We start from the raw sequence: 57,671 nt of genomic DNA, 5'->3' as shown, positions 1-57,671 counted from the left end.
CGTTCATCTTGAGTAGATTGATGTTCGAGCCTAGCCACACTTCACCAGTATCTGGCTTAGTTTTACCTGTGATGATGTCCATCATGGTGGTTTTACCTGCGCCATTAGGGCCAATGATGCAGCGAAGCTCTCCTTCATTGATGTAGAGGTTCAGATCGTTTATCGCTTGGAAACCATCGAAGCTCTTGTTGACGCCTTCCACGTACAACAACACGTTGTGACGGGTATCGATGGCAGGATGAATATCGGGTTTGAGGTAATCAAAGACTTGGTCTCGACGAGTGAACGCCTGAACCGATTCTTTTACGCTATTAAATGTGGTCATGCGATCACCTCTTTGGCTTTGTGCTGATCATCCTTATCTTTATCTTGGTTTTTCCCATTCGATGCCTTGCGCAGCTGCCGCCACTTTTCACTGACAAAACCAATCACACCTTGTGGGAAGTACATGGTCGAAAGAACGAATAGCCCACCCAGAGCAAATAACCACACCTCTGGGAACTCAACCGTAAACCAGCTCTTGGCGTAGTTGATAATCAGAGCCCCAACAATGGCACCAAACAGAGTGGCACGACCGCCTAAGGCAACCCAAACCACAATCTCAATCGAGTTAAGCGGGGCAAATTCTCCCGGGTTAATGATACCAACTTGAGGGACATATAAAGCCCCAGCAATACCCGCGATAACAGCAGAAAGAACGAAGACCCACAGCTTGATGCCATCGACGTCGTAGCCCATAAAGCGAGTACGTGATTCCGTATCACGAATCGCTAATGCCACACGACCTAATCGACTGGTCACCACCATACGACAAGCGATGTAGCTGAGGATGAGCGAGATACCAGTCGCGACAAACAGGCCTATCTTGACCGCATCACTCTGTAAGCTCAGGCCAATAATATCTTTAAAGTCTGTCAGTCCGTTGTTGCCACCAAAGCCCATCTCGTTACGGAAAAATGCCAGCATCAATGCGTAAGTTAACGCCTGAGTCATGATAGAAAGGTAAACCCCGGACACGCGAGAGCGGAAAGCAAGGTAACCAAACAAGTAAGCCAATGCGCCCGGCACCAACACCACCATCAAGCAGGCGAACCAGAACTGATCAAAACCCTGCCAGAACCACGGCAACACCGACCAATCAAGGAACACCATAAAGTCAGGCAGGATTGGATCACCATAAACCCCACGGTCACCAATCTGGCGCATTAAATACATGCCCATCGCATAACCACCAAGCGCAAAGAAAGCACCGTGGCCGAGGCTCAATATTCCGAGATAGCCCCACACAAGATCGAGCGCCAACGCCAACATTGCGTAGCTCAGGTATTTACCCATTAGTGAGATAGTGAAAGTCTCGACATGGAGCGGGTGCCCACTTGGTAACATGGTGTTAGCCAGTGGGATAAGAATGACGGCCGCAAGAATGGCAAGGATGGTCAGTTGGCCACCTTTGTCACCACGCATTGCCGAAAGTACAAATGATTTTGACTGCATGATGTTGTCCTTAACCTTCAGCCGCACGACCACGTTGCGGGAAGAGTCCGCGTGGGCGTTTTTGAATAAACAGAATGATGAAAACCAGTACCAGAATCTTGGCGAGAACCGCACCAGCCCATGGTTCTAAAATCTTATTGAACAGACCAAGACTTAAACCTGCGACTAGCGTACCCCATAGGTTGCCAACGCCGCCGAATACCACCACCATGAATGAATCGATGATGTACGCCTGCCCCATATTTGGACCTACGTTAGTCAGTTGAGAAAGTGCCACACCCGCGACACCCGCAACGCCAGAACCTAAACCAAAGGTCATCGCATCAACACGTTCCGATCGAATCCCCATCGCACGAGCCATGCCACGGTTTTGAGAAACCGCACGAACCTGTAAGCCTAGTGGTGTCTTTTTCAGAACCATTAATAAGCCCATAAACACCAAACCACAGAACAGGATGATATAAAGTCGGTTATAAGTCAGAGACAGCATTGGGTTTAATTGAAGTGCGCCAGACATCCATTCAGGTGTGCTCACTGAGCGGTTCAATGGAGAGAAAATCGAGCGAACGGCTTGCTGCAAGATCAAGCTGATACCAAAGGTCGCGAGTAAGGTTTCCAATGGGCGACCATAAAGATGACGAATCACACTTCGCTCGATCACAATACCCACCAAACCTGAAACAATAAACGCAGCAGGGATAGAGAGTATCAGTGCCAAACCAATATGATTGGGCATCAACAATTGCATGACATAGGTGGTATAAGCGCCAATCATGATCAACTCGCCATGAGCCATATTGATAACACCCATCACACCAAAAGTGATCGCTAAGCCGATACCCGCTAACACCAATACCGAACCTAAACTCAAACCGAAGAATACCGTTTCTACACCTGAATAGAGTGCTTGGCTTTGTTGATAGCTATCCATCGCACGTTCTGCTGCAGCGGTAATGCTTGGATCTAGCTCACTGCTCAGTAGTTGGTTCAGTGTTTTCAGAACGACCGAGTGTTTGAAGTCACCGACTCGCTCAATCGACGTGACTCGATCTTCAATGGTTGCGCTTTTATCAAGAGAGGTATAAATAGCCAATGAGAGGTCCATTAGCTCGGCTACTTTGCCATCTGATTCATTTGCTCTGAGTTCAGTGAGTCGTTCGATGATGGCAGAATCTTTGGTTCCTAATAGATCCAGAACCGCTTTGTAACGCACCTCTGTATTACTGCTGTTCAGTCCAATATAAGCAATTTCCCCGCGTAACATCCCGCGAAGTTTGTTATTCACACGAACTTTTTTAAACTGTCTAGCATTGTCGATATTAAGCGTTGAATCAGTCCATACTGACTGAGCTGACGTTGCCGTTTTGATGTTTTGAATGAGGTAGAGCTGTTTGTACTGCTCGCTCTGTTTCTCATTGAAGTAGTAAAGGTTTCCGTTTAACCAGCCATCTAAAATAGGTTTCGACACATCTTCCGTTTGCGTCTCAACCACCCAATCGATAGCTAATTCTTTATCCGATGTTTTCTTACCAACTAGCGCCTTGGTAAAGCTAGCTTCATCCGTTATTCCAGCAAAAGCCAACTGAGCACTGACTGCCATGAGCAACAGCGCTTTAAATACGTTTGATACGTTTTTCATCCCTGCTTCCTTAACCAACCAAGTTAGATATTGTTATTTTTACTTGGAGGATGTGTGGATAGTGCTTGTTACCTGAAACTATGAACCTTCCGGTCGCTTCGCCCCTTAAACAGGGGCGTTCTTCCCAAACAGGAAGGTTCAATATTCCTGACTTAACGCTCTAGTTACCGCCAGAACACTTCTTCGTTTCGACGTTAAACGCACCACATGAGAATGGCTTTGACCAGCTAGAGAACAGCTTCGCTGATTCAGGTAAGTAGCTCGACCAAGCATCACCCGCAACGAGTCCAGTGGTTTCCCAAACGATGTCAAACTGGCCATCATCTTGAATCTCACCAATCAATACCGGTTTAGTTATGTGGTGGTTTGGCAGCATGGTAGAGTAGCCGCCAGAAAGGTTAGGAACAGACACGCCAATCAAGGCATCTTGCACAGATTCAGGATCGGTTGTGCCCGCATTAGTGACCGCTTGAGCCCACATGTTGAAGCCAACATAGTGCGCTTCCATTGGGTCATTGGTGACACGCTTTTCACTCTTGATGAACGACTGCCACGTTTCAACGAACTCTTCATTGGCTTCGGTATCAACACTCATGAAGTAGTTCCATGCCGCTAGGTGACCAACCAGTGGTTCTGTATCCATACCTGACAGTTCTTCTTCACCAACAGAGAATGCAATAACTGGGATGTCTTCAGATGAAATGCCTTGAGCACCAAGCTCTTTATAAAAAGGTACGTTCGCATCGCCATTCACAGTAGAAACCACAGCGGTTTTCTTGCCTGCTTCGCCGAACTTTTTGATGTCTGAAACGATAGATTGCCAATCAGAGTGACCAAATGGCGTGTAGTTGATCATGATGTCTTCTTCTGCGACACCTTTATCTTTTAGGTAGGCTTCAAGGATCTTATTGGTGGTACGTGGATAGACGTAATCGGTACCTGCAAGTACCCAACGCTCAACTTCAAGCTCTTCCATCAAGTAATCCACTGCAGGAATCGCTTGTTGGTTTGGCGCGGCACCGGTGTAGAAAACGTTTTTAGAAGACTCTTCGCCTTCATACTGTACTGGGTAGAAAAGGATGCTGTTGAGCTCTTCAAAAACAGGCAGCATGGATTTACGTGATACCGATGTCCAACCACCGAACACCACATCCACTTTCTCTTTTTCGATAAGCTCACGTGCTTTTTCTGCAAATAGCGGCCAGTTTGACGCAGGGTCAACCACCACAGGCTCTAGCTTCTTGCCAAGCAAACCGCCCTTTTTGTTCTGCTCTTCGATAAGCATTAGCACGGTATCTTTTAGCGTGGTTTCACTGATCGCCATAGTGCCAGAGAGTGAGTGTAGAACACCGACCTTGATGGTCTCATCAGCAGCAAGCACTGTTGCAGAAGAAAATGAAAGTGTTGTACACAGTGCAGCTAGCGATAAATTGAACACCTTGTTCATGATATTACTCCATAATTGTATTTTTGTTATTCAATTACAGAGTTACAAGAAGAGTGCCAAACTTATAAACCAACAAAATTATTTATAAGTAATTGTATTTATGGAAGTTAAAAGAAACTCACACCAATGGAGTGCATAGCGATCATGTCACTATGTTTCATGCTGGTGCAGTGGCGATGAGAATGAACCAAGATGACACATTCCTGTTCATCAGATACAAAAAAGACCCAACACTTTGGTATTGGGTCTTTGATAAAGCATCAACGATAATCGTTCAAACCATGTAGCTTAAGGCTATTCCGCTGGTTGGAATTCGAATTTTACTCTCGACTTAGACTTCAATTCGTTGCAATCGGCATTACAAAAATAGCTCGCCGCACCACAGGCTTGAAGCTTCTCAAGTTGGCTGCTGCACTCAGGGCAAAACCCAACTTTAGTAAAGTGAGCCTGACAACTTTCACAGTGATACTTGCCATCCCAAGTTAGCTCAGACTGGCACTTAGGGCAGATATTTTCACTCATTAGCATTTCCTAATTCACTACTATTTTTACAATCTACTACCGCTGAGACTTGGCTTGCTTGATTTGATACATGTTCTTATCAGCTTGTGCGATCAACTGGTCTAATCCTTGAGGATCTTTCTCACAAGACAACCCAACACTCACTGAGAACTGCACATCATTGATATAAAGCGCTTGTTGCAGTGCTTTCTCTAAGTCGTGGTAGAAGCTAACAACGCTTTCTTGATCATCAAAGCAAGAGAACACCACAAACTCATCGCCACCGTAACGCCCTATCTTGGCATATGCTGTGGTAGCCTCATCGAGGACTTTTGCAACCGCCAACAGCACATCATCACCAAAACTATGACCATAAGTATCGTTAATCGATTTGAACTTATCGACATCAACAAACAGACACGCCATAACCTTGTCACCAAAACATCGCTTAGCCAACACTTTCTCAGCTTCATTAAACAATGCGCGACGATTCAAGCAATGGGTAAGAGAATCACGATTGGCAAAAAAGTTAAGCTGATTCTCCAGTTCAAACTTTTCTAATGCGACCGAATATAGGGAGGCCAATAGCTCTAAGATCTCAAGCTCAAATTCATGCGGCTCAGATATGTACTGGCTATAAATGGCGAAGGTACCCAGTACATGACCGTGCGATGAGATGATAGGTACCGACCAACAGGCATGTAAATTGGCTTGATTGGTTAAGGCTAAGAAAGGTGCCCAGTTTGGGTGTGTATTTATATTGGAGACCATCACTGCTTTCTTGAGTGCAGCCGCCTCGCCACAAGAACCAATCCCTGCACCAATCCCAACCCCTTCTATCTGCTGATTGTAAAAATCAGGCAGGTTTGGGGCATATTCAAGGTGTAAAGTCTTTGACTCAGAGTTGAGCAGTAAAATTGAAGCCATGCGCTGCCCAAAAATCTGCTCGGTAAGCTGAATGATCTTATGGTTTAAATCTTTGCGATCCATCCCTAGAGCAAGCTTGCGCAGCAAACTGTTGACGGCTCGATGGCCTTCTAATAAAAATTGTTGTTCCATTCACTAAAGCTTTCAATTGTGTAATAGGGTACAGCTTGTTCTTATGCAAGCTTGCTATTGGTTAATAATAACACACTAAATAAGCCGTACACACAATCGAAGATCATAGGTTGATCTTTCGCTTTATCTATTTTGATCAGCGATCTACCCCAAAAAGAATATTTATATCACCACATACCGAAAGCATAAGTTACATGTGCTGCATTTCAATTTTAAATAGTGATTTATATTAAAAGTTACATATAAAAATAAAATAAACAGCACAAGCCATTTCGATCTGTAGTCTAAATCATCGTATTACATGCGTCAGCATTTCAATATGCTGGTCATCTAACTGGGTTAACTTAACCGATAAAGACTTAAGCTCTGACGTATTCTCGATGTGAGTACCACCACACGGAATAGACACTAAAGTGTCGCTATCCAACTGCCATTCCCAATAGCGAGAGTCTGTTAATGCCTCACCTTCCAGTCTCATTGCTACTGGCGTTGAGTCTGCGAGCCAACCTTTAATCATCTGATTGATGTCGGCTTCGATACCATCAAGATTGGTTAGCATGTCTGCAACGTTCAAACCGCGTTTCTTCAGGGTTTTGCCCAAACGATACTTGTCTGTACATAATTCTGGCGTCACAAAGCTGGTGACTTGAGCGTAGCTATTGAAGTCGTAGCTGCCGAGTGGATCTTTTCTATCTGCATCTTTACGCCAGTAGCTCTCAGCCAATACTTTATTCAAGGCTAGGAAAGCGATGTGGCCAGCGCTGTGACCACGGCTCAAACTAGCTTGATACTCTTTATCAACCGTCAACATGACTTCGTCGCTAACCTTAATCATAGAAGCAGATACAGGTAGCTGGTGGACAACCACAAACGTCCACCCTTCCGTATCACGCTTAACAGGGATATCTGCTGCGATATGAAGCTTGCCAGTAGATTGTTCTATTGCACCAACAAGACAGTCTTCAACGGGATATTGCACGTCACCAACATTAACAAAGCCTTGGTCTGCAGGGTGATCTGGCCAAATATGACTCACTGGGTGGAAAGGTGTCATGTCGGTGATCAGGTAGGTTTTGCTGTCATCGTTTTCAACGTACAACGCCTTTGCTTTGATCTGCCAAGCCTGATGACAAAATTGAGTGATGGTTGGTGTGATAACTATTATTGGTTTCATGGATGTCGCTGGTGTCATGGAATCGCTAGTGGTCATATCGTTCTTCTTTTGAAATTGAGTCTAATTCGTTAACCCATCACGATATGGAGATATGAGGTTATGGCTTAACGTGAATTTTGCTTAAAAAAATACCCGAGACAGGCTCGGGTATCAAATCTATTGGAAAGGTTTACTTACGACCTTTAACCATGCTCATCATACGCTTACGTTTACGTTCTTGAGAAATTGTCAGCTTGGTTGTCTTAGCTTCAAATGGGTTCTCGCTGTTCTGGAATTGAATGCGAATAGGTGTACCCATAATCTCTAGTGAACGACGGTAGTAGTTCATCAAGAATCGTTTGTATGAATCTGGCAAGTTACGTACTTGGTTACCGTGGATAACGATAATCGGTGGGTTGTAGCCACCAGCGTGCGCGTATTTCAATTTAACACGACGGCCACGAACCATAGGCGGTTGGTGATCATCAGTCGCCATCTTCATGATACGAGTTAGCACAGAAGTACCAACACGAGTCGTCGCTGACTTGTAAGCTTCTTGAACAGATTCAAACAAGTGACCAACACCTGTACCGTGAAGTGCAGAGATAAAGTGAATACGTGCGAAATCAACGAAACCTAAACGACGGTCTAGTTCTTTCTTAACGCGATCTTTAACATCGCTGTCTAGACCATCCCACTTGTTTACTGCAATAACAATTGAACGACCAGCATTCAACGCAAAGCCTAACAAGCTTAAATCTTGATCAGAGATGTTGTCTCGAGCATCAATAAGCAGCAATACAACGTTAGCATCTTCAATTGCTTTCAGTGTTTTAACCACTGAGAACTTCTCTACTGTTTCGTTGATATTTTTACGACGACGAACACCTGCAGTATCAATCAGAACGTATTCACGCTCATCACGCTGCATTGGAATGTAGATAGAGTCACGAGTTGTGCCTGGCATATCGTAAACAACAACACGTTCTTCACCAAGGATACGGTTAGTTAGTGTTGATTTACCAACGTTAGGACGGCCAATGATCGCTAGCTTAATTGGTTGATCTTGAAGGCGCTTGAATTCTTCTTCCGCTTCTTCTTCAGTGAAATCAACTTGCTCTTCTTCTTCGTCTTCAAACTCAGTTAAATCGCTTACTTCGCCATTCTCAGCTTTTAACGCTTCTGCGAACGGGTTAAGAGCAAGATCAATCAACGCTGTTACGCCACGACCGTGCGCCGCAGCGATTTGGTACATGTCTTCTACGCCTAGTTGCCAGAAATCAGCACTTGCAGCATCAGGGTCGATACCATCAACCTTGTTTACTACTAGCATTGAAGGCTTTTCTAGTTGACGAAGGTGCTTAGCAATAGCCACGTCTGAAGGTGTTAGACCCGCACGGCCATCTACCATAAATAGAACGACATCAGCTTCATCAATCGCCGCTAGCGACTGTTCAGCCATTTTAGTTTCAACACCTTCTTCGGTACCGTCGATACCACCAGTGTCAATAACAATAAAGTCATGCTCGCTAAAATGAGCATGACCGTATTTACGGTCACGCGTTAAGCCAGGGAAATCCGCAACCAATGCATCACGAGTTCGAGTCAATCGGTTAAATAACGTAGATTTACCTACGTTCGGACGCCCTACTAGAGCAACAACAGGTACCATAACAACCTCTACAATTTCTTCTCTAAATGTAGTTATAGGTAAGCACTTGATCGCAAGTTTAAACTCTTACCTATAACCACACGGTTTATTAATTTATAACAACAAAACGGCTCCTAGCTGTTACCAACCAGGAGCCGACTGTGAATTGTATCACGCTTTTATTGGCTAATCGTTAGTTTCTTTACATCGCCATTGCGAGTCGTCACTAAGTAGCCTTCAGGCATTTCAATTGGCGCAACCGCAAAGCCGCTATCATCGACGAGCTGTTGAGCAACAAACTCACCCGATGAACGATCTAACCAGTGCAGATAACCTTCTGTATCACCCACAACTACATAACCATTAATAATAGCAGGTGCTGTCAGTAAGCGGTTTTCTAACAATGGAGTGCTCCAAAGTTCAGTACCACTACGCGCATCAACCGCAACCACATGGTCTTTGTCGGTAACAACGAACAAACGGCTACCATCACTCGCTAAGTCAATCGCTGACGAATAGTTACGCTTCCAAATTGGCTTACCAGAACGAAGATCGATAGCGATTAGCTGACCATTGATACCTACTGTATACAGGGTGCCGCCAAGAACAATCGGTGATGCATCAACATCAACCAAGCGATCTATTTCCGTTGCACCTTTTGGTGTGCCTACTGGCTGTTGCCAAATAAGCTGACCACGGTCAACAATTGCGGCTGCTAAACGACCATTTGCAGTCCCCCAGAATACACCGCCAGAAACAGCAACAGGCGAGCTATCGCCACGAAGTGTTAGGCTTGGAACTTCAGTGCTAATCGTCCATTTTTGTTCGCCGCTTTCTTGATCTAACGCGATCAACATACCGCGACTGGTATGAACAATAACCATGTTGCTTTCAGTTGCTGGGGATGCAAGCACCTCACCATTCACTGATACACGCCACAGCTCTTCACCGGTTGATTCATCCATAGCGATCACTTCACCATTTTCAGAACCAACAAATATTTTGCCGTAAGCCGCCGTTAAACCACCCGATAAACGAGCCAGTACTTCTTTTTCAAGATCGACTTTCCACAGCTCTTTACCTGTTTCAGGGTCAAGCGCTTTAACCATACCTTCACGGCTCGCAACAAACACTTTGTCGTAAGCCAATTCTGGCGTTAGTTTTGAAAAGTAGTGGCCAACACCATCACCAACCGACGTAGACCATTCCTGGCTAGGAGTGAACTCGCTATTTACTGTTGGTACTGGCGCCATGATTACGGTGTCTTCTTCACCCGCACAGCCAGCCAATAGGCCAAGAGCAATCGCACACAACGCCGCTTTTGGAAACATCTTCTTCATTCAAAGCGCCTTATTTAGCTAGGTCGTCAAGTTTGATTTGAAGCGTTTGGCTCGCATCAGCTGCTTGTTGTGCTTCAGAATAAGCACTGTAAGCCGCATCTGTATCGCCTTTACGAAGTGAGATATCACCACGCAGTTCAGCAACACGGCCAGTCCAAGATTCATCAGTCATCGCTTCAAGATCAGTCAAGGCTGCGTCAAATTCACCTTGCTCAGCTTTGATACGTGCAGCACGGTAAGTCAGTAGTGGCGTAAGTGCCGCATCCTTAGTTGCCGATTTTGCCCACTCAAGCTGTTCAAGTGCAGCTGCAAGCTCACCCGCTTGAACTTGCGCTTTTGCTAATTGCATAGCAGCAAGTACAGAGTATTCAGCGTCTTTGTTAGCGTCGATAAAAGCTTGAATATCAGATTGAGCATCAACGCCCTTAGCATCAAGAGCTGAAATTACAGAGGTGTAGCCTTCTGAAGCCACTTCACGCGCTTCAACGACTGAATCTTGGTAATAGCGCCAGCCAAATAGACCGCCTAAACCAATAACTGCACCAAAGATTACGGCTTTACCGTTCTCTTTCCACCAATCTTTAATGGCTTCAACTTGTTGCTCTTCGCTATCGTAAAGTTCCACTTCCTGTCCTCTTTAATTCTTTAAACGCCAGCATAGTGCTGACGTTGATATTCATGATGAGCGTTTGCTCAATGGCTAATTAGATTAGCGCAGCAACTTTCTCTGCAACTTCCGTTTGAGACACGGTTTCTTGCTCGCCGCCAACCAGATCTTTTAGCACAACTGTATTGTCAGCAACTTCGTTCTCACCAAGTACCAGCGCCACAACAGCACCTACTTTGTCAGCACGCTTGAATTGCTTCTTGAAGTTACCACCACCGAAGTGGTTCATTACGCGTACGCCTTCAACGGTATCGCGTAATTGATTCGCTAACTGCATGCCTGCGATCATAGTACCTTCGCCAGCAGCAACCACGTATACGTCAACGCTACGGCGAACTTCTGTTAGCTCTAGCGTTTCCATCATAAGAACTAGACGCTCTAGACCCATTGCGAAGCCAACAGCATTGGTTGCTTTGCCGCCTAGTTGCTCAACAAGACCATCGTAACGACCGCCGCCACAAACTGTACCTTGAGCACCAAGGCTATCAGTGATCCACTCGAATACGGTGCGGTTGTAGTAATCTAGGCCACGTACTAGACGCTCATTAACTTGGTATTCGATACCAACAGCGTCAAGAAGTTCACACAAACCAGCAAAATGTTGCTTCGATTCTTCACCTAAATATTCAGATAGTCGAGGTGCGTCACCTAAGATAGCTTGAACATCCGGGTTCTTAGTATCAAGTACACGTAGAGGGTTAGTGTGCATGCGACGTTTGCAGTCTTCATCTAACACATCAATGTGTTGCTCAAGGAAAGCCACTAACGCTGTACGATAGCTTACTCGATCTTCTTGAGAACCGATTGAGTTCAGCTCGAGGCGAACGTGCTTATCGATGCCTAGTTCACGCCATAGACGTGCTGTCATCATGATAAGTTCTGCGTCAACGTCTGGACCGTCTAGGCCAAACACTTCAACACCACATTGGTGGAATTGACGGTAACGACCTTTTTGAGGACGCTCGTGACGGAACATTGGACCCATGTACCATAGGCGCTGCTCATCACGGTTGATAAGGCTGTTTTGAATACATGAACGTACACAACCGGCTGTGCCTTCTGGACGCAGCGTTAGGCTATCACCATTACGGTCATCAAAGGTGTACATCTCTTTAGAAACAACGTCTGTCTCTTCACCAACCGCACGGCTAAATAGGTTCGTTTCTTCAACGATAGGCATACGTACTTCGTTGTAACCGTATGCACTCACCACACTTTTAACTGCGCTTTCTACTTTCTGCCACAGTGGTGATTGAGTTGGAAGGCAGTCGTTCATGCCTCGAATTGCTTGGATATTTTTAGCCACAGTATTTATTCCGTAATTTCTCACGACCAGGTGTTAGTGCGAATAGACAATCACACCCCATCGCGTTGTATTAATCTTCTAAGTTTTCTACATCAATGCGATTTGCTTTATCAAGCACTGACGCTTTTGCACGAATCTTAGCTTCAAGTTTGTCGACAAGGTCATCGTTGTCGAAGCGCTCTTTCTGACGCTTACCGTCTTCGTAGAAGGCACTCTTACGAGCACTACCCGCAAGGCCTAAGTGAGACACTTCAGCTTCACCAGGGCCGTTAACGACACAACCGATTATTGAGACGTCCATTGGAGTCACTATGTCTTCTAAGCGTTCTTCAAGGGCGTTAACGGTGTTGATAACATCGAACTCTTGACGAGAACAGCTTGGGCACGCAATGAAGTTGATGCCACGCGAGCGAATGCGCAAAGATTTAAGAATATCAAAGCCCACTTTGATCTCTTCGATTGGATCAGCCGCTAGCGAGATACGCAGCGTATCGCCGATACCTTCAGAAAGAAGCATACCTAAACCTACCGCGGACTTCACAGAGCCGGCGCGTGCACCACCCGCTTCAGTAATACCTAGGTGAAGTGGTTGATCAATCTGCTTAGCAAGCAAACGGTAAGAACCGACGGCTAGGAATACATCAGAAGCCTTCACGCTGACTTTGAATTGATCAAAGTTCAGACGGTCTAGGATATCGACGTGACGCATTGCAGATTCAACCAGCGCTTCTGCTGTAGGCTCTGTGTATTTCTCTTGGATCTCTTTTTCAAGAGAACCGCCGTTAACACCAATACGAATCGGGATATTCATATCACGAGCACAATCCACAACAGAGCGAATGCGGCTTTCGTTACCGATGTTACCTGGGTTGATACGCAGACAGTCAACCCCATACTCTGCCACTTTAAGAGCGATACGGTAGTCGAAGTGAATGTCAGCAACCAAAGGAACAGAGACCTGCTGCTTGATTAGCTTAAAGGCTTCAGCGGCCTCCATAGTCGGTACAGATACGCGAACGATATCTGCCCCCACTTTTTCCAAAGCTCGAATTTGAGCGACGGTCGCGGCGACATCTGTTGTTCTTGTGTTGGTCATGGATTGCACAGCAATTGGTGCACCATCACCGATCGGCACATCACCCACATAAATACGGGTTGATTTGCGACGAATAATAGGAGATTCGTGTTGCATATTAACTCTAAGGTAAGGTTATTCTAGCTACTTTGCCTGAAGTATACCCAGAAAGGTCGACAGGTTCACTTGCAAATGTCATCGATACGCCTTCAGGCGCACCCAGAATCACTTTATATGGTGCAGTTCCAGAAAGATTTAATGTCTGGCCTGCTTTTTTAATGCCGGTAGATAACGTTTTGCCCGAAGCATCTTTCACTTGGATCCAGCAATCAGCAGAGAACTGCATCACTAGCTCGTTAACCACAGCTTCAGGCACTACAGTCTCTGGTTCCGCAGTAACCGAAGCAACGTCTGCTGCTTCTGATGCTTCTGATGCTTCTGATGCTTCTTCAACGACTTCAACAGGGTCAAGAGTTACTGAATCTTCAGCTGAACTCACTTCAGTAAGCTCATCAGAGTTTTCCGTAACAGGAGATGTCTCTGTGTTTTGTTCTCCTTCAATCACTTCTAATGAAGTCAGCTCAGGATCAAGCGACTCTTCTACCACTAGCTCTTCCGAGCTTTCAGTATTGGCTAAAGATTGAGATAAGGTGTCTTGCTGTTGATTCTGCCACCACCAAAGAGAGGAGATACCCACAATCACAGCAAAGATGCTCCAAGTAAGGAGCATAATACGGCTATTGTGCTTCTCGGTTTTAGTCTTACGAGAAAAGCTCAACATTTCTTGTTCTTGATGTTGGGCATCACCAGAATGATGAAGCGCGTTCAACACGACTTTTTCATCAAGATTGACGTATTTCGCGTATGAACGAATGTAACCACGCATAAAGGTGGCAACCTGATCTGACTCGAATTGGTTTTCTTCAATTTGCTGGATAAGCGTAACGCGTAGCTTCAAGCGATCAGAGATCTGCTTTTGTGTTAAACCAAGAGATTCTCGTTTATTTTTGAGCAGCGTTCCCGCTTCAATTGCTGGAGCGACAGTTTCTTGCGTTTGTGTTTCTTGTTCTGTGTTCATAGAGAGTGAACTTCTAAAGTATTATTGCAGGTTGATGAGAGCATTTTTTATTTTCGTTTAAGCTCAATCTTACAACCTACTATGTGGAATTTTTCCTGTCACCCGGTTCATCAACCCTTAAAGTAGAAAACCACACACTGTTGGTGAGCGACTTTCTCAGGAAGCTAGTTTATCAAGTAGCCAACCTAAATAGACACATTGACGATTATCGGGTAACAAGCGAGCACTTAAATTAATTTAAGATTATTTAATCATAAGCTAATGCCATTACAAGGCAAAAACACTTTCGACAAAATTTACCGTCAGCTCATGGTTTTGTCCAAAATTTAACGAAAAATGTAAGAAAGCGTGGGGAAAAAATCCAATTTTTGGAAATTCACCTTCCAGAAAAGCAACAAGCCAGAAGGAATCCTTCTGGCTTGTTTAGATCTAAATGGTATTTAAACCGCTTTTACTTGAATCACATCACCTGCGATTAAGTTAGCTTCAGAGGCGGCTTTCAGCATTTTAGTACGCTTGGTTCTATCAATGACATCACCAACCAACTGACCACATGCGGCATCAATATCATCGCCACGTGTTTTACGAACCGTTACTGTGTAGTTGTATTCCATCAGCGTTTTTTGGAAGCGATCAATACGAGAGTTGCTTGGCTTCTTATAAGGCGAACCCGGATAAGGGTTGAATGGAATCAAATTGATCTTACAAGGCGTCTCTTTCATTAGCTCAGCAAGTTCACGAGCGTGGTCCATATCATCATTCACATGATCCAATAGAACGTACTCAACCGTTACTTTACCGCGGTTAGCATTTGAAGAAGCAATGTAACGACGAACCGATGCTAGGAAATCTTGGATATCCCAACGGTCGTTGATTGGCATGATTTGGCTACGTAGTGCATCGTTTGGTGCGTGTAGAGAAATCGCCAGAGCCACATCGATGTTGTCTGTCATCTGATCAAGACCAGAAACAACACCAGATGTTGATACTGTCACACGACGCTTAGACAGTGAGAATCCTAGATCATCAAGCATCAGCTCTAATGATGGAATTAGGTTCTTCATGTTAAGCAGAGGCTCACCCATACCCATCATTACGACGTTAGTAATTGGACGACGACCCGTATCTTTCTCTAAACCGATTTCACGTGCAGCACGCCAGATTTGACCAACGATCTCTGAAACTTTCAGGTTACGGTTGAAGCCTTGTTGAGCCGTAGAGCAGAATTTACATTCTAGTGCACAACCAACCTGTGAAGATACACATAGCGTCGCACGGTCACCATCTGGGATGTATACCGTCTCAACGTCTTGGTCACCAACGCTCATAGCCCATTTAATGGTGCCATCTGCAGAGTGCTGAGCTTCAGAAACGATAGGTGCAACAATCTCACAGCGATGCAGCAGTTTCTCGCGTAATTTTTTGTTGATGTTGTTCATTTGTTCGAAGTCATCGACACCGAAGTGATAAATCCACTTCATCACTTGCTCTGCTCGAAACGCTTTCTCATTCAGTTCTTCTGTGAAAAATTTACGAAGACCTTTACGATCAAAATCGAGTAGATTGACTTTAGCTGTGGTCATGATGCCTCTCAATGACGGAACAATAATTAAGGGCGCGAATTGTACAGGCTTTACGCAACTTCAACAAGCGCTGTAAAACCCTGTGTTTATTAAGACATTCAAAGTTAAGCGATTAAAACTTGAACAATTGTTTTGTTCGGTCTGAGAATACCTAAATTAAAGAAAAGATTCCCGATTACGCTCCTCCGTCGCTCTCGGGAATGACGACTAAATAGATTATCGAGAATGCAAAGTCCACATACGAAAAAGGCTTCACCGAAGTGAAGCCTTTATTGATACTTGCTGTTGTCTGCTTATTCAGCTGGGCGTGGGCAAATTTCAGATTCTGGGAAGAAGAATTCGATCTCGCGAGCTGCAGACTCAGGGCTGTCACTGCCGTGTACTGAGTTGTAACGCATGCTGATTGCGTAGTCAGCACGGATAGTGCCGCAAGCCGCTTCTTCTGGGTTAGTTTTACCCATTAGTTCACGGTAACGAGCGATCGCATTTTCGCCTTCAAGTACTTGAACCATGATAGGACCAGAAGTCATGAACTCTTTTAGTGGTCCAAAGAACTCTTTACCTTCATGTTCTGCGTAGAAGCCACTTGCTTGCGCTTCTGTAAGAGAAACCATTTTAGCGGCAATAATCTGTAGGCCTGCTTTTTCAATGCGGTGGTAGATTTCACCGACAAGGTTACGCTTAACTGCATCCGGCTTAACAATTGAGAACGTTCTTTCTAGAGCCATAGGGATTCCTTCACTTCATTTTTTTGTTATTAAATACTGAAATTACTAAGATCATTCGATCTGAGTTTATGAATAAGCGGTATCGAAAGACCGCTCACTCTTATTATTATTTTGCTTGGTCGATAAGAAGACGAGCCAGTGTACGAACACCCATACCAGTCGCGCCTGCAGCCCACTTATCACTTGATGACTTGCGGTAAGTACCCGCGCAATCCATGTGAATCCAGCCTTTTTTGTAGCCATCTACAAAGTAAGACAGGAACGCAGCAGCTGTACTTGCACCCGGTGTGTAATCACCAGAGCTAATGTTTGAAAGATCAGCAAAGTTTGAAGGCAACATACCACGGTGGAAATCAGCAAGAGGCAATGGCCATAGACCTTCTTTCTCTTGGTTCGCAGCCGTTAGTGCTTGATGAGACAACTCATCATCAAAGCTCAATAATGCGTGGTAGTCGTTACCTAATGCATTTTTAGCCGCGCCTGTTAGCGTTGCACAGTCGATGATCAACTCTGGATTCTGAGCGCTTGCGAACATCAGGCCATCAGCTAAAACTAAACGACCTTCCGCATCGGTATTCATGATCTCGACAGTCTTACCATTTTTGTAAGTAATGATGTCGCCAAGCTTCAATGCACGACCAGAGATCATGTTCTCTGCACAACATAGGATAAGCTTGATACGCTTGTTCAGGCCGCGTTCAATCGCTAGACCTAAACCACCGGTAATAGTCGCTGCGCCACCCATGTCAGCTTTCATTGCTGTCATGAATTGACCTGGCTTGATGCTGTAACCGCCTGAGTCGAAAGTGATACCTTTACCCACAAGACAAGCAAACACAGGTGCGTTTTCATCGCCAGTTGGGTTGAAGTCCAGTTGAAGCATTGCTGAAGTACGTTCAGAGCCGCGACCTACCGCGTAGATGCCTTCCCAACCTTCAGTTAGGAGATCTTTGTCTTTAACGATTTTTGCTTTAACAGTGCCTGCTGGTGCCACTGACTTGATGTATTCAGCTGCCATTGTCGCTAATTGACGAGGAGCAACTTCTTCAGCCGTTTTATTGATGATGTCACGCGTCCAATCTGTCGCGCGGATACGTGCTTCTAATTCAAATTGATCAGCTTCAGCTAGAGCATCCCACTCCAATGCATTCTTTTTCTTTGGTCCACGGTAGCCTTGGTAAAAAGCCCAAACGCTTTCTAGATCCCAGCCTTCACCGCTAAGTGCAACCAGTGCGATACCTTGTCCGTCAAGCGTACGACCAGCACGTTGAACCGCACCTAAATCGTGGCCTTCACCAATGTGAATAGTAGCTCCCGCTTCTGAGAACGATAAAATAGCTCTTGCTCCCCACTGAGGCTGGGCAGCTTCTTGACTTAAAAATACTGACATCTGTGTAGACATGATTTCTCCTTGTCATGAACCACTTTGAGTATGTGATTCTGATTATTTTTTATTAGCGCTCTGATGTTAGCATTATGTAGAAGTAAAATGTCATTTTGATAAAAAAACGGACCATAAGGTCCGCTTTTTTTAGTAAGAATTGTTAACTTGGCTGTGTTTATATTGGATAAATTCCAACCAACAGCCAAATTATAGAACAAGAGGGTTAGTCCATCTCATCCATCCAGCATAAAATAATGGCCTCTAGAATTTTCTCGTTCGAGTGATTCGGCTCATCATCAAAATCTTCAAGATCTAACACCCATTGATGCAAGTCCGTAAAACGTACGGTTTTAGGATCAGTCTCAGGGTATAAATCACATAGCTCAATCGCAATATCTCGCGAATCAATCCATTTCAAGCTCATAACACTTCCTTATCTTTATCAGCGACGATTTGTCATCTTAATGATTTATATTTTATGCCAGTTTTACTAACACGTTTAGTCGAGCTGAGTTCTTAGTGCTCTTCAGAAGCTAAGTTCAGTGTGTACTTTGGAATTTCAACTACAAGGTCAGTATCAGCTACTTTAGCTTGGCAACCAAGACGAGATTCCATTTCCAGACCCCATGCTTTATCAAGCATATCGTCTTCTAGGTCATCACTTTCTTCTAATGAGTCGAAACCTTCACGAATCACGACGTGACATGTAGTACATGCACACGACTTCTCACATGCGTGTTCAATACCAATACCGGCCTTCAATGCAACATCAAGAACCGTCTCACCAGTTTTTGCTTCTAAAACAGCGCCTTCTGGACATAGATCTTCGTGAGGTAAAACAATAATCTTTGGCATGTTTATCTATTCTCTAACTATTAAATATTATCGACTGACTGACCTGACAGTGCAGCTCGAATTGATTTATCCATACGACGAGAAGCAAAGTCTTGGCTCGCTTTGTCGGTATTCTTAATTTCTAGTTCGATGGCATCAGCGCTTTCGCCATTGCGCACTTCAATCAGTGCTTCAATAGCTTGCAGAAGGTGCTGCTTTTCTTGCTCATCAAGCAGCTCATCACCATCAGCTTGCATTGCTGCAATAAGACCTTCGATAACACGATCTGCTTCTACACGTTGTTCAGCTAGAGCACGCGCTTGCATGTCTTCTTTAGCAAACGTCATCGAATCTTTCAGCATGTTCGCCACTTCATTATCGCTTAAGCCGTAAGACGGTTTAACCTGAATTTCAGCTTGAACACCTGTGCTCTTCTCCATAGCAGTCACCGATAGCAGGCCATCAGCGTCTACTTGGTAAGTCACACGAATATGCGCTGCGCCAGCTGCCATTGGTGGAATGCCTTTTAGGGCAAAACGAGCCAATGAACGACAGTCATCAACCATCTCGCGTTCACCTTGCACGGTGTGCACTGTCATTGCAGTTTGACCGTCTTTGAACGTGGTAAATTCTTGTGCGCGAGCAACAGGGATCGTCGTATTGCGTGGAATGATCTTTTCGACCAAACCACCCATCGTTTCGATACCGAGGGAAAGAGGAATAACATCAAGCAACAGCATTTCAGAGTCAGGCTTGTTGCCGACTAAGATATCCGCTTGGATAGAAGCGCCAATCGCAACCACTTCATCTGGGTTAATGCTGGTTAATGGCGTACGACCAAAAAAGTCACCAACCATTTCACGTACAAGCAAGGTACGAGTTGAACCGCCGACCATCACGACTTCTAGAACATCATCCGCGTCAACTTCGGCATCTTTCAATGCACGACGACATGAAAGCAGTGTTTTCTTAACCAGTGGCTTGATGATGCCTTCAAACTCTTCACGAGTTAACGAACCAGCCCAACCAAGCACTTCAACATTAACGCTTTCAGCTTCAGATAAGCCAATCTTAGCTTCTGTCGCGGCGTCTAGAAGAATACGGTTCTGTTCTGCCGTTAGCTCTGAAAAGCCCATCTGTGCTAGGAAATGTTCTGCAATCAAATGGTCAAAATCGTCGCCGCCTAATGCAGAGTCACCACCGGTTGCTAGTACTTCAAAGACACCTTTAGACAGGCGCAATATAGAAATATCAAACGTACCACCGCCTAAGTCGTAAACGGCGATTACCCCTTCTTGACCTGAATCTAAACCGTAGGCAATCGCTGCAGCCGTTGGCTCGTTCAGAAGACGTAAAACATGAAGACCCGCAAGTTGTGCTGCGTCTTTAGTTCCTGCTCGTTGTGCATCATCAAAGTACGCAGGAACAGTAATTACCGCACCCGCTAGCTCACCACCTAACGTAGACTCAGCACGTTGGCCAAGCGCTCGCAGGATATCGGCAGATACTTGGATTGGGTTCTTGTTACCTTGTTCTGTACGAATCAAAGGTAAACCATTATCACTTTCTTCAAACTGATATGGCAGAGACGGGTATCGCTGTTGAATATCTGACAGTGAACGACCGATTAATCGCTTAACTGAGATAATGGTATTTTTAGGATCAGTTTGTGCTTTTGCACGAGCTTCATCGCCAGTCGTGTAGGACTCAGACTGATAATGGACAACGGAAGGAAGAATACTGCGACCTTGTTGATCAACAAGCGTGTTCGCCTCACCACTGCGCACTGACGCAACCAATGAGTTTGTTGTTCCTAAATCAATACCCACAGCAAGCTTGTGCTGATGAGGAGCGGCGCTTTGCCCTGGTTCTGCAATCTGAAGTAGTGCCATGGATGTGTCCTTGTTATTCGAACTAGCCGATCAAACGATCTTCAACTAACCCGATTTCATTCTTTAATTTTGCAATAAACTTAAGCTTTCTTACTCGGTCTGCTGCTTCTAACCAAGCTTCGCTGTCGAGTTCTTGTTGGATAGCGCTTAATTGTTGTTTATACATTTTGCTAACCTTTCCTTCAAATGCAAATAGCGCATCTTCTGGATCAGAACTGTCTGCGATCTCTTCAAGCTCTTCACGCAATTCCATTTGTTCCATCAAGAACATAGGATCTTGCATGGTCTGCTGTTCACCACGAATATCCTCACCATGTTGTACTAACAGATATTCAGCACGACTGATTGGATTCTTCAACACCTGATACGCGTCATTGATTTGCGCTGCTTTTTGCACGGCTAACAAGCGATCACGCTCAGAAGCAATAGCAAATTTATCAGGGTGGAATTGGCGTTGCAGATCTCTAAACTGAGAAGAAAGAAGGCTACCATCCAGTTGAAACTGAAGTGGTAGCCCAAATAATTCGAAATGATTCATGTAACGGTGGTCCTAAGTTTAGGCTCTTTATTTAGAGCCTAATTTTATTCTTCGCTCACTATAAACGCTCAACGATTGAGGCGTTTATACATTGAAGCTCTCACCACAACCACATTCGCCTTTCGCGTTAGGGTTGTTGAATTCAAAACCTTCGTTTAGGCCTTCTTTTACGTAATCAAGCTCAGTACCGTCTAGGTAAACTAAGCTCTTTGGATCAATGATGACCTTAACACCTGAATGCTCAAACACTTCGTCTTCTTCGTTAAGCTCGTCAACGAATTCCAGTACATACGCCATACCTGAACAGCCAGTAGTTTTTACTGCTAAGCGTAATCCGAGACCTTTACCACGGTTATCTAGGAAAGCTTGAACTCGGCTTGCTGCCGTATCTGTCATGGTGATGGCCATACTACAACCTTGTGTTTATATAAATTGAGAACTCAGGGGGAGCACAAAGGGTGCTCCCAAATATTACTTATTTTGTCGACGTGATTACGGTATAGAAGCGATTAGTGCTTCTTTTTGTAATCCGCAACCGCTGCTTTGATTGCATCTTCAGCAAGAATTGAACAGTGAACTTTCACTGGTGGCAACTCAAGCTCTTCTGCGATTTCAGAGTTTTTAATAGCAGCAGCTTCATCAATACTTTTACCTTTAACCCACTCAGTTACTAGTGAGCTAGAAGCGATTGCGCTACCGCAACCGTAAGTCTTGAATTTCGCGTCTTCAATAATACCTTCTGCAGATACTTTGATTTGCAGTTTCATTACGTCACCACAAGCAGGTGCGCCAACCATGCCGCTACCTACACTTGGGTCTTCTTTATCAAACGAACCTACGTTACGTGGGTTTTCGTAGTGATCAATTACTTTTTCGCTATATGCCATGATAGTTACCTCGAATCCTCTATTTCCGTGAGATTAGTGATGAGCCCACTCAACAGTGTTCAAATCAATCCCTTCTTTATACATATCCCATAGAGGAGACATGTCACGTAATTTGTTTACCGCTACACGGATTTGTGCAATCGCGTAGTCGATTTCTTCTTCCGTTGTAAAACGGCCGAATGAGAAACGTACTGAGCTGTGTGCCAGTTCATCGTTTAGACCAAGAGCTCGTAGAACGTATGAAGGCTCTAGGCTTGCTGATGTACATGCAGAACCTGATGATACCGCTAGGTCTTTTAGAGACATAAGCAGAGACTCACCTTCAACGAAAGCGAAGCTCACGTTTAGATTGTGTGGTACACGTTGGTCTAAATCGCCGTTTACGGTTACAGCTTCTAGATCTTGAACACCTTTAAGTAGGCGCTCACGAAGAGCCAGTGCGTGATCGTAATCTTTCTGCATGTCTTGTTTAGCGATAGCAAAAGCTTCGCCCATACCCACAATTTGGTGAGTAGCAAGCGTACCAGAACGGAAACCACGTTCATGACCGCCACCATGCATTTGCGCTTCTAGGCGAATACGAGGTTTACGACGAACGTACAAAGCACCAATGCCTTTAGGGCCATAAGCTTTGTGTGCAGAAAATGAAATAAGGTCTACTTTCATCTCTTTTACGTCTAGTGGGATTTTACCCGCAGACTGAGCCGCATCAACGTGGAAGATGATCTTGCGTGAACGACATAACTCGCCGATTGCAGCGATATCTTGGATTACACCAATCTCGTTGTTCACGTGCATGATAGAAACAAGAACGGTATCTTCACGCATTGCAGCTTGTAGCTTGTCTAGATCGATGATGCCGTTAGCTTCAGGCTCAAGGTAAGTAACCTCAAAACCTTCACGCTCTAGTTGGCGACATGGATCAAGAACCGCTTTATGTTCTGTTTTGCACGTGATTACGTGCTTACCTTTCTTCTCGTAAAAGTGCGCTGCACCTTTGATAGCAAGGTTGTCTGACTCTGTAGCACCTGACGTGAAAACAATTTCACGTGGGTCTGCATTTAGTAGATCGGCAATTTGCTCACGAGCATTATCTACTGATTCTTCTGCCTGCCAGCCGTAACGGTGTGAACGAGATGCAGGGTTACCGAAGTTACCGTCCATCGTCATGCACTGAACCATTTTTTCAGCAACACGTGGATCGACTGGACATGTAGCTGAATAGTCAAAGTAAATAGGCAGTTTCATTTTCTACTCCAATGTAAAAACTGACCGCTAAGAGCGGGCATTAACACCGCGAGGTGCTGCACTAATCGTTGTAGTGCTCGTATTTTTATGTGCAAAACCATTATTAACCGCAAGATCGATATCTTGACGATCAGAAATCTGTAAAACTTCGTTATCTTTCATTAGCTCACCGAGCGTAATGTCGTTTAAGAAGCTGCTAATTCGGGAGCTCAAATCACGCCATAAGGTGTGAGTTAAACAACGACTGCCACCTTGGCAATCTGCTCGACCGTGACACTTGGTTGCATCGACTGATTCGTCTACTGCAGCAATAACAGTTCCGACAGCAATGTCGCTCGCTTCTGCACCTAAACGGTAACCACCACCAGGGCCGCGAACACTAGCAACTAAGCCAGCTTTACGTAACTTAGAAAATAGCTGTTCTAAGTAAGATAACGAGATGCCTTGTCGCTCTGAAATATCAGCCAGAGGAACTGGGCTTTTTTGCGAATGCAGTGCTACATCTAGCATAGCTGTTACCGCATATCTTCCTTTAGATGTAAGTTTCATATCACACCGTATCCACATTGTTTATGTGGTTGGAATCTTCCCATACCCGACTAAATTGGTCAAGTATTTAGTTGACTATTTTAGTCAGGTATTTAACCCTAGCAATAGCATGGGCTTTATTTGTTGTTTTTGCTCTTCTCAATTGAAGTCAAAATACCACGTAGAGTATTGATCTCTTGTAGTTCTGGACGAGATCGGCTGAATAAACGACGCAGCTTGTTCATCACCTGACCCGGCTTCTCCTTAGAGATAAATTGGGTATCAATGATCACTTTTTCAAGGTGTTCATAGAACATTTCTAGTTCTTCGTGACGAGGGTAGTCATCTTGTTGCTGCGGTTGGTACTGGCTAGCCACCATATCAAGGTGTGCCACGCGAACTTCATAGCTCAGTGTCTGTACTGCCATTGCTAGATTTAATGAGCTGTACTCTGGGTTAGCGGGGATACATACGTGGAAATGACACTTCTGAAGCTCATCATTGGTTAAGCCTGTACGCTCACGGCCGAACACTAATGCCACAGGATGCTTCTGACCTTCAACTGCAAACTTTTGTCCACATTCACGCGGCTCAAGCATTGGCCATTCAAGCGTACGAGAACGAGCACTTGAACCAACCACCAAACCACAGTCTTTTACTGCTTCATCCAGTGTAGACACAATAGTTGCGTTTTCTGCGATGTCACCTGCACCAGCAGCCAGTGCTAAGGTCTGCTCGTCAACTTCACATTGAGGGTCAACAAGAACTAATTGACTCAAACCCATCACTTTCATTGCGCGAGCTGCTGATCCGATATTCCCTGAATGAGACGTACCAACCAGAACGACTTTTACATTGTCTAACATGCTATATGACACCACTTTAAAAATAATCGCGAGATATTAACACATAGCAAAGTAAAATGGTCAGACCCTTCGCGGAATGTGAAATCAAGAGTTCAAAAAATAACCACTTCCCTTTTGGGGAAACTTTGGTATACTCGCCGCCGCTTTAAACTGTTCTTTAACATCTTGTGGGAAAAACCATATGCATCCAATGCTAAACATTGCGATACGCGCTGCGCGTAAAGCTGGCAACCATATTGCTAAATCTCTAGAAACAACTGATAAGATCGAATCATCTCTAAAAGGTAACAACGATTACGTTACTAACATTGCTCAAGAAGCTGAGTACATGATCATTGAGACAATCAAATCATCTTACCCAGAGCACAGCATTATTTCTGAAGAATCAGGCCTGACTGAAGGTAAAGACTCTGACGTACAATGGATCGTTGACCCACTAGATGGCACCAACAACTTTGTAAAAGGTTTCCCTCACTTCTCTGTATCTATCGCTGTTCGCATGAATGGTCGTACAGAAGTTGCTTGTGTTTATGACCCAATGCTAAACGAGCTATTCACAGCTCAACGTGGCTCTGGCGCTCAACTTAACAACGCTCGTATGCGTGTTAGCCAACTTAAAGACCTTCAAGGTACTGTTCTAGCGACTGGTTTCCCATTCAAGCAAAAACAACACTCTGAATCTTTCATGAAAATCATCTCAGCTCTATTCGTAGATTGTGCTGATTTCCGTCGTACTGGCTCTCCAGCACTTGACCTATGTTACCTAGCAGCTGGCCGTGTTGACGGTTACCTAGAACTAGGCCTTAAGCCATGGGATCTAGCAGCTGGCGATCTAATCGCTCGTGAAGCTGGCGCTATCATGACTGACTTTGCTGGCGGCACTGACTACATGACGTCTGGTAATGTTGTTGCTTCAAGTGCACGTGGTGTTAAGTCCATTCTTAAGCACGTTCGCGAGAACTCTAACGAAGGTATGCTGAAGTAATTCAGACCTTACGTTAATGCTCTTTAGTTAAGGGCAAAAAATTTAATGAAGAGCCTCGCTATCGCGGGGCTTTTTTGTATCTGCGATACGAGATACGAGCAAGACGACGGTTAGTTACAATGAGCACAAATCACTTACCCTATCAGTTGCATTTAGCCCCTCACTTGATAGTGATTTACGGATTGGTAAATGCTGAAGAGCCCCTTAGATCGCACAAGCTTACCTATAAAATACAGACGTAAAAAAACCGCTAGTTGCCTAGCGGTTTTTTTTGGTTCAGCGAAAATTGTTAAGCCAAGGCTTAAGGCATTTCGTCAAACTCTTCACCTTCTTTATCCACTTGTGGTGGCATTAGGTGTTCACGCGTAATACCCAACTTCATAGCGAGTGCAGATGCAACGTAGATAGAAGAATAAGTACCAACCGTAATACCCAATAGAAGTGCAGTCGCGAAGCCGTGAATCATAGCGCCGCCCTGAGCGAACAGTGCGATAACTACGAATAACGTTGTACCAGAAGTAATCAATGTACGGCTCAATGTTTGTGTGATTGAGCTGTTCAATACTTCAGGTGCTTCACCCTTACGCATCTTACGGAAGTTCTCACGAATACGGTCAAATACGACTATGGTATCGTTGAGGGAGTAACCGACTACCGTTAGCAAGGCTGCTACGATAGTAAGATCCACCTCAATTTGCATTAGAGAGAACACACCCAGAGTGATGATAACGTCGTGCGCCAGTGCTAGTACTGCACCTGCCGCCAAACGCCATTCGAATCGCACTGACACATAGATCAAGATACAGATCAGAGAAACAAGGATAGCAAGGCCACCCGCTTCTGTTAGCTCGTCACCCACATTAGGGCCAACGAATTCGATACGACGCATCTCAACTTGCTCACCAGTACCATCTTTAATTGCAGACAGGATCTGGTTACCAAGCGTTTCGCCAGCAACACCGTCACGTGGACGTAAACGAACCATGACCTCACGTGCAGAACCAAAGTTCTGTACCGTTGCATCACCGAAACCTTCCGCTTCTAGTGCACTACGGATATCAGGTAGGTTTGCTGGTTGCTCAAAACCCACTTCAATCAGCGTACCACCGGTAAAATCTAGACCCCAATTCAACGATTTCGTTGTTAAGGTAAAGATGGCAGTACCAATCATCAAAATTGAGAATAAAAAGGCAACCTTTGACCAACGCATAAAGTCGATCATTTTTTCTGCTTTTAGAATCTGAAACATATTAATTCCTAGCCTTAGATCGACAGTTTCTTAACGCGTTTGCCGCCATACATCAGGTTCACGATACAACGTGTTCCGACAATAGCTGTAAACATTGAAGTTAAGATACCGATAGACAGCGTTACCGCGAAGCCTTTAATTGCACCTGTACCTACAGCAAATAGAATAATTGCTGTCAGTAGTGTGGTGATATTGGCATCGGCGATGGTGCTAAATGCGTTTGCATAACCTTGGTGAATCGCTTGTTGTGGACTGCGTCCATCTCGAAGTTCTTCACGTATACGCTCAAAGATAAGTACGTTGGCATCGACCGCCATACCAACCGTCAATACGATACCGGCAATACCTGGCAGAGTCATAGTAGCCCCCGGGATCATCGACATAACACCGATAATCAACACCAAGTTAGCCATCAGAGCAACGTTCGCAATCAAACCGAAAGTACGGTAGTAAAGCAGAGTAAACAACATTACTGCAGCCATACCCCAAACCATCGCCATGATACCCATATCGATGTTTTGTTGACCCATAGATGGACCAATCGTACGTTCTTCTACAATCGAGATAGGTGCAATCAATGCACCAGCACGTAGTAAAAGTGCCAAGTTATGAGCTTCAGCCGTTGAGTCGATACCCGTAATACGGAAGTTACGACCTAGCGCAGATTGAATCGTCGCTTGGTTGATCACTTCTTCGTGCTTACTTAAGATCACTCGACCTTCTGGTGTTTTACGACCGCTGTCTTTGTACTCTGCAAATACCGTAGCCATAAGCTTACCGATATTCTGACGAGAGAATGTAGACATCTTGCTACCACCTTCGCTGTCTAGCGAGATGTTAACTTGTGGGCGACCATATTCATCAACACTTGAGCTTGCATCAGTAATACTTGAACCGCCTAGAATAACGCGCTTCTTAAGTACCACAGGGCGACCATCACGATCTTGCTTGATTTCGCTACCCGCAGGGGCACGACCAGAAGCGGCAGCGGCTAAGTCAGCACTACTATCAACTTCACGGAACTCAAGTGTCGCCGTTGCACCAAGAATTTCTTTAGCGCGCGCCGTGTCTTGAACACCAGGCAATTCCACTACGATACGGCTAGCACCTTGACGTTGAACCAAAGGTTCAGCAACACCAAGTTCGTTAACACGGTTACGTAAAATGGTAATGTTTTGCTCTACTGCATAGTTACGGATTTCTTGAAGACGAGCATCTGTAAAACGAGCAACCAAAGAAAAACGACCATTAGATTCTGAATCTACGAACGTCATATCTTGGTGCTTAGATTGCAGTAGCGATTTCGCTTCAGCAAGCTGCTCTTCGTTACGTAGAATCACTTCAACTGCATCTTTACCCGATGGGCGAATAGCACGGTAACGAATTTTTTCTTCACGAAGTTCACTACGGAAGGCTTCTTCTTGTTGGCCAACTAGCTTTTGCATCGCAGCATCCATATCCACTTCCATTAAGAAGTGAACACCACCACGTAGATCAAGACCCAGTTTCATTGGTGCAGCACCAATAGATTCAAGCCAATCAGGAGTTGAAGCCGCAAGGTTTAAAGCAACGATAACATCATCACCTAGTGCTTCTGTGATGATATCACGGGCACTAATTTGCGTATCTGTATCGTTAAAGCGAACAAGAATGGAACCGTTTTCTAGAGCAACGGATTTAGTAGAAAGGTTCTCTGCTTCCAGAGCATTGGTGACAGCATCCAGCGTAGACAGATCTACAGAGGCGCCACGCGCCCCTGTAACTTGAACTGCCGGATCTTCACCGTATATATTCGGAAGTGCGTACAACGCGGCGATAGCGATGGCAAACACCACCATCAAATACTTCCATAACGGATAACGGTTTAGCACAGCGAGGATCCTCTAGCTGTTTATAGTGATTTCAGAGTACCTTTTGGTAGCACTGCTGTAACGAAGTCTTTCTTGATAACAACTTCGTTGTTTGCGTTCAGTTCGATAGCAACGTAGTCGCTGTCTTCTGCAATCTTAGTAATCTTACCGATTAGACCGCCGCTTGTTAGAACTTCATCGCCTTTGCCCATAGAAGACATAAGGCTCTTATGCTCTTTTACGCGCTTAGCTTGTGGACGGTAGATCATGAAGTAGAAGATCACAGCGAACATACCTAGCATGATAAGCATTTCGAAACCGCCGCCTGCTGGTGCACCTTCTACTGCTGCGTGAGCTTGAGAAATAAACATTAAAAACATCCTCTATTATATTTTGGTAATTGTTTGTCTAATTGGGTTGTATCCCTTTATTTTCAAGCCCCATCTCTAGGAATAGAGATGGGGCTCGCAAAAAAAGAAATACTAAGATTCTTTACCTAACGGTGGCACTTCACGCCCCATTCTTGCGTAGAACTCAGCAACGAACTCTTCAAAACGGTCTTCATCAATAGATTGACGAATGTCTGACATAATTCGTTGGTAGAAACGCAGGTTATGAATCGTGTTCAGTCGAGCACCTAGGATTTCGTTACAACGATCCAAATGATGCAAGTACGACTTGCTGTAGTTCTTACAAGTGTAACAGTCACAATCTGAATCTAGTGGTGTTGTATCCGTTTTATGCTTCGCATTACGGATCTTGATCACACCTTCAGTGACAAACAGGTGGCCATTACGTGCATTTCGCGTTGGCATTACACAGTCAAACATGTCGATACCGCGACGAACACCTTCAACCAAGTCTTCAGGTTTGCCTACGCCCATTAGGTAACGTGGCTTATCTTCAGGCAGTTGAGGGCATGTGTGCTCGAGAATACGGTGCATGTCTTCTTTTGGTTCGCCTACTGCTAGGCCGCCAACAGCGTAACCGTCAAAACCAATTTCTGTTAAGCCTTTAACGGATACGTCACGAAGGTCTTCGTATACGCCACCTTGAACGATACCGAATAGTGAGTTCGGGTTTTCTTGCTTGTCAAAGTGATTGCGTGAACGCTGAGCCCAACGAAGAGACATCTCCATTGAGTCTTTAGCTTCTTTATGCGTCGCAGGGTAAGGCGTACATTCGTCAAAGATCATTACGATGTCCGAGCCTAGATCCTTTTGGATTTCCATCGACTTTTCAGCGTCCATGAAGATCTTGTCACCGTTTACAGGGTTACGGAAGTGAACACCCTCTTCAGTGATTTTACGCGTCGCACCTAGGCTGAATACTTGGAAACCGCCTGAATCAGTCAGGATAGGTCCTTTCCAGTTCATGAAATCGTGCAAGTCACCGTGCAGTTTCATGATTTCTTGACCAGGGCGTAACCATAGGTGGAACGTATTGCCTAGCAAGATTTCAGCACCTGTGTCTTTCACTTCTTCGGGAGTCATGCCTTTAACCGTACCGTAAGTACCTACAGGCATGAATGCTGGTGTTTCAACGCTACCACGTTCAAACTGAAGTTGACCACGACGTGCGCCGCTGTTTGTTTTTTTAAGTTCGTATTTTAATTTCACGAAGCCTCCAATATGCCAGAGAAACAATCTGACTGATAATTCAGAACCTTAAGCTAAACATAAGTTCAATCTAGCGAGTTCTATGAGGAGCGGTCGCGTATTCCTTGCGAGAGATTAGACAGACACCCTGCCCGACTCCTAGCTTACTGCTAGCACCCGTAAATTCTGCTTATATCGTTTATAACCAGCTAAAATTAGCTCGTTTTCTTATTGATGAACATCGCATCACCGTAGCTGAAGAAACGGTATTCGCTCTTCACTGCGTGATCGTATGCGCCCATCACATTGTCATAACCAGCAAATGCACTCACCAACATGATCAGTGTTGATTCTGGTAAGTGGAAATTGGTAATCAAGCAATCCACCAACTGGTATTCATAACCAGGGAAGATGAAGATTTCTGTGTCACCAAAGAAAGGAACTAACTCAGTGCCATTTTTCAATGCATCTTGAGCCGCACTTTCTAGTGAACGCACAGAGGTTGTACCGACAGCGATAATGCGTCCGCCGCGAGCTTTTGCTGCTGCAACGGCATCAACCACTTCTTGCGGTACTTCAACGTACTCTGCGTGCATGTGGTGATCGTTGATATTATCTACTTTTACCGGCTGGAACGTGCCAGCACCAACGTGAAGCGTCACGTAAGCAAACTCGACACCTTTTTCTTTCATGCCAGCCATGAGCTTGTCATCAAAGTGAAGACCTGCTGTTGGCGCTGCAACCGCACCCGGCTTTTCATTATAGACAGTCTGGTAGCGCTCTTTATCTGCATCTTCATCAGGACGATCGATGTAAGGAGGCAGTGGCATGTGACCAACACTGTTAAGAATCTCTAAAACGCTTTGATCTGAGGTGAAATGGATTTCAAATAACGAGTCATGACGCGCCACCATTTCAGCTTCATATTCATCATTTTCGCCAAGGAACAGCTTAGTGCCGGGCTTAGGTGATTTAGAACAACGAACATGCGCTAAAATACTTTTCTCATCGATCATTCGCTCAACCAGTACCTCAAGCTTACCGCCTGATGCCTTGCGACCAAATACGCGAGCAGGAATAACTCGAGTGTTATTGAAAACGACAAGGTCGCCTGGCTCAGCCAAGTCTAAAACGTCTTTAAACGAACCATCAGTTAGGTTGCCATTATTGCCGTCCAATTTAAGCAGGCGGCTTGCTGTACGCTCTTCTTGAGGGTAGCGAGCAATAAGTTCATCTGGTAGGTCAAAGTGAAAATCTGAAACTTGCATGTGTCTAGTCTTGTCTTAGTTGATGAGATTTGTGCTGTTGGCTAATAATAAATCGTTGTCGCTAATAAATCGTTACGGTAAGTAAACGTTGCCGTAAACAGATAGCAAACACGACTAAAAATTTCGCAGTGGGCTAGTATAGGCACACGAGCCGCAATAGCAAGGTTTACGACAACGGATTATTGTAAAGAGGCGTTAAATAATGCTACAGATTAGACGCTTTAATTTCGATAATTAGTTGCATAAAACTCACCCAAAAATGCGTTAGATCTCAGTTATTTTTCAGATAAAAAACTATAGTAATAGCAACAAATAAAAAATAAGGAGGTTCGTATGATCAAGGTTGAAGATATGATGACTCGCAACCCTCATACTCTATTGCGCTCACACTCACTGGCCGATGCTAAGCACATGATGGAAGCGCTTGATATCCGCCACATCCCAGTTGTTGATGCCGACAGAAAACTATTAGGCGTCGTCACACAACGAGACGTTCTTGCCGCTCAAGAGTCTAGCCTGCAAAACATCCCACAAGCTCAATCATTTACTCTTGCTACACCGCTCAACGACATCATGCACAAAAGCGTAATGTCTGTAGAACCACGAGCAGGATTGAAAGAATCAGCTGTTTATATGCAGAAACACAAAGTGGGCTGTTTGCCTGTCGTAGATGATCACGAATTAGTAGGCATTATCACCGACAGTGATTTCGTCACGATAGCGATCAACTTACTCGAACTACAAGAAGAAGTAGAACCGGAAGAAGTAGAAGGTTAATCAAGGTTTTTTTACCCGCTAACCCCCTAGAGCCTTTCAATCCAAGGCTCTTTACATGCCCCAACTCTCACATATTCACTGTGAAACTCACCACACCCTTCATTTCTTCTTAGAGACCTGTTCCAAAAAATAAGCATCTCAACAAACCTATCTGACTTATTGTTCTTACATATGAGAATGTAAGACTCTAATTAGATTTATTGATATATCTATCGTTTGGATAATGTAAAAATTTGTTAACAATAAAAACAAACTGCCTTTCTGGGAATGATACTTATGAGTTTAAAGAAATTGCTGTCCTTGGGTTTTGGCGTGATTCTTGCGCTAATTTTGGTTATTTCAGTCGTTGCTTCATTGCGCTTTTATCAATCTAGTCATGGGTTTAATACCTATCGCTCTCTTGCATTAACCAGTGTATCCACTGGGCGAATCCAAGCCAACATATTGGAAGCTCGTTTATCTGCATTAAAATATATAAAGAACCCTGTTGTATCGCATGCTTCAGAGCTCAATAAGCGCATCACAACATCAATTCAGTTGATTGACGAAGTATTGGACGCTCATATTGACGACCTACATAAAAATGAGTTTTTAGCGATAGAGAAGCAGCTTAAACAATACAACCAGGGCTTTAACCAGGTAGTGCAACTGGTCAATACTAGGAACAACTTAGTTAAAGAAAACTTAGATCCATCAGGTCTTAAGATGCGACAAGCAGTGACTAACTTAATGACGCAAGCTTCTGCTGAAGAAGATTTAGAAGTTGCTGTCAGTTCAGGGCAACTTCAACAACATGTGTTGTTATCACGATTGTATGCTTCTAAATTTTTGACTAGCAACAAAATAGAAGATGCTCAACGAGCTCAAAAAGAGTTTGCGTCCGCCACATTTCTCGTAGAAACCATAGAATCTCAATTGATGTCAGACGAGCAAATTCGTTACTTAGCTGATTTTAATAATGCCTTTAAAACCTACCGAGTCACTTTTTCAGAAGTTGTTAACACGATAAAGGAACGAAACAACATCGTTTCTGGAACCCTTGATATTGCAGGTAGCAATGCGGCGAAAACAATTGAAGAAATAAAGCTATCTACCAAGTCACAACAAGACTCCGTCGGACCAAGCATGGTTGAACGATTTTCAAATGCTCAATTTATCTTAGGTGCTCTTTCAATTATTGTTATCGCGATTGCCCTTGGCATTGCCATCTCGATTTATCGTAGCGTCTGGAAAGTCGTAGGGGGAGAGCCTAGCGATATTCAAGCAATTGTAGAAGAAGTCGCTTCCGGTGACCTTTCAAAACAGATTCCAATAACAGGTAAAGAAACGGGTATATACGCAAACATTTTAGAGATGCGCCAAGAGCTACGTCGTATCATCGATGGTTTCCACCAAATTTCAGACAATGTTTCAGCGGCTTCAGTCGAGTTAACGGCCGTGATGAGTCAAACAGAAGGGAATGCTCAACAAGAACTTAGCCAAATGGAGCAAATAGCAACAGCCATCAATGAACTTTCTAGTACTGCGAATGAAGTTAGCCATAATGCAGCTAGTGCTGAGAACGCGGCAACGGGGGCAACTTCCAATGTTAAAAAGGGCGGCGTTTCACTCGATGCCTCAGATGATATATCTCGCAAGGTTGAAGACTCAATCGAAGAGACATCAAATATCGTAAATCAACTGCAAGAGTACTCGGTAGAGATCGGTACTGTTATTGAAGTGATCAACTCCATCTCTGAGCAAACGAACTTGCTAGCACTCAACGCAGCCATTGAGGCCGCACGAGCTGGTGAGCAAGGGCGTGGTTTTGCTGTCGTTGCTGATGAAGTTCGTTCTCTGGCGGCTAAAACACAACAATCAACTGTCGATATTCAAGAGATAATCTCTCGACTTCAAGCACAAGCAAAAGATGCCAACCAGTTCATGCAATCTAATCTATCGTTAGCCGTAGAGTCGCGTCATTACAGCGAACAGCTTAGAACGGCATTCGCATCAATAACGGAGTCTGTTGGCCTGATTTCAGATATGAATACACAAGTAGCAACAGCATCTGAAGAACAATCAGGAGTCACACAGGATATTTCACAAAATGTTTCTTTGACCTTTGATATCGTTCACCAAAATGTTTCAGGAATCGAACAAAGCAAACAAGCGAGTGAGGAGTTATCTTCATTAGCAGTGAAACAAAAAGACTTACTGAGTTTTTTCAAAATCTAACGCTATAGATAAATTTCAAACGCCACAGTTTGTGGCGTTTTTCTTCTCAAATGAACAGACAAAAAGAGCAGCTAAAATAGCCGCTCTTTTTGTTTTGATGTTCTAGTTTTTTATAACAACTCAGAAACCACATCAGCTAATTGGTGGAATGTCTCGAGACGCGAAGAGCTCGGGCGCCATACAAGGCCGATATCTCGGTACGCTTGCTGACCAGGAGGATCAATAACCACTAGGTTTTGGTTTTCCAATAAACCATGATCGATGGCCATCTGCGGAATAAAGGTGGTACCTAAACCATTGGCCACCATTTGCACCAATGTGTGCAAGCTCGTTGCCGTGAACGGATTTATCTTCTCTTTGTCGGTTAACTTACAAGCTGATACCGCATGCTCGGTTAAGCAGTGTTCGTTCTCCAACAAGAATACAGATTCGTCTGGCAGGTCGTCATATTTAATTGGGACACGAATACCATCCGCTTGATTACGACTGATCACCATTCTGAACGGGTCTTGCCCTACAACTTTACTCTCCATGTTGTCGATATCGACAGGCAGAGCCAGAATCAACACATCCAATTCACCATGACGCAATGCAGCTAATAGGTTAGTTGTCGTATCTTCACGTAACAGTAAGTTCAACTGTGGGAAACGATGGTTGGCTTCTTGGACCAAATCACACAAAAGGAATGGCGCAATAGTAGGGATACACCCGACTCGCAACTGCCCTTGCATCGCATCACCATTGCATAGATTTCCGAGCTCAACCAAGTCTTGCCCTTTCGCCAATAACTCTCGACCGTGCTTAACCACCAGCTCACCCGCTTGCGTAAATACTAATGGGCTCTTTTTATCTTTCTTCTCATAGAGAGGACAACCAATCAGCTCTTCGAGGTTTTGAATACCTTTGCTTAGTGTGGATTGGCTGACGAAACAGCGATCCGCAGCGTCGCTAAAGTGACGGGTTTCGTGAAGGGTAACAAGATAATGAAGCTGCTTAAGACTTGGCCATTTATTCATGAAATTACTTTGTAATATGAGTAGGATAAGTTACGTAAAGGTCAGCAGACCTAAGGACTGGGCAAAGATTAAGCTCATCGCTTTTTTCGATTAACTTAATCTATTTAATTCGCTTTTTTCTATAGTACCGATTGTACTATAGTTTGTCCCGTAGAAACGGAGCCCAAACAAAGATGTGTTGGGCCAACTAATTTTTTAGGAGATTCCAAATGGTACTAGTAGGTCGTCAAGCCCCTGACTTTACTGCAGCAGCTGTTCTAGGTAACGGTGAGATCGTTGATAACTTCAACTTCGCAGAATTCACTAAAGGTAAGAAAGCTGTAGTTTTCTTCTACCCACTAGACTTCACTTTCGTTTGTCCTTCAGAGCTAATCGCTTTCGACAACCGTCTAGAAGATTTCCAAGCTAAAGGCGTTGAAGTAATCGGTGTTTCTATCGATTCACAATTCTCTCACAACGCATGGCGTAACACTGCTATCGCTGATGGCGGTATCGGTCAAGTTAAATACCCTCTAATTGCTGACGTTAAGCACGAGATCTGCAAAGCATACGATGTTGAGCACCCAGAAGCAGGCGTTGCTTTCCGTGGTTCTTTCCTAATCGATGCTGACGGCCTTGTACGTCACCAAGTAGTTAACGATCTTCCACTAGGTCGTAACATCGACGAAATGCTACGCATGGTAGACGCACTAAACTTCCACGAGAAGAACGGTGAAGTTTGTCCTGCACAATGGGAAGAAGGTAAATCAGGTATGGACGCATCTCCACAAGGTGTTGCAGCATTCCTATCTGAGCACGCTGACGACCTAAGCAAGTAATTACCTCTTAAGCCCGAACTCAACGCGGGTTAATGGTTGGAAGACTCTCTATAAAGAGAAATAAAGCATAAGCTAATAGCGCAAAGCGCACCGCCAATCAGTTAAGAAGTAAAGTCCTATTAAAAGCCCGAAGTTAACGCTTCGGGCTTTTTTATTTTATATCTCCAGCGTATTTCCTTTCGCACTCATTTGTCTCTATGGATGTGCAATTGAGGTAGTTGCACACTCAAACTTTACCCCTATTTTCCTCTACCGACACCTATTCAGATTCGTATCTAGATTGCTATTATTTCATCAGTATCTCTTAGAACGAGTAAATATGATGAATACCGAAATTGAAGTCTGTATCGATAACTTAGAATCTCTCCATAACGCACTATCTGGCGGCGCGAATAGAATCGAACTCTGTTCGTCATTGGCATTAGGTGGACTAACACCGAGCTTTGGAATGATGAAGCAAGCGGCTCGAATTTCCTCGGTTCCGGTATACGCGATGATACGCCCAAGACAAGGCGACTTCATTTTCGATAATGACGATATGCTCTGTATGCTTGAAGATATTGAAGCTTGCTCAAGTGCAGGATTGAATGGAGTGGTTCTAGGCGTATTAGCACCGAACGGAAGTATTGATATGCCAAAAATGCAGCAACTGGCAGACAAGGCTCACTCGTTGAACTTAGGAATTACGTTTCACAGAGCCATTGATCAATGTACCGATTACCAAGTTGCTTTAGAACAGGTCATAGCGCTCGGCTGTGAACGGATCCTAACGTCAGGGCTTGCTGCAAATGCAGAGCAAGGAATCCATGTATTAGCCGATATGGTCAAACAAGCAGATGGCAGAATCGATATCATGGCTGGCGCTGGCGTCAATGCAACGAATGCTAAGATAATTCAAAGCACCACCCAAGTACCTGCACTTCACCTTTCAGGTAAATCAACAAGACCAAGCCTAATGGAAAATAACTCGAGTGCTCAAATGGGGAATAGTGATATTGATGATTATCAGATACCAATAACTGATGTTAGCAAGATATCCAGTGTGAGAGCCGCTCTCAACGCTTAGGGTAATAGTCGCTAACACAAATCCAGAGAACCTCGCTGACTAATCTAACTGACTGACGTATATTAAATTAAATAGCACAGAAAATTTTCATGGATAGATATGGCTAAAGACTTATTCAGCTCTCTTGATTTAAACCTGTTACGAACATTTCTGATTGTTTATCAAGAACAAAACACCAGAAAGGCTGCGGAGCGTTTATTCGTTTCTCAGCCGGCGGTTAGCCAAGCCCTACAGAAGCTAAGATACCACTTCAATGATGATCTCTTCGTAAAGGTTCATGGTGGACTGCAACCAACCTCATTCAGTGAGCAACTCGTCAATGAAATAACACCACACTTTGATGGCTTGATGACGGCGGTGAATGCATCTAATCGATTTAACCCAAGTGAAATCGACTACCCCTTAAAGATAGCGTTATCACCTGTGGTACTCGCTTGTTTATCCGGCACCTTGTATAAAGAGCTTATGAGGCAAGCGCCAAACTCAAAACTCGAGCTAGTAAGCTGGTCTACTTCATCTTGTGAAGATATACAGAAAGGAGAGGTTCTGCTAGGCGTTGCTTACGAGCTACCTTTTACATCAAAAGAGATCTATGTAAAAAAACTGGTTGAGATTACAGGCCGATTATTTGTAAGAAAAGATCACCCAATTAAACAAGCTTCAGTCAGTCCCGAAGAATTAGCAGGTTATGAAATAGCATCAATGATATCTCCTGGTTGGAACGACAATTTTAGCCATGCAGCCAACATATTAGAGTCACGTTCAATTCCACACCGTATTGGCTTTCGTTCCGAGATTTTGATGGCAATCATCGATGTCGTAGCGAACTCCGATATGTACATGCCACATTCCAACCTATTCCCCATAGATAACTACCCAACGCTACGAGCTATAGATGTAGATCTTGATACTAAACATAAGAATGTCAGCGTTTACAGTCATATACACACTAAAAACCGTAATAACCCTCTCATATCCTGGCTTTTCGATGTAATCAAAGATGCGCTACTACAACAGATTAATAAGTAATGCTTATTACAGATCTACGAGAACCTATTTAGCTTAAAAATATAACACTGCTTAACATTCACTCCATCGACAGGGAGTCAATCAAATATAAGGATGCAATAATTAAACATTAAGAGCGTTATTTACATGAAATTACTAACTACAGCACTAACCGTTATCGCAATCATTTCTGCTTCATCAGCTTATGCTCAGAAAGACTATTCTGGACATCGTATTGGTTTCGGTATTGTTTCTAGTGAAGTCGATCATCTAGATTCAAATTTCTCTCGAAGCGATTTAGGTAATGGGTTAAAGCTCGAATATGGTTATGACATTAACCGAATATTTGGTGTGAATATCTCATCAGATACGAGTAAAGAAGATGAAAAATTTGAAGGCTATGGATATGAGACTAAAGTTTCAACCTTCAAAATAGACACAGACATCGGCTATGCATTCTTCCTCAATGACTTTGATATAAAACCATACGGTGCCATTGGTCTTGCTCGTGTAGAGGAAAAGATCACGTTAAATACGCCTGACGGTAGTGCAAGTATCAAAGACAACAATACTTCCCTATTGCTAGGCACCGGAGTTAGAGCAAATTTTGATTTCGGTCTTTATACCGACCTACGCTTCAACTTCATCATGATGGATGACTATGACATCGATCAGTTATCTTTTACTGTCGGATACAAGTTCTAAGAATAGCTTTCCATCAATTAAACACTTTGTTCACAATCTGTTTGGGTTGTGAGCAAAGTAATCATGCGTACCAATAAGTAGGCATTATCACCGATATAACCAATACGAATTAGCCTACTCTTTCTAAAATATTACAATATGAGTGTTATTCAATTGCTTCACTGGTTTTACACATGGAGCGACCTAATGCTAAGGAGAGCAAACAATTACTTCGGTGGTACCATGAAATTTAAAACACTTCTTTTAGCTTCTGCTTTATTCTCAACCTCTGCATTTTCAAATGGTCTTCATTTATCCCCAGAACTAAAGATTGGTTCTTATCATGGTTTTGGAATGCAAGCAGGTATTACTGATGTGGCAAATCTAGGCGCAGTTTACCTGAGCTATTCTCACCTATGGTATGACAGCGATCGATATGATGAAACGGTTGATGCGTATCGCGTTGGTATCCAGAACATGTTTGGAAGAAACCAAAACCACGGCTTTCAGGCGGAGATTGGTGTAGCGAGTTATGACGGTACAAAAACGCGCTCAGGCGAAGTTGAAGAGAAGACTGCACATGGTTTAAGCCTAGGCGGTGCCTACGTGTACCAAGCGACACCAATGCTTGGGCTACGTGCTGGTGTTGATATGAATATTTTTGATCACAATAAGACCTTCGTGCCTTACGACACAACAATCAACCTTAACCTTGGTGCAATAATTCGCTTCTAAAGTTCATGCCTACTTCAGTGCGTCATCTAGGCTTTGATCACCAAGATGACGTACATCTTTGCCCTTCACAAAATAAATAATGTATTCACAGATATTTTGGCAACGATCTCCCACTCGCTCAATCGCGCGAGCTGACCACATCACTTGCAGGATGTTGGGGATGTTCTTAGGATCTTCCATCATATACGTCATTAACTGACGAATCACAGCTTCATATTCCGCATCCAGCTTATCATCAAGTTTATGTACTTCTGCCGCCGCATCGACATCCATACGAGCAAAAGCATCTAGCACTTGATGCAGCATAGTAATTGCCTGACGACACAATGGCTCTAACGAGACGTGAAACTTTTGCTCTTTCGTTGAAGGGATCTCAATCGCACCTTGTGCGATTTTAGAAGCCACATCGCCAATACGTTCTAGATCAGTAATGGTTTTGATGATCGCCATAATCAAACGCAGATCTTTGGCAGTCGGCTGACGCTTCGCGATAATACGAGTACATGCTTCATCGATCGAAACTTCCATCGCATTCACTTTATGGTCGTCACGAATTACTTTTTTGGCCAGCTCCGCGTCATCTTTATGAAGCGCTTGCATCGCAAATGACAACTGCTGCTCTACCAATCCACCCATAGTTAATACGTGTGTACGGATAGATTCTAATTCGACATTAAACTGTCCTGAGATGTGGCGACCAAAATGCATGTCAGCTCCTTAAAAGAAATGAATAAAGTCGTTTATTTCAGAGTGACTTAGCTCTAGATAGCGCGAACTTAAACGTTAGCCGTACCTACCTGTAATGTAGTCTTCCGTTTGATTTTTCAATGGCGAAGTAAATATAGAATCAGTATCTGAGTACTCGATCAATTTTCCCATATGGATAAAGGCAGTGTGATCACTAACACGAGCAGCCTGCTGCATGTTATGAGTAACAATCACTACGGTATACTGGGTTTTCAGATCGTTAATCAACTCTTCAATGGTCAACGTAGAGATAGGATCCAATGCTGATGTCGGTTCATCTAACAACAGAACTTCTGGTTCAATCGCCACTGCACGGGCAATGACCAAACGCTGCTGTTGACCGCCAGATAAACCAAAGGCATTCTCATGCAATCGGTCTTTCACTTCATCCCACAACGCCGCGGCGCGCAGAGAGCGTTCAACTGCATCATCAAGATCTCGGCTGTTGCTCACACCTTGCAACCTCAATCCATAAACCACATTCTCATAGATAGATTTAGGGAAAGGGTTTGGACGTTGAAACACCATGCCGACACGACGTCGTAAAGTCGCAACATCCACCTTAGGGTGATAGACGTTCTTGCCATGAAGCTTCACTTTTCCTGAAACCTTACAGCCTTCAACAAGATCGTTCATGCGATTAATGCAGCGCAAAAGAGTCGACTTACCGCACCCTGATGGACCGATAAAAGCCGTCACCTGCCCCTTAGGGATCTGCATTGAAATATCATCGAGTGCTTGGCTCTCTTTATAATAAAGATTCAGCCCTTCAATCGAGATAGCAATTTGCTCATCCTTCAGGTTGTGAACATCAAGTGGTGCTTGGTAACCCAAGGTTTCATTAATCGAGAACATTTAATCTTGTCCTAAGGTTCGGTATTTTTCACGCAAGTTATTACGGATATTAATGGCTGTTAAATTCAGTCCAACGATAACCGTAACCAATAAAAATGAAGTCGCATACACTAAAGGCCGTGCCGCTTCGATATTAGATGTTTGAAAACCAACATCGTAGATATGAAAGCCTAAGTGCATGAACTTTCTCTCTAAGTGTAGATATGGGAACTGACCATCTACAGGCAAGCTTGATGCTAGCTTCACAACACCCACCAGCATTAATGGAGCCACTTCCCCCGCAGCTCTCGCGATTGCCAATATCAACCCCGTGATAATCGCAGGGCTTGCCATTGGTAAAACAATGCGCCACAGCGTCTCAAATTGAGTAGCGCCAAGCGCCAATGAACCATGTCTCACCGAGCTAGGGATACGCGTTAAGCCCTCTTCCGTTGTTACAATAACAACGGGTAATGTTAATACCGCTAAGGTTAATGCGGACCATAACAGGCCTGGAGTACCAAATGTCGGAGCTGGCAATCGCTCTGCATAAAACAAAGAATCGATAGAACCACCGATGGTATACACAAAGAAACCTAAGCCGAATACGCCATACACAATCGACGGTACACCCGCTAAGTTAATTACAGCAATACGGATCAAACGTGTCAGTGCGTTGTTTTTTGCATATTCATGGAGATAAATAGCAGCAACGACACCAAGTGGCATCACTACGATCGACATGAGAATAACCAGCAACACAGTGCCGAAGATCGCAGGAAACACCCCACCTTCAGAGTTTGAGTCTCGTGGGTTTTCAGATAAAAACTTCCAAACTTGCTTGCCCCAATGCCCAACTTTTTCTGGATAGGACATCTTGTTGGGGTACCAATAATCAAGAATATGACTGAGCGGTATTTCAACTCGTTCACCTGTCATATCTTCCACCAGCAAACTTTCCACGTTCAGCTGTGTTCTGAGGTGCTCTAGCTTTACTTCCGCTTCATCAAGTTGGCTGTTTAATTTCAGCTTAGTTTGAGTATAAGTTTTAAGGTATTCATCACTCACTGACTCATTGAGTTCAAGCTTACGCTTTTCTAAACGCAAGTTTTCCAACTGCCAACTGATATTGCGTATTTCTTGGTTCACAACACGTGACGTTTCTTCTCTTAACGTGTCTGCAAACGCCAGACCATCCTCAAGTTTCTGGTCGATATTGGTTTGATAAGAACCCGAAGCCGTTTTAAACCCTACCGGTTTGCCAAAGAAATATCCCCCACGACTTCGCTCGATCACCGCCCATTCAGACGGCGTTGTTGGCTCACGTAAGTTAACATCCAAAATTGAAACAAAATCGGCTGGGTAAAGCTCTCTGTTCGCTACTTTGATACTTAAGCGTTGGATTAGCCCAGTCGACAAATTTTGAGGCGACAGTAAGTCATGAGCTTGTGGCACTTGTTCTATCGGGATGTATTTACGTTCATACAACTGACCAATCAATACATCTTGCTTTGATACCGTTTCGTCCAGATCAACCACTAACGATAAGTCTTTGGAGTCAACTTGCCATTGATACAAAGGAGCTGGCCAAAAATAGGTTAAACCCTTCCAGCCAATCAACAGCATTAGGCCAAGAACAGAGAGCATACTGATGCTCACCGCCCCGCCCGTAAGCCAAATCCACGGAGAGCCTGATTTAATCCAAGACAATAATGACTTCAGTTTATTCATCATGAACGACCTTGCTCTGACGTGCTGAACCCAAAAAAGAGCCAAGTTCGTGAGATACGCTAATCAAACAGCTAACAGCCATTGATAGAGATTGAGGTGAACCTTTAAAACTACAGCGCACGATATTTATCTCTCAGTCTTTGTCTAACCCACTCAGCAACTGAGTTCACCGCGAATGTAAAGATAAACAGCAAGAGTGCAGCCAAGAACAGCAAGCGGAAATGAGAACCGCCCACCTCAGATTCTGGTAATTCAACAGCAATCGTTGCCGATAACGTTCTCATCCCTTCCAAAATATTCCAGTCAAGAATTGGGGTGTTACCTGTAGCCATCAAAACGATCATGGTTTCGCCAACCGCTCGCCCTAGTCCCATCATAACTGCTGAAAAAATACCTGGGCTAGCCGTTAATAGCACCACATAGATAAGTGTCTGCCACGCCGTCGCTCCCAAAGCCAGTGAGCCATCGGATAAATGTTTTGGCACAGAGAAAATAGCGTCTTCTGCAATCGTGAAAATGGTAGGGATGACAGCGAAGCCCATAGCGAAACCAACCACCAGCGCATTACGTTGATCAAAGTCGATGCCATAGCTAGCTAAGAAGGTGCGAATATCACCGTCAAACAACAAGGCCTCAATGCTGTTTCCACCAGCAAATACAGCGACCACGGTAATCATCAATACCGGAATCAATATCAAGGCGTGCCAACCATTAGCGAAGCGGCTCGTCACCATCTTCGGCAAACAGTACCAAACAAGTCCAGTCAACAATGTGCTCAGTGGTAACAACACCATTAATGAGAAGACTGCCGTTAGATGCGTTTCGACAATTGGAGCAAACCAAAGCCCAGCCAAGAATCCGATGATAACGGTCGGAAGCGCTTCCATTAGCTCTATCGACGGCTTAACCACTCTTCGCATTCGTGGAGACATGAAGTACGCGGTATAAATGGCTCCGAGCACAGCAACCGGCACGGCAAACATCATCGCAAATAGAGCAGCTTTGATAGTACCGAATGTGATAGGTACTAAACTGAATTTTTCTTCAAAGTCATCGTTCGCCGACGTTGATTGCCAAACGTATTGCGGCTCTGGGTAGCTTTCGTACCAGACTTTTTGCCAAAGCGATGAGAATGATATTTGCGGATATTCGTTATCGACTTTAGCAACACGTATGGTGTCATCAATCAGCGTCGCCAAATGCAGTTCATTGGCAGACATAGCCGCTAATTGTGGTGACTTATCAAATGCGCGCTCGAACAGCGACAGCTTTTCACTGGTCGTATAGTGGCTTTGTAATGTGCCATTCTTATAGAAACTATAAAAACCCTTTCTATAAGTATCGGGCAAAATAAATTGCACTTGTTCAGCAAGTTGGAAGTCTCGAATATGGGTCAGGCTACGCTTTTCATCTTTGAGTACATCGAACCACTGAGAAACCTGTCCGTCCTCATGCGTAACCAACAGCGAATAGGCCCCAGATAGTAAATCGATACTTTTCACCGAGTGCTTCGCATCATTCAAGCTAAGATCAATCACTTCACGAACATCAAAACCGTTATCTGATAGCTTCAATACCACTAAATCAGATTGTGCTCGAAGATATAAGGTTTGACCATCAGGCGTGACTAACAACTGTTGCTGTAAACCCAACTTATCCGACAGCCATTGACTCTTCTGAAAAACATACTGACCAGTAACATCACTCTGGTACCACTTGACCAAAACTCGTTGATCGCTTAGCTGAGCGGCAACCGTGATACCACGTCCATTCTTAGAGAACGCGAATTTTTCGATTGTTGCTCCGTTTGATGATTCATCATTTAAAAATGGTTCAGGGAGATCGATTTGCTCAATTTTAGGTTCGGCTTCACTGCCCTTTTGCAGCACGGGCGCACTATACTCAGGGTAGAAAAAGGTAAGGTTGCTTGCGCTATCGGCAAAGGCAAACCAGTTTTCAGATGGGGTATTTCGAGAAAAAGCGATGGGGTTAGCTAAAACATTACGCTCAAAGTAAGAATGTGTATTTTGAGACTCTAAATCCCAAAACTGAACCAAACCGGATTTTTCGATAGTAAACGCATGCTGACCGTATTCATCTACGGATAAGGCGATAGGCTTTTCTACAGCAACGGTCTTCACGGCTTGGTCAGTCTCTAAACCAGTATCAGAAAATACCGGTAAAATGACCATCGCCAAGTAAACAAAGATCAGCACCAGAGCAGCTAGAACACTGACTGCACCACATGTCACCGAAAAACGGACGAGACGATCTTTCAACCATCTTTTTTTGTCGCGCTCTTTCAATGAAAATTGGGCTGAAGCCATCTGTTTATCTACCTTTTTTTAGCTACTGACATAATATGTACGTTAGATGACAATTATATTACAAGTTACGTTAAACAACTGAAACTAATAACAAGTTTGTTGACCATATTTCTTAAAGTAAGATCATAGATTTTGTGAATTTTGTCATTCTAAATTAAAGTAATCAGCTCTATAGCCAGCACTCAAGGATTATCATCTCGATGGAAAAAGACTATGTCACAAAAGAACTTAGCTGGTTATCCTTCAATGAAAGAGTGCTCCAAGAAGCAGCCGACAAATCAGTCCCCTTAATCGAAAGAGTTCGTTTTTTAGGTATTTACTCGAAAAACCTCGATGAGTTTTACAAAGTCCGATTTGCTGATGTGAAACGAAAGATCTTACTTCAAGATCCTCAATTACCTGCCAACTCGCAGAAAACCCTGCTAACTCAAATGCAGAGCAAAGCAAGTAAGCTCGACGCTCGATTCCATGAGCTGTATAGCGACCTATTGTTGGAACTGGCGCGCAATCGTATTTTTCTGGTCAACGAACAACAAATCAGCGAAGAACAGAGTGAGTGGATCAAAAAGTACTTTAAGAAAAAAGTGCTGCCACATTTAACTCCGTTTCTCTTGAACGAAGATAGCCAGTTACTCAATATTATCAAAGATGAACAAAGCTACTTGGCGATCGACATTGAGCAAGAGACATCTTCTCAATATGTCTTACTCGAAATCCCATCTGAAGCTCTCCCTCGATTTGTTAAGTTACCAGACATTTCGGGTTCACAGCGTACGACTTTGATCTTATTAGATAATATAGTTCGATTTTGTTTAGATGACTTGCTTAAAGGATTCTTTGAGTATGACTCCGTGCGTTGCTTTGCTATAAAAATGACGCGTGATGCCGATTATGATCTTCAAGATAACAATGAAAATAGTCTACTAGAATTGATGTCTTTAGGTTTAGAACAGCGCTTGACGGCACTACCGATACGCCTTATCTATGAGTCAGAAATGCCCGCTGAAATGCTCAGTTTCTTACAAGTCAGACTTAAGCTGTCTGACTATGACAGTATCATTGCGGGTGGACGCTATCATAACTTCAAACATTTCTCTGAGTTCCCAAGCCTTAATCGACGTGATTTAGTTAATCGTCCACTACCCGTGATTAAGTGCGCGCATTTCAGTCACTACCCAAACTATTTCGAAGCGATCAAAGCTCGTGACATCTTGTTGCATTACCCTTATCACACCTTTAATCACATTACTGAACTCGTGAGGCAGGCTTCCTTTGACCCGAAGGTAACCTCCATAAAAATAAACGTTTACCGTGTTGCAGAAGGCTCAAAACTCCTTAGCTCGATCATCGATGCGGCACACAATGGTAAAAAAGTAACTGTCGTCGTTGAGCTGCAAGCCCGCTTTGATGAACAAGCCAATATTCAGTGGACCAAGAAACTTCAAGAAGCCGGTATAAAAGTCATCCATGGTATCCCAAGTTTGAAAATCCACTCCAAGCTGCTGCTCATTAAACGGAAAGAAGGCAAGCATACGGCGCATTACGCTCATATTGGCACCGGTAACTTTCATGAAGTAACAGCGCGCGTGTATACCGATTTTTCTCTGCTCACTGCGAATGAAGATTTGACCCAAGAGGTGAGACAAGTCTTTAAGTACATTGAAAACCCTTATCAAAAATCACAGTTCAAACAACTGATTGTGTCACCAAAGAATACAAGAAAACGCCTGTATCAGTTGATAGATAATGAAATACAAAACGCGATAGAGAACAAGCCTGCAAGCATCACTCTAAAACTCAACAATTTGGTCGACCGAGAGATCATTGAGAAGATCTATCAGGCCAGCCAAGCCAATGTAACGGTGAGAATGGTCATTCGTGGTATGTGCTCTCTCGTACCGGGAGTCTCCAATATCAGTGAGCAGATTGAGATTGTTAGTGTGGTCGATCGTTTTCTCGAACACCCAAGAGTGATGATCTTTGGTAACGCTGGAAATCCAAAAGTCTATATCTCCTCTGCCGACTGGATGACACGAAACTTCGATCATAGGATCGAAGTCGCCACTCCAATTTTAGATCCAAAGATCAAGCAAACCATTATCGATATCACCGAGTTTCATTTCGATGACAGCAACAAAGCTCGAGTGCTAGAACAATCGATGAGCAACCCTTACATACAACCACCAGCAAACCCACTTGATTACCCGACGTCGCAACTCTCCACTTACCACTATATTAAACGTATGGAGAAACTTGCTCGCAAGAAGTACAAACAAGAGAAGAAATCATGCCGCTAATTGATAATAAACATTCTCGATGTATTGCCGCTATCGACTTGGGTTCGAACAGCTTCCATATGGTGGTTGCTCGAGTATTCGATCAACACCTGCAATTAGTCAGCAGACATAAACAGAAAGTGAGGTTAGGCGATGGGTTGGATGAGCGTAACTTCTTATCCGAAAGCGCTATCGAACGGGGATTGGAGTGCCTCAAGGTATTCGCAGAACGACTAGCGGATTTTGAACTTGATGATGTCAGAGTCGTCGCGACTCATACCCTAAGAAAGGCTAAAAATACCAAAGACTTCTTAGAGCAAGCTAAACCATTGTTTCCTTTTCCAATAGAGATCATCTCAGGTCAAGAAGAAGCTCGAATTATCTATAACGGCGTAGAGCACACTCAAGCCGCTTCCGAATCCAAATTAGTTATTGATATCGGTGGCGGGAGTACCGAAATCGTAGCAGGGCAAGGCTTTACACCCCAAATAATGCGTAGCTTACCGATGGGATGCGTCAGTTTTACTCAGCGCTTCTTTGCCGATGGAGGGCTGACATCACAGCACTTCTCCGATGCTTATGTCTCTGCTACTCGCCTGTTGATGCCATTAATTGAAGAATACAAACAAATCTCTTGGGAAGTTGCCTTTGGCTCATCAGGGACGGCTAAATCAATAAAAGAGGTACTCATTGGCTTAGGGTTCACCGATGGTCTCATTACGCCGCAACGCCTATCCTATTTGAGGAACCACTTATGTGAATTTCCATCATCTAAGGGGTTAGACCTTTCAGGTTTAAGTGATGAAAGAAAGCCGGTGTTTGCCGCTGGCGTCACCATTCTTTCAGCAGTTATGGATATGCTCAACATCAATGAATTGCATTTCTCCGATAGTGCCTTAAGAGAAGGGGTTCTTTATGACATGGAAGATCGGTTTAAAGATATTGATGTTCGAACAAGAACCGCCGAAACGCTTGTCTCTCGATACCATGTTGACGTAGTTCATGGCCAGAAAGTCAAAGCACTCGCCCTTTCATTACTGAAACAAGCGCAACCTCAGGTGAGTACTGCGGTAAATAATGAACTTTATGATCTGATTGGATGGGCTGCATTGCTTCATGAAGTGGGACAAAGCATCGCATTCCAAGGCTATCACCGTCATTCAGCTTATCTACTTAAACATACGACTATGCCCGGTTTCAATACTGAGCAGCAGCGTCTGATCTCAACATTAGTTCGCTATCAAAGAAAAGCGATTAAGCTTAGTTACTTACCGGATCTCACGCTATTCAATACAGGGCAGGTAGCGTTGTTAATTCGAATACTGAGGATAGCAATCCTGCTCAATCGACAGCGAAGCCAATCGCCAATACCGAATGTAAAATTAACCATTGAGCAAGATGAGAATTGGTGTTTAGAAGGAGATACCATCGACTGGTTAGCTGAAAATCAACTGCTTGATTATGAACTCAAAGAAGAACAACGACGCTGGCAAGATGTTGGGTGGTCGTTGAAGCTTGAATGATGCGCCGACAAAATAAAAACAGCCTGCGGCTAGCAAGCTGTTTCGACGTTCATAGTACCTAAATCAGAGTCCAATTTTTGCCAACTCTTGCTCAGCAAACTCTGACGGTATCGCTAAATAGCCATCTTTCTCTACCAGTTCTTGCCCTTGCTTTGAGAACACAAAAGTGAGGAACTCTCTTTCAACAGGAGAAAGTGGTTTATCTGGGTGCTTATTCACATACACATAGAGAAAGCGCGATAGAGGGTAATCTCCGCTTAAAATATTCGCTCGAGTAGGCTCTACGTAATCAGAACCATGCTCAGCAATAGGAATTAACTTTACACCAGCCACTCGATAACCAATACCTGAGTACCCTATCCCGCTGATTGATGAAGCGACCGACTGAACAACCGACGCAGATCCTGGCTGCTCATTGACTCGGTTCTTGAAGTCGCCACTACATAATGCGTTTTGTTTGAAGTAGCCGTAGGTTCCCGAAACAGAATTACGACCGAACAGTTGGAATCTATGTTTTGCCCACGGCTGGCTGATACCTAAATCTTGCCAATTGTTTAGCGGCCTAGTCGCGCCACAGCGCAATGTCTCTGAAAATATGCTGTCAATTTCGCGAAAATTAAGCCCCTCGATAGGATTATCACGATGCACAAAAAGACCAATCGCATCGATAGCAACTCGAAGCGCTGTCGGCTTATAGCCATGCTCCCTTTCGAACGCTTCCACTTCTCGTAGGCGCATTGGACGACTCATCGGCCCTAGGTGAGCAGTACCTTCGGTTAATGCAGGAGGTGCAGTGGATGATCCAGAAGCCTGAACTTGAGCATTCACGTTCGGGTAGTAAGACTTAAACTCTTCAACCCATAACGTAGTCATTCCCGCTAAAGTATCCGAACCGACAGACAACAAGCTGCCAGAAATACCCGGTACCTTAGAATAATCAGGAAGAGAATCGACCCCTTGCTCGGCATGAACAGGGGTAACCAAAGCCAATGTTAATGCTAATAATGAACTGATAGTGAAACGCATCCTGCGTATTAAAGAACTCATGACACTGTCAATCGGCTAGGCAGCGTGAAATGGAATCGGCTACCAACCCCCACTTCACTTTGAATTTCTAAATGTGAATCATGATGACTCAACGCATGTTTCACAATCGCTAACCCTAGGCCACTGCCCCCAGTATCGCGTGAGCGTGCTTTATCAACACGATAGAAACGCTCGGTAAGTCGATGCAAGTGTTGTGGTTCGATACCGTCTCCAGTGTCTGACACATCCAAACACGCGCCTTGACTGGTCTGATACCAACGAACCTTTACGGTCGCACCAGGCGGCGTGTATTTCACTGCATTGTAAACCAGATTCGATATCGCACTTCTTAACTGATCTTCATCCGCTAATACACGTAAGCTCTTATCAATATCAAATTCCAGCTTGTGTTCTCGCTCTCCACTGAGACTAGCAGCTTCTTTTTCAAGAACTTCCAACATCGCCGGAACATTAACCACTTCATCCAATTCATGCATTGGCGCCGCTTCTATCTTAGAAAGAGTAAGAAGCTGATTGACCAAACTGTTCATGCGATTCAATTGCTCAGTCATCACACCATGAGCCTTAGGCCACATAGGCCCAACGACCATGTCTGGATCTTCCGTCATTTCAAGATAGCCCTGAAGTACGGTCATTGGAGTGCGTAGCTCGTGAGAAACGTTAGCGAAAAAGTTACGACGCATGCCTTCTAGCTGTTTTAGCTGAGTAACATCACGTACTACCATGAGGTGTTCGCCCTCGGTATACGGTACGATACGCAGCTCAAGCATGCGCTCCACGTTAAGTGGCGAAGGCATCTCTAACGGTTCTGAAAAGTCTTGTTTATTAAGATACTTGATGAAGTCCGGCGTGCGGATCAAGTTAGAAATCGGTTGACCTGAATCGTCTGGCCAGCGAAAACCCAGTAAATACTGAGCAAGCTTGTTACACCAAACTATATTGCCTTCACCGCGAAACACCACAACGGCATCGGGAAGGGATTCAGCACCGTTTCTGAAACGGCGAATAAGGTTGGTCAATTCTTTGCGCTTACGACGCTGTCTCTGCTGCATACGATAGATACCGTTAAACAGAGACTCCCAGTTTCCAGAGCCTGAAGGGGGTGTTAACCGCTTTTCATCCCACAACCAAGCAGACAAACGCATTTGATAGTGTAGATGCCATGCTAACTGTAATACTGTTGCAGCCAGCAATAACCAAGGTAAATAACCGAATATCCATCCGACTATAATCCAAGGTGCGTAAAAAAAAGCCAGCTCCCAAGCTAGCTTTTTCCAGGTTAACTTCTCAACCATTCAGGACTCCATAAACTGGGCAGTGAAGCCACATTAAGCCTTTGTAGAAAAACGGTAGCCTGCGCCGCGAACCGTTTGAATTAATTTGTCATGACCAGCAGATTCAAGTGCTTTGCGTAAACGTCGAATATGAACATCTACCGTACGATCTTCAACGTAAACGTTGGTACCCCAAACGTTGTTCAGTAGTTGCTCTCGACTGTATACACGCTCTTGGTGAGTCATAAAGAAATGCAGCATTTTGAATTCGGTTGGGCCCATATCAACTGGACCTTCACTTGCGGTAACGCGGTGAGATACAGGGTCTAGCTTAAGGCCTTGTACATCAATCACATCTTCTAGTGCAGTAGGCGTTACACGGCGGATAACCGCTTTCAGGCGAGCCACGAGCTCTTTTGGTGAAAATGGCTTGGTGATGTAATCATCAGCGCCCACTTCTAAACCACGCACCTTATCTTCTTCTTCGCCACGAGCCGTCAGCATCACCACTGGGATGTTGCGAGTTAACTCTTCACGCTTCATGTGCTTGATAAAGTTTATCCCGCTACCACCAGGTAGCATCCAATCTAGTAATACTAGATCTGGGAAAGGTTCACATAGCTTGTTTACCGCTGTATCGTAATCTTCAGCCTCTACTGCTTGGTAGCCTTTTTGCTCAAGTACAAAACACAACATCTCACGAATAGGTGCTTCATCTTCAACGACCAGAATCCTTCTCGACATAATTGAATAGCCTTAGTATTTAATCAACGCATTGCATTATCTGGTTTAATTATGACACTTTTGTGACCTTTGAAAACAAATTTTCATATAACTGTCTCAAACATTTCACTTTTAATTTTTATTGCAGGTATAAGACAAATGGATCGAAATCTCCTATGATGAGCGTCTTCAGATAAAGGTATGAGAAATATTTATGTGGTTTAAGAATTGCCTCGTCTATCGCTTTAATCGTGATATAGACTTCAACGCAGATCAGCTAGAGAAACAACTTGAAGAGTTCCGTTTTACCCCTTGTGGTAGCCAAGACAAACAGAAGTTTGGTTGGGTAAATGCGATGGGTAGACACGGCGATATGATGACGCACGTATCAGAAAACCGCATTCTCATCTGTGCAAAGAAAGAAGAGAAAATGCTTCCAGCTTCTGTGATCAAAGATTCATTGAATGCAAAAGTAGAAACGCTTGAAGCGGAGTCTGGTACTCCTCTGAAAAAGAAAGAGAAAGACAGCCTAAAAGAAGACATCATCATCGATCTTCTTCCTCGTGCTTTCAGCCGCAGTAACTTCACTTACGCACTGATCATGCCGAAAGAAGGCTTTATTGTAGTTGATGCTAGTAGCTACAAAAAAGCAGAAGATGTATTGGCATTGCTACGTAAGACAATGGGCAGCCTGCCAGTAGTACCTGCAATTCCAGAGCAAGCGATTGAAACAACGTTAACTGAGTGGGTTAAATCAGGTGATACGCCTCAAGGTATCACTATGCTTGATGAAGCAGAGCTTAAATCAATCCAAGAAGACGGCGGTATTGTTCGAGTTAAGAAACAAGAACTAGAAGTTGATGAGATTAAGAACCACATTGAAGCCAACAAAGTTGTGACTAAGCTTCTGATCAACTGGCAAGATCGCATTGAGTTCATTCTTGCTGAAGATGGCAGCATCAAGCGCCTGAAATTCAGTGATGAACTAAAAGATGAGAACGATGATATTCCTCGTGAAGATCAAGCTGCACGTTTTGATGCAGACTTCTCTCTACTTTGTGGTGAGTTCAGTGTTTTCCTACCAAACCTATTTGAATCATTAGGCGGGTTAACTCAACCTAACGCCTAATTTTTCCGATTTGATGCTCAGGTATCGACGATACCTGAGCTTATTTTCTTTCCTACTCCCGCTTATCAATACCTATCAACTCGCTTCTTAATACCATTGTTATCTTTAGGGCTATCAACCAAACTCATTTTAGCGTAAAATTTGCGCCCCTTTGATATCACTTGGTGGTATCAACCTGACTTGAGATCAGATTAGAGAACGAAGCAATGACTACACAAAAACCATTTGTACCTGAACTATTATCACCGGCAGGAAGCCTTAAAAACATGCGTTACGCATTCGCCTACGGCGCAGATGCAGTATACGCAGGCCAGCCACGTTACAGCCTTCGCGTTCGTAACAACGAGTTCAATCACGAAAACCTACAAATCGGTATCGATGAAGCTCATGCTCAAGGCAAAAAGTTATATGTTGTATGTAACATTCAGCCACACAACTCTAAATTAAAAACATTCATTCGCGACCTTAAGCCTGTTGTTGAGATGGGCCCAGATGCACTTATCATGTCAGACCCTGGCCTTATCATGATGGTACGTGAGTCGTTCCCTGAAATGCCGATCCACCTTTCCGTTCAAGCAAATGCTGTAAACTGGGCAACCGTAAAATTCTGGTCTACTCAAGGCGTTGAACGTGTGATCCTATCTCGTGAACTATCACTGGAAGAGATCGAAGAGATTCGCGAACACTGCCCAGAAACAGAGCTAGAGATCTTTGTTCATGGTGCACTATGCATGGCTTACTCAGGTCGTTGCCTACTTTCTGGTTACATGAACAAACGCGATCCAAACCAAGGTACTTGTACTAACGCTTGTCGTTGGGAATACAAGACAGAAGCTGCGAAAGAAGACGAAAACGGTCAGATCGTTGAAGCTAACCCTACTGGCGTTGCTATTCAAGAAGTAGAAACTCAAGGTATTGAAGTTCAAGACGAGCGCCCTGACAACACACTAGGCCTTGGTAAACCAACGGATGAAGTGGTTTTACTTTCTGAATCACACAAACCTGAAGAGAAAATGGCGGCGTTTGAAGATGAGCATGGTACTTACATCATGAACTCAAAAGATCTTCGCGCAATCCAGCACGTTGAGCGTTTAACTAAGATGGGCGTTCACTCTCTGAAAATCGAAGGTCGTACTAAGTCTTTCTACTACTGTGCACGTACAGCACAGGTTTACCGTAAAGCTATCGACGATGCTGTTGCAGGCAAACCATTTGATGAAAGCCTTATGGGTACGCTAGAGAGCCTTGCTCACCGTGGATACACTGAAGGCTTCTTGCGTCGCCACACTCACGACACATACCAAAACTACGAATACGGTTACTCAATCTCAGATACTCAACAATTCGTAGGTGAATTCACTGGCAACCGCCGTGGTGACTTAGCGGAAGTCGAAGTGAAGAACAAGTTCCTCGTTGGCGATAGCTTAGAAATGATGACACCAAAAGGTAACATCGTTTTCAAGTTAGAAGTTATGGAGAACCGTAAATCTCAGCCAGTAGATGACGCAAAAGGTAACGGTCACTTTGTATTTATTCCAGTACCGGCTGACCTTGACCTAGAATTTGGTTTGTTAATGCGTAACTTGAGCGCAGGCCAAGATACACGTAACGCTTCAGGTAAATAACTTTACCTCGAAACTCTACTGAGAAGAAAGTAATGGCTCTGTTAATAACTGACAAGTGCATAAACTGCGATATGTGTGACCCAGAATGCCCAAATGGCGCAATCACGATGGGTGACAGTATCTTCGAAATCGATCCTGATTTATGTACTGAGTGTAAAGGTCACTATGAGAAGCCAACATGTCAGTCAGTGTGCCCTATTACAAAGTGCATAATCACTGACCCAAACCATATTGAAACTGACGATGAGCTACTAGAGAAGTTTGTTATCATTCAAGGCTTGACCTAAAAAAGAAAAGGTTCAACTTAACCATAAGTTGAACCTTTTTTTTATCCCGATTTACCAATTGGATAAATATTGCAGAAGAGCTCTTTTTCAAATTGATATTCGAGTCGCTCTCGCCAATTTATCGCTTGCGCTATAGGAACAAGATAAAAATTTTCCCTACTGGTGTCTGTTACAAATGCCATTCCATACTGCATTAATTCATAGTGCACATCATTGACGAAACTAGGGTCTAATCGTTGTCTACCGGTCAGTTGATTAATATCATCTCTTGAGATAGAAATACCTGAGTTTTCCGTACTGAACCTATGTCGTAACCATTCTGAAAATTCCTTTGCACAAATCATAGTCATAGTCTTATCCTTGAATTATCTATCGACGGGTATCAGACTCTGATTTCACAACTGCACATAAGCCGTATCTTTCACCCCAAAACTCTCCATCCCTGACCAAACGTTATCAAATTCGCCATTGTTCCTACTGTTGTCGTTGTTGTTTTTTTAATATCAAACGATGTTCTTAATTACGTGTTTATAAACTCTAGACAAAAGTGTGACATTTCTCCAGTTTTAAAGTCGAGAAAACCAGTGGCATTACCACTGTAAAAAGCCTCGATAAACTCGATTAATTATTCGATATCAAAGCCAAACACTGGCTAGGCATCACTTTAACTTTCTTTTTTTTCTTACTGTTAGCCACTTTTTTAGGTGGAGGAACTGGAATGGTCTGCGGAGCCCAACTTGCAAGTTCATCGCCACAACCATCACCTTTTGGCGGGTTTGCTTGAGCGATACAGTTATAACTGCCTTTAGGGCATTTTAAGCGAACATGAAAATGGGAATGATGCCCCCACCAAGGTCTGATTTTGCCTAACCAGGTTCTATCATTGGCATCAGGATCTTCTTGTTCACAAAGAGCTTGTTTAATCACTGGATGGACAAAAATACGCACCACTTTTTCATCTTTGGCGGCATAGCGAATGACTTGGAAATGATCATCAGTCCAATTCGATTTGCGCAATTTGTAGTTGGTAAGATCGACAACGCTGATTGGCTTAGGAACAGCGAGTTCATTTTCGGACAGCCTCTTATCAGTGAGCCTTAACCATATATCAATATCCAAGCCAGTCTGGTGACTTGAATGACCAGACGAAAAGCGCCCTCCTCGAGGTAGAGAAATATCACCAACCAATAAATTAGTGTTGAGCTGTTCGCTCGTGGTCACACCTAGCCTTTCAATAAACTGAATGGCCTCTGTATGTCCATAGTAGCGCTCTCTCTGAGGACGAATTACTTGGTAACCTTGACCGTCAATTGGCAAAGCCTGCGCACCGTCTAGACAGCCATTGGCATAACTTCCGATTGATGAGGTTGAGTGTCTTGTCGGGCTCTTTTCTTTTTCCCATGAGGTTGCCGATACGTAAAACGAACAAAAGATAAGAGCTGATGTACAAAATAACCTCATAACAATTCCAAATAAATGATCTCTATTTTCATACTAGTCGTCATTAGGAAATAGGTGCATATCGAGGATGATATTTTGAAGATAAAGAGGGATTTTTATTTGGAGAGGGGGTAATGTCCAAATCATAGAAAGCAAAAAGGCTCTAGCATTTCTGCCGGGGCGCGCAGTCTAGAGCCTTAAATATGGCAGGGGTGGAGAGGTTCGAACTCCCAACACGCGCTGTTTTGGTAAGTAGGAGAATCAGCTGCTCTGCTAATGGCGTATGTTAGATTCAGAAAGCAAAAAGGCCCTAGCATTTCTGCTAGAGCCTTAAATATGGCAGGGGTGGAGAGATTCGAACTCCCAACACGCGCTGTTTTGGTAAGTCGGGGAATCCGCTGCTTTGCTGATTGCGTATATTAGATTCAGAAAGCAAAAAGGCTCTAGCATTTCTGCTAGAGCCTTAAATATGGCAGGGGTGGAGAGATTCGAACTCCCAACACGCGGATTTGGAATCCGCTGCTCTGCCAATTGGAGCT

Annotated in this window: 53 protein-coding genes (1 of these 53 running past the window's edge); 13 read left to right on the top strand and 40 right to left on the bottom strand. The window is 44.0% G+C overall.

Features of this window, described 5'->3' with window-relative positions:
- The 25 genes from urtD to trmJ form a co-directional block, all read right to left on the bottom strand.
- Positions 1-325: the 5' end (the start) of an urea ABC transporter ATP-binding protein UrtD gene (urtD, locus tag L3V33_RS20295; RefSeq protein WP_237291098.1), read on the bottom strand. 518 nt of this gene lie to the left of the window's left edge; the window shows 325 of its 843 coding nt (coding positions 1-325); its start codon is at positions 323-325; the stop codon falls past the left edge of the window.
- The gene (gene urtC, locus L3V33_RS20290; RefSeq protein ID WP_237291097.1) at positions 322-1,494 is read right to left on the bottom strand and encodes an urea ABC transporter permease subunit UrtC; all 1,173 of its coding nucleotides are present in this window, start codon (positions 1,492-1,494) and stop codon (positions 322-324) included. The genes urtD and urtC overlap by 4 nt, the downstream gene beginning before the upstream one ends.
- Positions 1,495-1,504: 10 nt before the next feature.
- Entirely contained in the window at positions 1,505-3,133 is a 1,629-nt protein-coding gene (urtB, locus tag L3V33_RS20285; protein WP_237291096.1) for an urea ABC transporter permease subunit UrtB, read from the bottom strand.
- A 160-nt stretch (positions 3,134-3,293) separates the two neighbouring features.
- Positions 3,294-4,580 carry an urea ABC transporter substrate-binding protein gene (urtA, locus tag L3V33_RS20280; protein WP_076650847.1) on the bottom strand — a complete coding sequence of 429 codons (1,287 nt, stop codon included), beginning with the start codon at positions 4,578-4,580 and terminating at the stop codon, positions 3,294-3,296.
- A gap of 294 nt (positions 4,581-4,874) precedes the next feature.
- Positions 4,875-5,102 (bottom strand): zinc ribbon domain-containing protein, encoded by a 228-nt coding sequence (locus tag L3V33_RS20275; RefSeq protein WP_114633017.1) that lies wholly within the window; start codon positions 5,100-5,102, stop codon positions 4,875-4,877.
- Between the two features lie 36 nt (positions 5,103-5,138).
- The gene (locus L3V33_RS20270; RefSeq protein WP_237291095.1) at positions 5,139-6,140 is read right to left on the bottom strand and encodes a sensor domain-containing diguanylate cyclase; all 1,002 of its coding nucleotides are present in this window, start codon (positions 6,138-6,140) and stop codon (positions 5,139-5,141) included.
- Positions 6,141-6,429: 289 nt separating this feature from the next.
- Entirely contained in the window at positions 6,430-7,350 is a 921-nt protein-coding gene (locus L3V33_RS20265; protein ID WP_237291094.1) for an alanyl-tRNA editing protein, read from the bottom strand.
- A 133-nt stretch (positions 7,351-7,483) separates the two neighbouring features.
- Positions 7,484-8,965, bottom strand: a complete 1,482-nt coding sequence (gene der, locus L3V33_RS20260) for a ribosome biogenesis GTPase Der (RefSeq protein ID WP_004735108.1) — start codon at positions 8,963-8,965, stop codon at positions 7,484-7,486.
- A 158-nt stretch (positions 8,966-9,123) separates the two neighbouring features.
- Positions 9,124-10,284 (bottom strand): outer membrane protein assembly factor BamB, encoded by a 1,161-nt coding sequence (gene bamB, locus L3V33_RS20255; RefSeq protein WP_004735107.1) that lies wholly within the window; start codon positions 10,282-10,284, stop codon positions 9,124-9,126.
- A 10-nt stretch (positions 10,285-10,294) separates the two neighbouring features.
- Complete coding sequence (locus tag L3V33_RS20250) at positions 10,295-10,909, bottom strand: YfgM family protein (protein ID WP_054548097.1); 615 nt, start codon at positions 10,907-10,909, stop codon at positions 10,295-10,297.
- A gap of 79 nt (positions 10,910-10,988) precedes the next feature.
- The gene (gene hisS, locus L3V33_RS20245; RefSeq protein WP_004735105.1) at positions 10,989-12,257 is read right to left on the bottom strand and encodes a histidine--tRNA ligase; all 1,269 of its coding nucleotides are present in this window, start codon (positions 12,255-12,257) and stop codon (positions 10,989-10,991) included.
- A gap of 70 nt (positions 12,258-12,327) precedes the next feature.
- Positions 12,328-13,449, bottom strand: coding sequence for a flavodoxin-dependent (E)-4-hydroxy-3-methylbut-2-enyl-diphosphate synthase (ispG, locus tag L3V33_RS20240; RefSeq protein WP_004735104.1), 1,122 nt, complete (start codon positions 13,447-13,449; stop codon positions 12,328-12,330).
- A gap of 7 nt (positions 13,450-13,456) precedes the next feature.
- Entirely contained in the window at positions 13,457-14,410 is a 954-nt protein-coding gene (gene rodZ, locus L3V33_RS20235; RefSeq protein ID WP_237291093.1) for a cytoskeleton protein RodZ, read from the bottom strand.
- A 440-nt stretch (positions 14,411-14,850) separates the two neighbouring features.
- Positions 14,851-15,993 carry a bifunctional tRNA (adenosine(37)-C2)-methyltransferase TrmG/ribosomal RNA large subunit methyltransferase RlmN gene (locus L3V33_RS20230; RefSeq protein ID WP_004735102.1) on the bottom strand — a complete coding sequence of 381 codons (1,143 nt, stop codon included), beginning with the start codon at positions 15,991-15,993 and terminating at the stop codon, positions 14,851-14,853.
- 293 nt (positions 15,994-16,286) lie between these two features.
- Entirely contained in the window at positions 16,287-16,721 is a 435-nt protein-coding gene (ndk, locus tag L3V33_RS20225; RefSeq protein ID WP_004735101.1) for a nucleoside-diphosphate kinase, read from the bottom strand.
- A gap of 106 nt (positions 16,722-16,827) precedes the next feature.
- Positions 16,828-18,123: an aminopeptidase PepB gene (gene pepB / locus L3V33_RS20220; protein ID WP_237291092.1), complete on the bottom strand. Its 1,296-nt coding sequence runs from the start codon at positions 18,121-18,123 to the stop codon at positions 16,828-16,830.
- Between the two features lie 205 nt (positions 18,124-18,328).
- Positions 18,329-18,529 (bottom strand): Fe-S cluster assembly protein IscX, encoded by a 201-nt coding sequence (gene iscX, locus L3V33_RS20215; RefSeq protein ID WP_017098072.1) that lies wholly within the window; start codon positions 18,527-18,529, stop codon positions 18,329-18,331.
- A 92-nt stretch (positions 18,530-18,621) separates the two neighbouring features.
- Complete coding sequence (gene fdx, locus L3V33_RS20210) at positions 18,622-18,960, bottom strand: ISC system 2Fe-2S type ferredoxin (protein ID WP_004735098.1); 339 nt, start codon at positions 18,958-18,960, stop codon at positions 18,622-18,624.
- A 20-nt stretch (positions 18,961-18,980) separates the two neighbouring features.
- Positions 18,981-20,831: a Fe-S protein assembly chaperone HscA gene (gene hscA / locus L3V33_RS20205; RefSeq protein WP_237291091.1), complete on the bottom strand. Its 1,851-nt coding sequence runs from the start codon at positions 20,829-20,831 to the stop codon at positions 18,981-18,983.
- Between the two features lie 22 nt (positions 20,832-20,853).
- Complete coding sequence (hscB, locus tag L3V33_RS20200) at positions 20,854-21,369, bottom strand: co-chaperone HscB (protein WP_017074111.1); 516 nt, start codon at positions 21,367-21,369, stop codon at positions 20,854-20,856.
- Between the two features lie 84 nt (positions 21,370-21,453).
- Entirely contained in the window at positions 21,454-21,777 is a 324-nt protein-coding gene (iscA, locus tag L3V33_RS20195) for an iron-sulfur cluster assembly protein IscA (protein ID WP_004735095.1), read from the bottom strand.
- A 101-nt stretch (positions 21,778-21,878) separates the two neighbouring features.
- Positions 21,879-22,256, bottom strand: a complete 378-nt coding sequence (gene iscU, locus L3V33_RS20190; protein ID WP_004735094.1) for a Fe-S cluster assembly scaffold IscU — start codon at positions 22,254-22,256, stop codon at positions 21,879-21,881.
- A gap of 33 nt (positions 22,257-22,289) precedes the next feature.
- On the bottom strand, positions 22,290-23,504 hold the full coding sequence (locus L3V33_RS20185) for an IscS subfamily cysteine desulfurase (protein ID WP_017074110.1): 1,215 nt from the start codon (positions 23,502-23,504) through the stop codon (positions 22,290-22,292).
- Between the two features lie 27 nt (positions 23,505-23,531).
- The gene (gene iscR / locus L3V33_RS20180) at positions 23,532-24,053 is read right to left on the bottom strand and encodes a Fe-S cluster assembly transcriptional regulator IscR (RefSeq protein ID WP_017074109.1); all 522 of its coding nucleotides are present in this window, start codon (positions 24,051-24,053) and stop codon (positions 23,532-23,534) included.
- Between the two features lie 116 nt (positions 24,054-24,169).
- Entirely contained in the window at positions 24,170-24,898 is a 729-nt protein-coding gene (gene trmJ, locus L3V33_RS20175) for a tRNA (cytosine(32)/uridine(32)-2'-O)-methyltransferase TrmJ (RefSeq protein WP_102550967.1), read from the bottom strand.
- 181 nt (positions 24,899-25,079) lie between these two features.
- On the opposite strand from trmJ, the gene suhB reads away from it, so the two are divergent.
- Positions 25,080-25,883 (top strand): inositol-1-monophosphatase, encoded by an 804-nt coding sequence (gene suhB, locus L3V33_RS20170; protein ID WP_017074107.1) that lies wholly within the window; start codon positions 25,080-25,082, stop codon positions 25,881-25,883.
- A gap of 301 nt (positions 25,884-26,184) precedes the next feature.
- On the opposite strand, the gene secF is transcribed toward suhB, so the two are convergent.
- From secF to queA, 5 genes are all read right to left on the bottom strand, one after another.
- Complete coding sequence (gene secF / locus L3V33_RS20165) at positions 26,185-27,132, bottom strand: protein translocase subunit SecF (protein ID WP_004735089.1); 948 nt, start codon at positions 27,130-27,132, stop codon at positions 26,185-26,187.
- Between the two features lie 14 nt (positions 27,133-27,146).
- Positions 27,147-29,003 (bottom strand): protein translocase subunit SecD, encoded by a 1,857-nt coding sequence (gene secD, locus L3V33_RS20160; protein ID WP_004735088.1) that lies wholly within the window; start codon positions 29,001-29,003, stop codon positions 27,147-27,149.
- A gap of 20 nt (positions 29,004-29,023) precedes the next feature.
- Positions 29,024-29,353, bottom strand: a complete 330-nt coding sequence (yajC, locus tag L3V33_RS20155) for a preprotein translocase subunit YajC (RefSeq protein ID WP_004735087.1) — start codon at positions 29,351-29,353, stop codon at positions 29,024-29,026.
- A gap of 111 nt (positions 29,354-29,464) precedes the next feature.
- Positions 29,465-30,601, bottom strand: a complete 1,137-nt coding sequence (gene tgt, locus L3V33_RS20150) for a tRNA guanosine(34) transglycosylase Tgt (protein WP_004735086.1) — start codon at positions 30,599-30,601, stop codon at positions 29,465-29,467.
- A 194-nt stretch (positions 30,602-30,795) separates the two neighbouring features.
- Positions 30,796-31,848 carry a tRNA preQ1(34) S-adenosylmethionine ribosyltransferase-isomerase QueA gene (gene queA / locus L3V33_RS20145; protein ID WP_237291090.1) on the bottom strand — a complete coding sequence of 351 codons (1,053 nt, stop codon included), beginning with the start codon at positions 31,846-31,848 and terminating at the stop codon, positions 30,796-30,798.
- Positions 31,849-32,181: 333 nt separating this feature from the next.
- Here queA and L3V33_RS20140 point away from each other — a divergent pair, with 333 nt between their 5' ends.
- Both L3V33_RS20140 and L3V33_RS20135 read left to right on the top strand, forming a co-directional pair.
- A complete protein-coding gene (locus L3V33_RS20140; RefSeq protein ID WP_017074102.1) occupies positions 32,182-32,625 on the top strand; it encodes a CBS domain-containing protein in 444 nt (147 codons plus the stop codon).
- A 276-nt stretch (positions 32,626-32,901) separates the two neighbouring features.
- Positions 32,902-34,842: a methyl-accepting chemotaxis protein gene (locus tag L3V33_RS20135; RefSeq protein WP_237291089.1), complete on the top strand. Its 1,941-nt coding sequence runs from the start codon at positions 32,902-32,904 to the stop codon at positions 34,840-34,842.
- A gap of 110 nt (positions 34,843-34,952) precedes the next feature.
- On the opposite strand, the gene L3V33_RS20130 is transcribed toward L3V33_RS20135, so the two are convergent.
- Positions 34,953-35,858, bottom strand: coding sequence for a hydrogen peroxide-inducible genes activator (locus L3V33_RS20130; protein ID WP_004735078.1), 906 nt, complete (start codon positions 35,856-35,858; stop codon positions 34,953-34,955).
- A 209-nt stretch (positions 35,859-36,067) separates the two neighbouring features.
- Here L3V33_RS20130 and L3V33_RS20125 point away from each other — a divergent pair, with 209 nt between their 5' ends.
- The 5 genes from L3V33_RS20125 (at position 36,068) to L3V33_RS20105 (ending at position 40,169) form a co-directional block, all read left to right on the top strand.
- Complete coding sequence (locus L3V33_RS20125) at positions 36,068-36,676, top strand: peroxiredoxin C (RefSeq protein ID WP_009848275.1); 609 nt, start codon at positions 36,068-36,070, stop codon at positions 36,674-36,676.
- Positions 36,677-36,998: 322 nt separating this feature from the next.
- A complete protein-coding gene (locus tag L3V33_RS20120; RefSeq protein ID WP_146457624.1) occupies positions 36,999-37,742 on the top strand; it encodes a copper homeostasis protein CutC in 744 nt (247 codons plus the stop codon).
- Between the two features lie 99 nt (positions 37,743-37,841).
- A complete protein-coding gene (locus L3V33_RS20115) occupies positions 37,842-38,771 on the top strand; it encodes a LysR family transcriptional regulator (RefSeq protein ID WP_146457606.1) in 930 nt (309 codons plus the stop codon).
- Positions 38,772-38,897: 126 nt separating this feature from the next.
- Positions 38,898-39,455 carry a porin family protein gene (locus tag L3V33_RS20110; protein ID WP_171317028.1) on the top strand — a complete coding sequence of 186 codons (558 nt, stop codon included), beginning with the start codon at positions 38,898-38,900 and terminating at the stop codon, positions 39,453-39,455.
- A 222-nt stretch (positions 39,456-39,677) separates the two neighbouring features.
- On the top strand, positions 39,678-40,169 hold the full coding sequence (locus tag L3V33_RS20105; RefSeq protein ID WP_114634294.1) for a hypothetical protein: 492 nt from the start codon (positions 39,678-39,680) through the stop codon (positions 40,167-40,169).
- 9 nt (positions 40,170-40,178) lie between these two features.
- Here L3V33_RS20105 and phoU read toward each other — a convergent pair whose 3' ends face one another.
- The 4 genes from phoU to L3V33_RS20085 all read right to left on the bottom strand — a co-directional run bounded on the left by phoU (position 40,179) and on the right by L3V33_RS20085 (position 45,808).
- On the bottom strand, positions 40,179-40,877 hold the full coding sequence (gene phoU, locus L3V33_RS20100; protein WP_004735072.1) for a phosphate signaling complex protein PhoU: 699 nt from the start codon (positions 40,875-40,877) through the stop codon (positions 40,179-40,181).
- Positions 40,878-40,952: 75 nt separating this feature from the next.
- The gene (gene pstB / locus L3V33_RS20095) at positions 40,953-41,771 is read right to left on the bottom strand and encodes a phosphate ABC transporter ATP-binding protein PstB (protein WP_009848269.1); all 819 of its coding nucleotides are present in this window, start codon (positions 41,769-41,771) and stop codon (positions 40,953-40,955) included.
- On the bottom strand, positions 41,772-43,481 hold the full coding sequence (pstA, locus tag L3V33_RS20090) for a phosphate ABC transporter permease PstA (RefSeq protein WP_099167097.1): 1,710 nt from the start codon (positions 43,479-43,481) through the stop codon (positions 41,772-41,774).
- A gap of 110 nt (positions 43,482-43,591) precedes the next feature.
- A complete protein-coding gene (locus L3V33_RS20085; RefSeq protein WP_237291088.1) occupies positions 43,592-45,808 on the bottom strand; it encodes an ABC transporter permease subunit in 2,217 nt (738 codons plus the stop codon).
- Between the two features lie 200 nt (positions 45,809-46,008).
- Between L3V33_RS20085 and ppk1 the strand changes: the two genes are divergently transcribed.
- Both ppk1 and ppx read left to right on the top strand, forming a co-directional pair.
- Entirely contained in the window at positions 46,009-48,105 is a 2,097-nt protein-coding gene (ppk1, locus tag L3V33_RS20080; protein WP_237291087.1) for a polyphosphate kinase 1, read from the top strand.
- Positions 48,096-49,607: an exopolyphosphatase gene (gene ppx / locus L3V33_RS20075; RefSeq protein WP_237291086.1), complete on the top strand. Its 1,512-nt coding sequence runs from the start codon at positions 48,096-48,098 to the stop codon at positions 49,605-49,607. Before ppk1 ends, ppx begins: the two co-directional genes overlap by 10 nt.
- A 63-nt stretch (positions 49,608-49,670) precedes the next feature.
- Here the strand turns inward: ppx and L3V33_RS20070 are convergent, their stop codons facing one another.
- Genes L3V33_RS20070 through phoB form a run of 3 tightly spaced genes read right to left on the bottom strand, consistent with a single transcriptional unit; the run spans position 49,671 to position 52,672 of the window.
- Positions 49,671-50,654: a phosphate ABC transporter substrate-binding protein gene (locus L3V33_RS20070; RefSeq protein ID WP_237291085.1), complete on the bottom strand. Its 984-nt coding sequence runs from the start codon at positions 50,652-50,654 to the stop codon at positions 49,671-49,673.
- Positions 50,651-51,949: a phosphate regulon sensor histidine kinase PhoR gene (gene phoR, locus L3V33_RS20065; protein WP_017106503.1), complete on the bottom strand. Its 1,299-nt coding sequence runs from the start codon at positions 51,947-51,949 to the stop codon at positions 50,651-50,653. The genes L3V33_RS20070 and phoR overlap by 4 nt, the downstream gene beginning before the upstream one ends.
- Before the next feature lie 33 nt (positions 51,950-51,982).
- On the bottom strand, positions 51,983-52,672 hold the full coding sequence (gene phoB / locus L3V33_RS20060; RefSeq protein ID WP_004735064.1) for a phosphate regulon transcriptional regulator PhoB: 690 nt from the start codon (positions 52,670-52,672) through the stop codon (positions 51,983-51,985).
- Between the two features lie 193 nt (positions 52,673-52,865).
- Between phoB and rdgC the strand changes: the two genes are divergently transcribed.
- From rdgC to L3V33_RS20045, 3 genes are all read left to right on the top strand, one after another.
- On the top strand, positions 52,866-53,780 hold the full coding sequence (gene rdgC, locus L3V33_RS20055; protein WP_171317036.1) for a recombination-associated protein RdgC: 915 nt from the start codon (positions 52,866-52,868) through the stop codon (positions 53,778-53,780).
- Between the two features lie 206 nt (positions 53,781-53,986).
- The gene (gene yegQ, locus L3V33_RS20050) at positions 53,987-55,405 is read left to right on the top strand and encodes a tRNA 5-hydroxyuridine modification protein YegQ (protein WP_017087856.1); all 1,419 of its coding nucleotides are present in this window, start codon (positions 53,987-53,989) and stop codon (positions 55,403-55,405) included.
- 32 nt (positions 55,406-55,437) lie between these two features.
- The gene (locus L3V33_RS20045) at positions 55,438-55,692 is read left to right on the top strand and encodes a YfhL family 4Fe-4S dicluster ferredoxin (protein WP_004735061.1); all 255 of its coding nucleotides are present in this window, start codon (positions 55,438-55,440) and stop codon (positions 55,690-55,692) included.
- Positions 55,693-55,733: 41 nt separating this feature from the next.
- Here the strand turns inward: L3V33_RS20045 and L3V33_RS20040 are convergent, their stop codons facing one another.
- On the bottom strand, positions 55,734-56,042 hold the full coding sequence (locus tag L3V33_RS20040; protein WP_054548116.1) for a hypothetical protein: 309 nt from the start codon (positions 56,040-56,042) through the stop codon (positions 55,734-55,736).
- Between the two features lie 271 nt (positions 56,043-56,313).
- Positions 56,314-57,153 carry a penicillin-insensitive murein endopeptidase gene (gene mepA / locus L3V33_RS20035; RefSeq protein ID WP_171317038.1) on the bottom strand — a complete coding sequence of 280 codons (840 nt, stop codon included), beginning with the start codon at positions 57,151-57,153 and terminating at the stop codon, positions 56,314-56,316.
- Between the last annotated feature and the right edge of the window lie 518 nt (positions 57,154-57,671).

Origin of the sequence: Vibrio sp. A2-1 (genome assembly GCF_021728355.1) — a bacterium.
In the GTDB taxonomy this organism is placed as follows: Bacteria; Pseudomonadota; Gammaproteobacteria; order Enterobacterales; family Vibrionaceae; genus Vibrio; species Vibrio splendidus_K.
Note: the sequence above shows the minus strand (reverse complement) of the source record. Positions and strands in the feature narration are given on the sequence as shown.

Excerpts from the sequence above, each read along its gene's own strand:
- hscB (WP_017074111.1), bottom strand. The coding sequence starts at position 21,369 with ATGAATCATTTCGAATTATTTGGGCTACCACTTCAGTTTCAACTGGAT.
- queA (WP_237291090.1), bottom strand. The coding sequence starts at position 31,848 with ATGCAAGTTTCAGATTTTCACTTTGACCTACCAGATGAACTTATTGCT.
- phoU (WP_004735072.1), bottom strand. The coding sequence starts at position 40,877 with ATGCATTTTGGTCGCCACATCTCAGGACAGTTTAATGTCGAATTAGAA.
- urtC (WP_237291097.1), bottom strand. The coding sequence starts at position 1,494 with ATGCAGTCAAAATCATTTGTACTTTCGGCAATGCGTGGTGACAAAGGT.
- L3V33_RS20265 (WP_237291094.1), bottom strand. The coding sequence starts at position 7,350 with ATGACCACTAGCGATTCCATGACACCAGCGACATCCATGAAACCAATA.
- rdgC (WP_171317036.1), top strand. The coding sequence starts at position 52,866 with ATGTGGTTTAAGAATTGCCTCGTCTATCGCTTTAATCGTGATATAGAC.
- phoR (WP_017106503.1), bottom strand. The coding sequence starts at position 51,949 with ATGGTTGAGAAGTTAACCTGGAAAAAGCTAGCTTGGGAGCTGGCTTTT.
- suhB (WP_017074107.1), top strand. The coding sequence starts at position 25,080 with ATGCATCCAATGCTAAACATTGCGATACGCGCTGCGCGTAAAGCTGGC.
- pstB (WP_009848269.1), bottom strand. The coding sequence starts at position 41,771 with ATGTTCTCGATTAATGAAACCTTGGGTTACCAAGCACCACTTGATGTT.
- ispG (WP_004735104.1), bottom strand. The coding sequence starts at position 13,449 with ATGCAACACGAATCTCCTATTATTCGTCGCAAATCAACCCGTATTTAT.
- L3V33_RS20135 (WP_237291089.1), top strand. The coding sequence starts at position 32,902 with ATGAGTTTAAAGAAATTGCTGTCCTTGGGTTTTGGCGTGATTCTTGCG.
- L3V33_RS20115 (WP_146457606.1), top strand. The coding sequence starts at position 37,842 with ATGGCTAAAGACTTATTCAGCTCTCTTGATTTAAACCTGTTACGAACA.
- L3V33_RS20110 (WP_171317028.1), top strand. The coding sequence starts at position 38,898 with ATGAAATTACTAACTACAGCACTAACCGTTATCGCAATCATTTCTGCT.
- ppk1 (WP_237291087.1), top strand. The coding sequence starts at position 46,009 with ATGGAAAAAGACTATGTCACAAAAGAACTTAGCTGGTTATCCTTCAAT.
- fdx (WP_004735098.1), bottom strand. The coding sequence starts at position 18,960 with ATGCCAAAGATTATTGTTTTACCTCACGAAGATCTATGTCCAGAAGGC.
- iscR (WP_017074109.1), bottom strand. The coding sequence starts at position 24,053 with ATGAAACTTACATCTAAAGGAAGATATGCGGTAACAGCTATGCTAGAT.
- ppx (WP_237291086.1), top strand. The coding sequence starts at position 48,096 with ATGCCGCTAATTGATAATAAACATTCTCGATGTATTGCCGCTATCGAC.
- pstA (WP_099167097.1), bottom strand. The coding sequence starts at position 43,481 with ATGAATAAACTGAAGTCATTATTGTCTTGGATTAAATCAGGCTCTCCG.
- L3V33_RS20140 (WP_017074102.1), top strand. The coding sequence starts at position 32,182 with ATGATCAAGGTTGAAGATATGATGACTCGCAACCCTCATACTCTATTG.
- L3V33_RS20085 (WP_237291088.1), bottom strand. The coding sequence starts at position 45,808 with ATGGCTTCAGCCCAATTTTCATTGAAAGAGCGCGACAAAAAAAGATGG.
- iscA (WP_004735095.1), bottom strand. The coding sequence starts at position 21,777 with ATGGCCATCACCATGACAGATACGGCAGCAAGCCGAGTTCAAGCTTTC.
- rodZ (WP_237291093.1), bottom strand. The coding sequence starts at position 14,410 with ATGAACACAGAACAAGAAACACAAACGCAAGAAACTGTCGCTCCAGCA.
- secF (WP_004735089.1), bottom strand. The coding sequence starts at position 27,132 with ATGTTTCAGATTCTAAAAGCAGAAAAAATGATCGACTTTATGCGTTGG.
- iscX (WP_017098072.1), bottom strand. The coding sequence starts at position 18,529 with ATGAGCTTGAAATGGATTGATTCGCGAGATATTGCGATTGAGCTATGT.
- phoB (WP_004735064.1), bottom strand. The coding sequence starts at position 52,672 with ATGTCGAGAAGGATTCTGGTCGTTGAAGATGAAGCACCTATTCGTGAG.
- ndk (WP_004735101.1), bottom strand. The coding sequence starts at position 16,721 with ATGGCTCTAGAAAGAACGTTCTCAATTGTTAAGCCGGATGCAGTTAAG.
- L3V33_RS20185 (WP_017074110.1), bottom strand. The coding sequence starts at position 23,504 with ATGAAACTGCCTATTTACTTTGACTATTCAGCTACATGTCCAGTCGAT.
- L3V33_RS20275 (WP_114633017.1), bottom strand. The coding sequence starts at position 5,102 with ATGAGTGAAAATATCTGCCCTAAGTGCCAGTCTGAGCTAACTTGGGAT.
- L3V33_RS20070 (WP_237291085.1), bottom strand. The coding sequence starts at position 50,654 with ATGAGTTCTTTAATACGCAGGATGCGTTTCACTATCAGTTCATTATTA.
- L3V33_RS20130 (WP_004735078.1), bottom strand. The coding sequence starts at position 35,858 with ATGAATAAATGGCCAAGTCTTAAGCAGCTTCATTATCTTGTTACCCTT.
- iscU (WP_004735094.1), bottom strand. The coding sequence starts at position 22,256 with ATGGCATATAGCGAAAAAGTAATTGATCACTACGAAAACCCACGTAAC.
- L3V33_RS20230 (WP_004735102.1), bottom strand. The coding sequence starts at position 15,993 with ATGACCACAGCTAAAGTCAATCTACTCGATTTTGATCGTAAAGGTCTT.
- L3V33_RS20120 (WP_146457624.1), top strand. The coding sequence starts at position 36,999 with ATGAATACCGAAATTGAAGTCTGTATCGATAACTTAGAATCTCTCCAT.
- L3V33_RS20105 (WP_114634294.1), top strand. The coding sequence starts at position 39,678 with ATGAAATTTAAAACACTTCTTTTAGCTTCTGCTTTATTCTCAACCTCT.
- trmJ (WP_102550967.1), bottom strand. The coding sequence starts at position 24,898 with ATGTTAGACAATGTAAAAGTCGTTCTGGTTGGTACGTCTCATTCAGGG.
- pepB (WP_237291092.1), bottom strand. The coding sequence starts at position 18,123 with ATGTCTACACAGATGTCAGTATTTTTAAGTCAAGAAGCTGCCCAGCCT.
- hscA (WP_237291091.1), bottom strand. The coding sequence starts at position 20,831 with ATGGCACTACTTCAGATTGCAGAACCAGGGCAAAGCGCCGCTCCTCAT.
- mepA (WP_171317038.1), bottom strand. The coding sequence starts at position 57,153 with ATGAGGTTATTTTGTACATCAGCTCTTATCTTTTGTTCGTTTTACGTA.
- bamB (WP_004735107.1), bottom strand. The coding sequence starts at position 10,284 with ATGAAGAAGATGTTTCCAAAAGCGGCGTTGTGTGCGATTGCTCTTGGC.
- L3V33_RS20125 (WP_009848275.1), top strand. The coding sequence starts at position 36,068 with ATGGTACTAGTAGGTCGTCAAGCCCCTGACTTTACTGCAGCAGCTGTT.
- yajC (WP_004735087.1), bottom strand. The coding sequence starts at position 29,353 with ATGTTTATTTCTCAAGCTCACGCAGCAGTAGAAGGTGCACCAGCAGGC.
- der (WP_004735108.1), bottom strand. The coding sequence starts at position 8,965 with ATGGTACCTGTTGTTGCTCTAGTAGGGCGTCCGAACGTAGGTAAATCT.
- L3V33_RS20040 (WP_054548116.1), bottom strand. The coding sequence starts at position 56,042 with ATGACTATGATTTGTGCAAAGGAATTTTCAGAATGGTTACGACATAGG.
- L3V33_RS20045 (WP_004735061.1), top strand. The coding sequence starts at position 55,438 with ATGGCTCTGTTAATAACTGACAAGTGCATAAACTGCGATATGTGTGAC.
- yegQ (WP_017087856.1), top strand. The coding sequence starts at position 53,987 with ATGACTACACAAAAACCATTTGTACCTGAACTATTATCACCGGCAGGA.
- urtB (WP_237291096.1), bottom strand. The coding sequence starts at position 3,133 with ATGAAAAACGTATCAAACGTATTTAAAGCGCTGTTGCTCATGGCAGTC.
- urtA (WP_076650847.1), bottom strand. The coding sequence starts at position 4,580 with ATGAACAAGGTGTTCAATTTATCGCTAGCTGCACTGTGTACAACACTT.
- L3V33_RS20270 (WP_237291095.1), bottom strand. The coding sequence starts at position 6,140 with ATGGAACAACAATTTTTATTAGAAGGCCATCGAGCCGTCAACAGTTTG.